The 57076-nt window shown below is 69.6% G+C and carries 49 protein-coding genes, 1 pseudogene and 1 riboswitch (2 of these 51 cut by a window edge); of the genes and pseudogenes, 21 read left to right on the top strand and 29 right to left on the bottom strand.

Annotation, left to right across the window (positions count from 1 at the left end):
* The 4 genes in view from recC to arfB are tightly spaced (each overlapping or abutting the next) and all read left to right on the top strand, a layout consistent with a single transcriptional unit that may run on beyond the window.
* Nucleotides 1-773: the end of an exodeoxyribonuclease V subunit gamma gene (gene recC / locus WT60_RS13575; RefSeq protein WP_060356776.1), read on the top strand. The gene continues 2578 nt to the left of window position 1, outside the view; 773 of the gene's 3351 nt are visible here — the last part of the coding sequence; the start codon falls outside the window, past its left edge; it ends in the stop codon at nt 771-773.
* Nucleotides 770-4588, top strand: a complete 3819-nt coding sequence (gene recB, locus WT60_RS13570; protein ID WP_059646459.1) for an exodeoxyribonuclease V subunit beta — start codon at nt 770-772, stop codon at nt 4586-4588. Before recC ends, recB begins: the two co-directional genes overlap by 4 nt.
* On the top strand, nt 4585-7236 hold the full coding sequence (locus tag WT60_RS13565; protein ID WP_059646462.1) for an AAA family ATPase: 2652 nt from the start codon (nt 4585-4587) through the stop codon (nt 7234-7236). Before recB ends, WT60_RS13565 begins: the two co-directional genes overlap by 4 nt.
* Nucleotides 7233-7637, top strand: coding sequence for an alternative ribosome rescue aminoacyl-tRNA hydrolase ArfB (arfB, locus tag WT60_RS13560; RefSeq protein WP_038744785.1), 405 nt, complete (start codon nt 7233-7235; stop codon nt 7635-7637). The genes WT60_RS13565 and arfB overlap by 4 nt, the downstream gene beginning before the upstream one ends.
* Nucleotides 7638-7867: 230 nt before the next feature.
* Here the strand turns inward: arfB and WT60_RS13555 are convergent, their stop codons facing one another.
* The 5 genes from WT60_RS13555 to thiC form a co-directional block, all read right to left on the bottom strand.
* Entirely contained in the window at nt 7868-9184 is a 1317-nt protein-coding gene (locus WT60_RS13555) for an EAL domain-containing protein (RefSeq protein WP_060356777.1), read from the bottom strand.
* A gap of 1051 nt (nt 9185-10235) precedes the next feature.
* Nucleotides 10236-11168: a DMT family transporter gene (locus WT60_RS13540; protein WP_059575328.1), complete on the bottom strand. Its 933-nt coding sequence runs from the start codon at nt 11166-11168 to the stop codon at nt 10236-10238.
* 192 nt (nt 11169-11360) lie between these two features.
* Nucleotides 11361-11579 (bottom strand): hypothetical protein, encoded by a 219-nt coding sequence (locus WT60_RS13535; protein WP_038744788.1) that lies wholly within the window; start codon nt 11577-11579, stop codon nt 11361-11363.
* A gap of 409 nt (nt 11580-11988) precedes the next feature.
* A complete protein-coding gene (locus WT60_RS13530) occupies nt 11989-12201 on the bottom strand; it encodes a glycine zipper 2TM domain-containing protein (protein ID WP_038744789.1) in 213 nt (70 codons plus the stop codon).
* Nucleotides 12202-12417: 216 nt separating this feature from the next.
* A complete protein-coding gene (thiC, locus tag WT60_RS13525; protein WP_038744790.1) occupies nt 12418-14349 on the bottom strand; it encodes a phosphomethylpyrimidine synthase ThiC in 1932 nt (643 codons plus the stop codon).
* Between the two features lie 122 nt (nt 14350-14471).
* A riboswitch (TPP riboswitch) is annotated at nt 14472-14589 on the bottom strand.
* Nucleotides 14590-14908: 319 nt separating this feature from the next.
* Between thiC and WT60_RS13515 the strand changes: the two genes are divergently transcribed.
* The 5 genes from WT60_RS13515 to WT60_RS13490 all read left to right on the top strand — a co-directional run bounded on the left by WT60_RS13515 (nt 14909) and on the right by WT60_RS13490 (nt 19378).
* Complete coding sequence (locus tag WT60_RS13515) at nt 14909-15211, top strand: pentapeptide MXKDX repeat protein (RefSeq protein ID WP_060356779.1); 303 nt, start codon at nt 14909-14911, stop codon at nt 15209-15211.
* Between the two features lie 184 nt (nt 15212-15395).
* A complete protein-coding gene (locus WT60_RS13510) occupies nt 15396-16235 on the top strand; it encodes a DUF1223 domain-containing protein (protein WP_059575334.1) in 840 nt (279 codons plus the stop codon).
* 43 nt (nt 16236-16278) lie between these two features.
* The gene (locus WT60_RS13505) at nt 16279-17235 is read left to right on the top strand and encodes a cytochrome b/b6 domain-containing protein (protein WP_060356780.1); all 957 of its coding nucleotides are present in this window, start codon (nt 16279-16281) and stop codon (nt 17233-17235) included.
* Between the two features lie 15 nt (nt 17236-17250).
* Nucleotides 17251-18042, top strand: a complete 792-nt coding sequence (locus tag WT60_RS13500; RefSeq protein ID WP_059646484.1) for a molybdopterin-dependent oxidoreductase — start codon at nt 17251-17253, stop codon at nt 18040-18042.
* A gap of 400 nt (nt 18043-18442) precedes the next feature.
* Nucleotides 18443-19378, top strand: a complete 936-nt coding sequence (locus WT60_RS13490; RefSeq protein ID WP_038744795.1) for an EamA family transporter — start codon at nt 18443-18445, stop codon at nt 19376-19378.
* Between the two features lie 201 nt (nt 19379-19579).
* Here the strand turns inward: WT60_RS13490 and WT60_RS13485 are convergent, their stop codons facing one another.
* On the bottom strand, nt 19580-20776 hold the full coding sequence (locus WT60_RS13485) for an MFS transporter (RefSeq protein ID WP_038744796.1): 1197 nt from the start codon (nt 20774-20776) through the stop codon (nt 19580-19582).
* Between the two features lie 325 nt (nt 20777-21101).
* Between WT60_RS13485 and WT60_RS13480 the strand changes: the two genes are divergently transcribed.
* Together WT60_RS13480 and WT60_RS13470 are read left to right on the top strand one after the other, a co-directional pair.
* Entirely contained in the window at nt 21102-21860 is a 759-nt protein-coding gene (locus WT60_RS13480; RefSeq protein WP_059669758.1) for a hypothetical protein, read from the top strand.
* A gap of 152 nt (nt 21861-22012) precedes the next feature.
* Nucleotides 22013-22423: a hypothetical protein gene (locus tag WT60_RS13470; protein ID WP_038744838.1), complete on the top strand. Its 411-nt coding sequence runs from the start codon at nt 22013-22015 to the stop codon at nt 22421-22423.
* 714 nt (nt 22424-23137) lie between these two features.
* Here WT60_RS13470 and WT60_RS13460 read toward each other — a convergent pair.
* The 3 genes from WT60_RS13460 to WT60_RS13450 all read right to left on the bottom strand — a co-directional run bounded on the left by WT60_RS13460 (nt 23138) and on the right by WT60_RS13450 (nt 26067).
* Complete coding sequence (locus tag WT60_RS13460) at nt 23138-23962, bottom strand: phosphodiesterase (protein ID WP_038744798.1); 825 nt, start codon at nt 23960-23962, stop codon at nt 23138-23140.
* A gap of 59 nt (nt 23963-24021) precedes the next feature.
* Nucleotides 24022-25050, bottom strand: coding sequence for an ABC transporter ATP-binding protein (locus WT60_RS13455; RefSeq protein ID WP_038744799.1), 1029 nt, complete (start codon nt 25048-25050; stop codon nt 24022-24024).
* 111 nt (nt 25051-25161) lie between these two features.
* Nucleotides 25162-26067 (bottom strand): ABC transporter permease subunit, encoded by a 906-nt coding sequence (locus tag WT60_RS13450; RefSeq protein ID WP_059646500.1) that lies wholly within the window; start codon nt 26065-26067, stop codon nt 25162-25164.
* A 710-nt stretch (nt 26068-26777) separates the two neighbouring features.
* On the opposite strand from WT60_RS13450, the gene WT60_RS34475 reads away from it, so the two are divergent.
* Complete coding sequence (locus WT60_RS34475) at nt 26778-26981, top strand: hypothetical protein (protein WP_038744802.1); 204 nt, start codon at nt 26778-26780, stop codon at nt 26979-26981.
* Nucleotides 26982-27161: 180 nt separating this feature from the next.
* On the opposite strand, the gene WT60_RS13440 is transcribed toward WT60_RS34475, so the two are convergent.
* From WT60_RS13440 to WT60_RS13385, 7 genes and pseudogenes are all read right to left on the bottom strand, one after another.
* Nucleotides 27162-27986, bottom strand: a complete 825-nt coding sequence (locus WT60_RS13440) for an ABC transporter permease (protein ID WP_059575350.1) — start codon at nt 27984-27986, stop codon at nt 27162-27164.
* A 52-nt stretch (nt 27987-28038) separates the two neighbouring features.
* Entirely contained in the window at nt 28039-29100 is a 1062-nt protein-coding gene (locus tag WT60_RS13435; RefSeq protein WP_059575352.1) for an ABC transporter substrate-binding protein, read from the bottom strand.
* A gap of 221 nt (nt 29101-29321) precedes the next feature.
* Nucleotides 29322-30350 (bottom strand): LacI family DNA-binding transcriptional regulator, encoded by a 1029-nt coding sequence (locus WT60_RS13430; RefSeq protein WP_038744805.1) that lies wholly within the window; start codon nt 30348-30350, stop codon nt 29322-29324.
* A 779-nt stretch (nt 30351-31129) separates the two neighbouring features.
* Nucleotides 31130-31246: pseudogene (locus WT60_RS13420) on the bottom strand (AraC family transcriptional regulator); the annotation flags it as partial.
* A gap of 221 nt (nt 31247-31467) precedes the next feature.
* Nucleotides 31468-31737 (bottom strand): hypothetical protein, encoded by a 270-nt coding sequence (locus tag WT60_RS13410; protein ID WP_038744839.1) that lies wholly within the window; start codon nt 31735-31737, stop codon nt 31468-31470.
* 788 nt (nt 31738-32525) lie between these two features.
* On the bottom strand, nt 32526-33653 hold the full coding sequence (locus WT60_RS13395) for a hypothetical protein (RefSeq protein WP_060356782.1): 1128 nt from the start codon (nt 33651-33653) through the stop codon (nt 32526-32528).
* Between the two features lie 666 nt (nt 33654-34319).
* Nucleotides 34320-35720 carry a GGDEF domain-containing protein gene (locus WT60_RS13385; RefSeq protein ID WP_038744840.1) on the bottom strand — a complete coding sequence of 467 codons (1401 nt, stop codon included), beginning with the start codon at nt 35718-35720 and terminating at the stop codon, nt 34320-34322.
* Between the two features lie 673 nt (nt 35721-36393).
* On the opposite strand from WT60_RS13385, the gene WT60_RS13380 reads away from it, so the two are divergent.
* Complete coding sequence (locus WT60_RS13380) at nt 36394-36996, top strand: DUF1326 domain-containing protein (protein ID WP_038744841.1); 603 nt, start codon at nt 36394-36396, stop codon at nt 36994-36996.
* Between the two features lie 48 nt (nt 36997-37044).
* The gene (locus tag WT60_RS13375; protein WP_060356783.1) at nt 37045-37839 is read left to right on the top strand and encodes a DUF2182 domain-containing protein; all 795 of its coding nucleotides are present in this window, start codon (nt 37045-37047) and stop codon (nt 37837-37839) included.
* Between the two features lie 222 nt (nt 37840-38061).
* On the opposite strand, the gene WT60_RS13370 is transcribed toward WT60_RS13375, so the two are convergent.
* On the bottom strand, nt 38062-38700 hold the full coding sequence (locus WT60_RS13370; RefSeq protein WP_060356784.1) for an FMN-binding negative transcriptional regulator: 639 nt from the start codon (nt 38698-38700) through the stop codon (nt 38062-38064).
* Between the two features lie 119 nt (nt 38701-38819).
* Between WT60_RS13370 and WT60_RS34470 the strand changes: the two genes are divergently transcribed.
* Nucleotides 38820-38969 (top strand): hypothetical protein, encoded by a 150-nt coding sequence (locus WT60_RS34470; RefSeq protein WP_186448593.1) that lies wholly within the window; start codon nt 38820-38822, stop codon nt 38967-38969.
* A 342-nt stretch (nt 38970-39311) separates the two neighbouring features.
* Here the strand turns inward: WT60_RS34470 and WT60_RS13365 are convergent, their stop codons facing one another.
* The 3 genes from WT60_RS13365 to WT60_RS13355 form a co-directional block, all read right to left on the bottom strand.
* Nucleotides 39312-40643: a carotenoid oxygenase family protein gene (locus WT60_RS13365; protein ID WP_060356785.1), complete on the bottom strand. Its 1332-nt coding sequence runs from the start codon at nt 40641-40643 to the stop codon at nt 39312-39314.
* A gap of 17 nt (nt 40644-40660) precedes the next feature.
* A complete protein-coding gene (locus WT60_RS13360) occupies nt 40661-41365 on the bottom strand; it encodes a DUF2239 family protein (protein WP_059581010.1) in 705 nt (234 codons plus the stop codon).
* A 197-nt stretch (nt 41366-41562) separates the two neighbouring features.
* Complete coding sequence (locus WT60_RS13355) at nt 41563-42462, bottom strand: LysR family transcriptional regulator (RefSeq protein WP_060356786.1); 900 nt, start codon at nt 42460-42462, stop codon at nt 41563-41565.
* A 249-nt stretch (nt 42463-42711) separates the two neighbouring features.
* Here WT60_RS13355 and WT60_RS13350 point away from each other — a divergent pair, with 249 nt between their 5' ends.
* Nucleotides 42712-43485, top strand: coding sequence for an SDR family oxidoreductase (locus WT60_RS13350; RefSeq protein ID WP_059581003.1), 774 nt, complete (start codon nt 42712-42714; stop codon nt 43483-43485).
* Between the two features lie 313 nt (nt 43486-43798).
* Here the strand turns inward: WT60_RS13350 and WT60_RS13345 are convergent, their stop codons facing one another.
* Both WT60_RS13345 and WT60_RS13335 read right to left on the bottom strand, forming a co-directional pair.
* Nucleotides 43799-45202: a DUF2242 domain-containing protein gene (locus WT60_RS13345; protein WP_060356787.1), complete on the bottom strand. Its 1404-nt coding sequence runs from the start codon at nt 45200-45202 to the stop codon at nt 43799-43801.
* Between the two features lie 456 nt (nt 45203-45658).
* Entirely contained in the window at nt 45659-46864 is a 1206-nt protein-coding gene (locus WT60_RS13335; RefSeq protein WP_038744735.1) for an IS110 family transposase, read from the bottom strand.
* Nucleotides 46865-47292: 428 nt separating this feature from the next.
* Between WT60_RS13335 and WT60_RS13330 the strand changes: the two genes are divergently transcribed.
* Nucleotides 47293-47481 (top strand): DUF2970 domain-containing protein, encoded by a 189-nt coding sequence (locus WT60_RS13330; protein WP_038744845.1) that lies wholly within the window; start codon nt 47293-47295, stop codon nt 47479-47481.
* A gap of 64 nt (nt 47482-47545) precedes the next feature.
* On the opposite strand, the gene WT60_RS13325 is transcribed toward WT60_RS13330, so the two are convergent.
* From WT60_RS13325 to WT60_RS13310, 4 genes are all read right to left on the bottom strand, one after another.
* Nucleotides 47546-49003, bottom strand: coding sequence for a PLP-dependent aminotransferase family protein (locus tag WT60_RS13325; protein ID WP_038744846.1), 1458 nt, complete (start codon nt 49001-49003; stop codon nt 47546-47548).
* A gap of 74 nt (nt 49004-49077) precedes the next feature.
* Nucleotides 49078-49275, bottom strand: coding sequence for a hypothetical protein (locus WT60_RS33630; RefSeq protein ID WP_145986785.1), 198 nt, complete (start codon nt 49273-49275; stop codon nt 49078-49080).
* Nucleotides 49276-49578: 303 nt separating this feature from the next.
* Nucleotides 49579-49980, bottom strand: a complete 402-nt coding sequence (locus WT60_RS13315) for an Hsp20/alpha crystallin family protein (protein ID WP_059580992.1) — start codon at nt 49978-49980, stop codon at nt 49579-49581.
* A gap of 31 nt (nt 49981-50011) precedes the next feature.
* Nucleotides 50012-50449: an Hsp20/alpha crystallin family protein gene (locus tag WT60_RS13310; RefSeq protein WP_038744815.1), complete on the bottom strand. Its 438-nt coding sequence runs from the start codon at nt 50447-50449 to the stop codon at nt 50012-50014.
* A gap of 44 nt (nt 50450-50493) precedes the next feature.
* Between WT60_RS13310 and WT60_RS34465 the strand changes: the two genes are divergently transcribed.
* The gene (locus tag WT60_RS34465) at nt 50494-50850 is read left to right on the top strand and encodes a hypothetical protein (protein ID WP_186448536.1); all 357 of its coding nucleotides are present in this window, start codon (nt 50494-50496) and stop codon (nt 50848-50850) included.
* 381 nt (nt 50851-51231) lie between these two features.
* On the opposite strand, the gene WT60_RS34460 is transcribed toward WT60_RS34465, so the two are convergent.
* Complete coding sequence (locus WT60_RS34460; protein WP_186448535.1) at nt 51232-51813, bottom strand: hypothetical protein; 582 nt, start codon at nt 51811-51813, stop codon at nt 51232-51234.
* Nucleotides 51814-52023: 210 nt separating this feature from the next.
* On the opposite strand from WT60_RS34460, the gene WT60_RS13290 reads away from it, so the two are divergent.
* Nucleotides 52024-53889, top strand: a complete 1866-nt coding sequence (locus WT60_RS13290; protein ID WP_038744818.1) for a phosphoenolpyruvate carboxykinase (GTP) — start codon at nt 52024-52026, stop codon at nt 53887-53889.
* A 310-nt stretch (nt 53890-54199) separates the two neighbouring features.
* Complete coding sequence (locus WT60_RS13280) at nt 54200-55117, top strand: 3-hydroxyacyl-CoA dehydrogenase NAD-binding domain-containing protein (protein ID WP_060356833.1); 918 nt, start codon at nt 54200-54202, stop codon at nt 55115-55117.
* An 88-nt stretch (nt 55118-55205) separates the two neighbouring features.
* Here WT60_RS13280 and WT60_RS13275 read toward each other — a convergent pair whose 3' ends face one another.
* Both WT60_RS13275 and WT60_RS13270 read right to left on the bottom strand, forming a co-directional pair.
* Nucleotides 55206-55463, bottom strand: coding sequence for a DUF4148 domain-containing protein (locus WT60_RS13275; protein WP_038744821.1), 258 nt, complete (start codon nt 55461-55463; stop codon nt 55206-55208).
* A 319-nt stretch (nt 55464-55782) separates the two neighbouring features.
* Nucleotides 55783-56631 (bottom strand): LysR substrate-binding domain-containing protein, encoded by an 849-nt coding sequence (locus WT60_RS13270; protein WP_038744822.1) that lies wholly within the window; start codon nt 56629-56631, stop codon nt 55783-55785.
* Nucleotides 56632-56911: 280 nt separating this feature from the next.
* Between WT60_RS13270 and madL the strand changes: the two genes are divergently transcribed.
* Nucleotides 56912-57076 carry the 5' end (the start) of a malonate transporter subunit MadL gene (gene madL / locus WT60_RS13265; RefSeq protein ID WP_038744823.1) on the top strand. Its footprint extends 231 nt past the window's final position, so only the first 165 of its 396 coding nucleotides appear in the window; its start codon is at nt 56912-56914; its stop codon lies beyond the right edge, outside the window.

Here is a 57076-nt window from a genome sequence, read left to right as displayed (position 1 = left end):
ACGCGCTCGCCGAACGCGTGCTGCCGCTTCTGGTCGAGACGGCCGACGCGGCGGCGTTCGAGCACGCGCTGCGCGTCGCCGACGCGAGCCCCGAGGTGCCGGGCGGCGCGACGGGCGCGGTGCGGCGCGACCACGAGCTCGACGCGCTCGCGCAGCTCGCGGGCAACGTGCGACGCGCGCTCGCCGACGGCGCGACGCGGGTGCCGTTCGCGTTCGAGATCGCGCCCGTGTGGCCCGCGGCGGGCGATGCGCCGTGGTTCGGCGCACACGATGCGGAGCTCGCGCCCTCCGCGACGCGCGAGCCGCTGCGGCTGCACGGCGCGCTCGCGCGGCTCACGCCGGCGGGGCAGGTGATCTACCGCTATGCGCGGCCGGGCGCGCGCGACTATCTGTCCGCGTGGCTCGCGCATCTCGTCTACTGCACGATCGATCCCGACGGGCCGCGCCGCACGCTGTGGTTCGGCAGCGGCGATACGTTCGAATTCGCGCCCGTCGCCGCGCCGCTCGATCGGCTCGCGCCGCTCGCCGCGCTGTTCCGCGCGGGCCGCCGGATGCCGCTCGCGTTTTTTCCGAGAAGCGCCTGGGCGCTCGTGTCGGAGAGCGAATCGAAGGCGGCGGGCGTATGGATCAACGATCGCGTCGCGGGCGAGGCCGACGACGCGGCGCTCGCGCTCGCATGGCGCGGCGCGAATCCGTCGCTCGACGAGCCGTTCGGCGCGCTCGCGCACCTCGTGTTCGATCCGCTCGTCGAGCATCTGCGGAGGGCGTCATGAGCCGCGCCGCACCGGCCGCCGCGTTGCCGCGCGAGCTCGACGTCTTCGCGTGCCGGCTCGACGGCGTGAACCAGATCGAGGCGTCCGCGGGCACCGGCAAGACGTGGAACATTTGCGCGCTGTACGTGCGCCTGTTGCTCGAAAAGGATCTCGGCGCGGACGAGATTCTCGTCGTCACCTTCACGAAGGCGGCGACGGCCGAGCTGCACGAGCGAATTCGCGCTCGCCTCGCGCAGCTCGCGCATGCGCTCGACACCGGCGACGACGGCGGCGATCCGTTCGTCGCGCGCCTGTTCGAGACGACGCTATCGCCCGAATGCGGCCTCGATCCGCAGACGGCCGCCAAGCGCGTGCGTCGTGCGCTGCGCGCGTTCGATCAGGCGGCGATCCACACGATTCACGCGTTCTGTCAGCGCGCGCTGCAGGAAGCGCCGTTCGCGGCGGCGATGCCGTTCGCGTTCGAGATGGAGGCGGACGACGGCGCGCTGCGCTTCGAGCTTGCCGCCGACTTCTGGCGCACGCGCGTCGAGCCGGTCGCGGCCGCGCATCCGGCGTTCGCCGAATGGCTCGTCGAATACGGCGCGGGGCCCGCGGCGCTCGACGCGCAGCTCGCGCGGCGGCTGAAGAAGCCGCTCGCCGAGCTGCGCTGGGACGGCTTGCACACGGCCGACGACGACGCGCCCGCCGCCGCGCGCGCGCACTTCGACGCGGCGGCGGGCATCTGGCGCGACGAACGCGGCGCGCTCGACGCGCTGCTCGCCGACGCGCAGCCTTCGCTGAACCAGCGCTCGCACAAGCCGGAAGCGGTGGCCGAGGCGCTCGACGCGTGGGCGCGCTATTTCGAGCAGGCGAGCGCGGTGGCCGCATTGCCGCGCGCGGCGCTCAAGCTCACGCAGGCCGCGCTCGAGAAGGCGACGAAGAAGGGCGGCGCGACGCCGCGCCACGCGTTCTTCGACGTCGCGCAGGCGCTCGAGGCGGCCGTCGCGGCGGTCGAGGCCGCGCAGCGCGGGCGCTGGCTGGCGCTCGTCGCGCAATGGCTCGACACGGCGCCCGCCGAGCTCGCGCAGCGCAAGCGCACGCGCCGCGTCGTGTCGTTCGACGATCTGCTCACGAACCTGTATCGCGCGCTCGAAGCGCATCCGTGGTTGCGCGAGACGCTGCGCGCGCGCTATCCGGCCGCGCTCATCGACGAGTTTCAGGATACCGATCCGCTGCAGTTCGCGATCTTCGACACGATCTTCGCGCCCGTCGGCCCGCTCTTTCTCGTCGGCGATCCGAAGCAGGCGATCTACAGCTTCCGCGCGGCGGATCTGCATACGTATCTCGCCGCGCGCGCACGGGCATCCGCACGCTACACGCTCGCGGTGAACCAGCGCTCGACGCCCGCGATCGTCGACGCGTGCAACCGCGTGTTCAGCGCGAACCCGCGTGCGTTCGTGCTCGACGGGCTCGATTACGAGCCGGTGCGCGCCGGCTCGCGCGTGCGCGCGCCGCTCGCCGACGCGACCGATCCGCTCGCGGGCGCGGGCGATTTCCGCGTGTGGACGCTGCCCGCCGGCGACGACGCGCTGACGAAGCGCGACGCGCAGCGGCGCGCCGCGCATGCGTGCGCGGAGGAGATCTCGCGATTGATGCGCGGCGCGCGCGCGCGCGAGGCGACGCTCGGCGGCGAGCCGCTCGCGGCGTCCGATATCGCGGTGCTCGTGCAGACCCACAAGCAGGGCAGCCTCGTGAAGCGCGTGCTGGCCGCGTGGGGCATCGGCAGCGTCGAGCTCGCGCAGGCGTCGGTGTTCGCGACGATCGACGCCGAGCAGCTCGAACGCGTGCTCGCCGCGATCGACGCGCCCGGCGATTTGCGGCGCCTGCGCTCGGCGCTCGCGTCCGACTGGTTCGGGCTCGACGCGGCGGCGCTCTGGCGCCTCGAGCAGGGCGATGCGGCGCAGGGCGGTGCCGAAGGGGCCGAGCGCGACGCGAAGGCGGGTGACGCACGACAAAGCGACGGCCGCGCGCGCGCATCGGCGGGCGCATCCGCGAAGCCTTCGGCGGACGCCGACGCGATGGGCTGGGTCGAGCGCTTCTCGCGCTACCGGCTGCTGTGGCGCGAGCGCGGCTTCGCGGTGATGTGGCGCACGCTCGCCAACGAGCTGCGGATCGCCGAGCGGCTGATGGCGGGCCCCGACGGCGAGCGGCGCGTGACCGACATCAATCATCTGGCCGAGCTCACGCAGGCGCGCGCGTCCGCGCAGCCGGGCATCGCGCCGACGCTGCGCTGGCTCGCCGCGCAGCGCCTCGAAGGCGGCGGAGACGACGCGCAACTGCGGCTCGAATCCGATCGCAACCTCGTGCAGATCGTCACCGTGCATAAGTCGAAGGGGCTCGAATACGCGATCGTGTTCTGCCCTTTCCTGAACGACGGCGGGCTGCGCGAGCCCGGCGGCTCGGGCTTGCCGGACGCGCGCGAGTATCACGACGAAGCGGGCGGCGCGGTGCTGCATTACGGTTGCGACGACGAGGCGGCCGAGCGCGCGTCGCGCGAGGCGATCCGCGAGCAGGCGGCGGAACGCGCGCGGCTCGTCTACGTCGCGCTCACGCGCGCCGTCTATCGGTGCTATCTGGTCGCGGGCACCTACGTATCGTCGCGTTCGACGAAGGAGGCGCGGCGCAGCGTGCTGAACTGGCTCGTCGCGGGCGCGGGACGCGATTTCGATGCGTGGCTGAAGGAGCCGCCCGAAGACGCGGAGCTCGCCGAGCGCTGGCAGGCGCTCGCGAGCGGTCCGGTGACGCTCGGCCCGCTGCCCGTGCCCGCGCATCGCGAGCCGCTCGCGGCCGGGCACGACGCGAGCGCGACGCAAGCGGCGCGGCGCGCGACGCGCGGGCTGAGAGACGCATGGCGGATCGCGAGCTTCAGCTCGCTGACGTCGGCGATCGCGCGCGAGGAAAGCGGCGTCGCGAGCGTCGCCGACGAAGAGATGCGGCCCGATCACGACGCGCTCGCCGACGCGCCCGATGCGGCGGTCGACGCGGGCGCGCCCGATGCCGTCGCGCGAGCGGCGGCCGCGGTCGCACCCGAGCCCGCGGAAGACGACATCCTCGCGTTTCCGCGCGGCGCGGCGGCGGGCGAATGCCTGCACCGGCTTTTCGAGCTGAGCGATTTTTCCGACGCGTCGACATGGCCGGCGGCCGCGCTGCGCGCGCTGCACGAGCGTCCGGTCGAAGCCGAGCTCGCGCTCGCCGAGCGGCTGCCCGCGATGATGACGCGGCTCGTCGCCGATCTCGCCGCCGCCGAGCTCGTGCCGGGCATGCGCCTGGCGGCGCTCGATCCGGCGCGGCGCCTGACGGAAATGGAGTTCCTGTTCCCGGCGCCCGCGCTCGATTTCAACGCGTTGCGGCGATTGCTCGCCGCACACGGCTATCCGGACGTCGCGCTCGAAGCGGGCACGCTCGCCGGATTCGTCAAGGGATTCATCGACATGATCGTGGAGCACGACGGCCGCTTCTGGATCGTCGACTGGAAATCGAACCATCTCGGCACGACGCCCGACGCGTACGGTGCGCGCGCGCTCGACGCCGCAATGGCGCACCACGCGTATCACCTGCAGGCGCTGCTCTATACGGTCGCGCTGCATCGCTATTTGCGCGTGTGCGTGCGCGATTACGACTACGACACGCACATCGCCGGCTACCTGTACCTGTTCGTGCGCGGCGTGCGGCCCGACTGGCGCAGCGGCGGCGCGCCGGCCGGCGTGCATGTGCGCCGGCCGGCGCGCGCGCTGGTGGAGGCGCTCGACGCGCTGATGCGCGAGGGGGCTGCATGACCACGGTCGACGATCGCTTCGCATGGACGGGCGGCCTCGCCGACCGCTTGCCCGAGCCGGCCGATTTCGGGCTCGCGCTCGCCGAGGGCTTCGCGCGCCGCATCGGGATGCTGTCGCGCCGCCTGGGCGCGCCCGCGGCGGCGGCGCGCTGGGCGGCGCGCGCGGCGTTCGCCGCGAGCCGCGCGACGGCGGCGGGGCACGTGTGCGTGTCGTTGCGCGCGCTCGCGCAGCGCTACGACGAGCCGTTCGACGACGTGCGCGACGCGCTCGCCGCGAGCGGCGTGACCGCGTTCGACGCGATCGCGCGCGGCGGCGAGTGCCCGCTCGTCGTCGATCGCGACGCGCGCCTCTATCTCGCGCGCTACTTCGAATACGAGACGCGCCTTGCGAGCGCGCTCGTCGCGCGCAGCCGTCTCGCCGGCGACGCATCGTCGGGCGGCGCCGGCGGGCTCGCATCCGATGCGCCCGATGCGCTCGGCGAGCGGCTCGCCCGCTATTTCGGGCCGCAGAAGGAGCGGGGCGTCGACTGGCAGCGCGTCGCGGCGCTCGTCGCGCTCACGGGCCGCGTGACGATCGTGAGCGGCGGGCCGGGCACCGGCAAGACGACGACCGTGGTCGGCGTGATCGCATGCCTGCTCGATGCGCATCCGGACTTGCGAATCGCGCTCGCCGCACCGACCGGCAAGGCGGCGCAGCGGATGCAGGAGGCGCTGCACGCGCGCGCCGGCAGCCTGCCGGCCGAGCTCGTGACGCGCCTGCCGCAGACGTCCTATACGTTGCACCGGCTGCTGGGCGGCGGCCCGAACGGGCGCTTCGCGCATCACCGCGACAACCCGTTGCCGTACGATCTCGTCGTCGTCGACGAGGCGTCGATGATCGACGTCGCGCTCGCCGCGCACTTGCTCGACGCGCTCGCGCCGAACACGCGCCTCGTGCTGCTCGGTGACAAGGATCAGCTCGCGGCCGTCGAGGCGGGCGCGGTGTTCGCGGAGCTGAGCGCGCAGCCCGCGTTCAGCGCGACGGCGTGTGCGGCGATCGCGCGCGCGCTCGGCATCGGCGAGGCCGAGTTCGCGGCGGCGCTGCCGGACGGGTTCGCTCGCGGCGCGGCCGGGACGACGCACGCGGAAACGGGCGCCGATACGCGCGCGGCTTCGGTCGATGCGGACGCAACGGCTTTCGCGTCGGCTGGCGACGCCGCTCGGGCTGCGCGAGCGGCGGCCGCCGCTGCGTCGGCCAAAGCCGTTTCGGTATCCGCGCCGAGCGCGGCGCCGCCACGCGCGGGCCGGCGCGGCGGCATGCGCGGAACCAAACAGGCCGTCGACGACGCGCAGGGATCGCTGTTCGCATTCGACGACGAAGACGTGCCGGGCGGCGACACGCCGGGCACCGATCAGCCGGGCGGCGGTGCATCCGCATTCGTCGACGATCCGCGAAATCGGCGCAACACGCCGCAGTCGCACTCGCCGTCGGGCCCGCAACGCGTTCATCGCGTCGAGCACGCAAAGGGCGCGCAGGCGAAAGCCGAGGAAGGATTCCCCGACGGCTTGCCGTGGGGCGCATCCTTTGGCGAGCCGGCCGCGTGGATCGACGCGGGCGAACTCGCGTGGCTCGACGACGCGGATTTTCCGGCGCCCGAACCCGCATCGACGAATACCGCATCCGATGCGCGGCGAACCGCAGCGGCCGCCGATGCAGGCGAGCGCACGCGTGCCGGTCGACTGACGGCCGCGAGCGTCAAGCCTGACGCCGAACCGGAAGAAGCGATATCGACGATGCCCGCCGGGCCCGCATCGTCGGCGCTGCCCGCCGTCGCGCCGTTGACCGACTGCGTCGTCTGGCTCGAACGCAATTATCGTTTCGGCCTCGACTCGCCGATCGGCAGACTGTCGCTGGCGATTCGCAGCGGCGCGGTGCAGGACGCGCTCGATGCGCTGTCGACGGAAGACGACGCGGCCGCGCGCTTTTTCGACGATGGCGGCGCGACGCTGTCGGCCGCGACGATCGAGCGGCTCGCGCAGGGGTTCGCCGGCTACGCGGCCGCGCTGCGCGACGCGCTCGCGACGGCCGAGCCCGATCCGCTGCCGCTCTTCGACGTGCTCAACCGCTTTCGCGTGCTTTGCGCGACGCGCAGGGGCGGGCGCGGCGCGGACGAGGTCAACGCGCTCATCGCGGCCGAGGTGCGCCGCGCGGTGCGCGTGCCGCTCGCGATCGGCGCGCACTGGTTCGCGGGGCGGCCCGTGATGGTGACGCGCAATGATTACGCGCTCGGGCTGTTCAACGGCGACATCGGCATCGCGCTGCCCGACGCGCGCGGTGCGCTGCGCGTCTGGTTCCGCGGCGCGGACGGCCGCGCGCGCGCGGTGTCGCCCGCCGCGCTGCCGCCGCACGACACGGCGTTCGCGCTGACCGTCCACAAATCTCAGGGCTCGGAGTTCGACGACGCGGCGCTGATTCTCCCGGCGTCGTTCAACCGTGTGCTGTCGCGCGAGCTCGTCTATACGGCGATCACGCGCGCGCGTTCGCGCGTGCAGGTGATCGGCTCGCGCGCCGTGCTCGCACTCGCGATCGCGACGCGTACGGCGCGCGACTCCGGCCTCGCCGCGCGGATCGCCGACGCGCTGCGTGCCCGACAGGAGGCGGCGCGATGACGCTGCATTACGCATTCTCGCCGGACGAAGTCGAGCTGAGCGCGGTGCGCGCGCAAGGCGCGGGCGGGCAGAACGTCAACAAGGTGTCGAGCGCGATTCACTTGCGCTTCGACATTCGCGCATCGTCGCTGCCCGATGAAGTGAAGGCGCGGCTGCTTGCGCGTTCCGATCAGCGGATCACGCGCGAGGGCGTCGTCGTCATCAAGGCGCAGGAGTACCGCACGCAGGAAAAGAACCGCGCGGCCGCGCTCGCGCGGCTCGACACGCTCGTCCGCGGCGCGGGCGTCGCGCCGCGCAAGCGGGTCGCGACGCGGCCGACGCGCGCGTCGAAGGAACGCCGGCTTGCGGAGAAGAGCCGGCGCGGCGAGGTGAAGTCCGGGCGCGGCAGGGTCATCGAATGAACGCGTTCGGCCTTCCGGGTGCGGTGCGCCGTTTGCGGTCGGCATGCGCCGGCCGTTAGCGGTCATGCTCGGCGCGATGGCGGCGGGCAAATTCGCGCAACCGCCGTTTCGCCGATGTCGCCGCATGCCTCGAGCGGCGGCGCGTGCATCCCGTGCATCCCGAAGACCCTCGTCCCGTGCGCCGAACGCGATGCGCGACCGTGTCGCCGTGCCTGGCCCTCGCCCCAGCCCTAGCCCTCGCCCTCGCCGTAGCCGTAGCCGTAGCCCTCGTCCTCGCCCGACGACGAGAAATCGAAGTCGACGCAGAACACCTTCAGCGTCGTTTCGAGATGGATCGCGACGGCAGCCGTGTAGCAGTCGCGGCCGTCCGTCAGCGAGAAGTGCGGCCCCATCAGCGCGACGCGTCCGGGCACTGCGATCGCGCGCTGGAAGTACGCGCGCCGCGACCAGTTGCTGTGCAAGTCCGGCAGCAGCGGCGCGAGCCGGCGCGTCGTCGCGTCCGGCGCATCCGGCGTCTCGGCCGTGACGGACGGCTCGATCTGCTCGCCGTTCGCCTCCACGATGAACACGCGCCGCACGATCGAATTCGTGAGCAGCCGCTGCGCGGTGCCGCGCAAATTGCGGGTCTGCGTATAGTCGGCGGCGCCTGTGAGCACGATCCGCTCGATCGTGTCGAAGCCGGGGTGCACGGCGTCGCTGCGCCGCTCCTTCGCGCGCTCGGCGAAACGCTTCCACGCGGCCTCGATGCGCGCCGGCGCGTCGCTGCGCGCGCGCTCGATCGACTGATCCGGCTGGCCGAAGCAGAAGCCCTGGACGAAATCGACGTCGGCGTCCATCAGGATCTGCAGCGCGTCTTCGTTCTCGACGCCTTCCGCGAGCACCATCGTGCCCGCATGGTGCAGCATCGTGACGAGATGATGGACGATCCGGTGCGCGTCGCTTGCCGCGAGCGATCGCTCGAGAATCGAGCGGTCGAGCTTCACGATGTCGGGCTTCATTTGCCAGATGCGATCGAAGTTCGAGAAGCCGGTGCCGAAATCGTCGATCGCGATCAGGAAGTCGCCGTGCTGGATCATGTCGAGCGTGCAGGCGAGCGCGGCCTCGTTGCGCGACGGCTGCTCGATCACCTCGAGCACCACGCGCGTCGGCGGCAGCTTGAAGTGCGCGCAGAGCGCCTCGATGAATTCGCGCGGCGCGACGCCGGCGTCGAACATCTGCGGCAGCACGTTCAGGAACAGCCAGCACGTGCCCGTATCCTGCGCGGCGAAGTTCGCGGCATGCAGGCAACGTGTCATCCGGTCGAGCAGCATCGTCTCGCCGCGCGCCTGCGCGCGCGCGAACAGCGTGTCGGGCGAGATCGGCGCGCCGTTCGCGTCGGTCGCGCGCACGAGCGCCTCGTAGCCGACGACGCGCTTGTGCGTGATCGAAATCACCGGCTGAAAGGCGCTTGCAAGGGTGACGTCGTGATATTGCGCGCACCAGCCATCGTCGCAGCGGGCGAGCTGCGAGAGCAGGCTTTCGAGTGAGAGCCCCTGCGTTTTCGGCATGTTGTCAGCTTCGCCGCTATGAGCGGAAAACGGCGCGCATCGCGCGGCGGACGTGCGCGCGAGCGCTGGGGAAGGCCACGCGGCGAAAGACGATACGCGTCATTTCTGCTGTCCGGCGGGGAATTGAATCGAGTGTAACGAATGTCGGTGGGTCTTGCGCATCGGGGATACGCTTAACCCGGCGTCGCAATGTCGCGTCGCGGGCCGGGCGAGCGCCGGCTCGCGGCGGCCGATGAGGCGCGCGCACGAAGCGGCGGCGAGCCGACGGAGGCCGGCGGGGCGGGGGATTCCGACATCCGTGCGGCGTCGCCGGAACGGGGGTATTCGCGGATTTTCCGTGGCGACGGGCGAGGCTGCGCGCCGATCGAGGCGAATCCGACTCACCAGTCGGTTCAGACGGGCGACGCCGGACGCACGTCGGCCGCGCACTGCGGATCGGATCGCGCGCCGTCGGCCGGCTGACAAACGGTTGCGCGTGCGCCGCGGGTCGGCGCATTCACTGCTTGCAGCGCGCGTTTGCTACCGGTGCCGGGCGGCAGCGCCCGATCATTCGCTTGTCGGGCGAACCATGGCGTCTGAAACATGAGGGATCGTCGCGTGCGGACGACATCCGCGACTCGCCGGCCGTCCGGCCCGCCGCACGCGCTGTGTCGCGTCGCACGCCCGGCCGTACCGCCGTACCGCCGCAACGGCGCAACGCCGGCCGGCGTTGCCGCGCGGCATCCGACTTTCGTTCGACTGTCAGGCCACGCCGTTTCGTCGAACCTGAACGCCGGGAACCTGCTCGATCACGCCGATCGCGAGCGCAGCGCCGAGTAGCGTGCTCGACCGGCCTTCAAGTTTGCGAACGACCTTCGCGCCATCCACTGACGACGCGGCACGCCACGCCGTTTCGTCGAACCTGAACGCCGGGAACCTGCTCGATCACGCCGATCGCGAGCGCAGCGCCGAGTAGCGTGCTCGACCGGTCTTCGAGCTTCGCGAACGACCTCCGCGCCATCCGCCGACGACGCGACGCGATGCGGCGTGCCGCCCGGTTCCCGCACGACCGTCAGGCCGCCTCGTTCCGCCGAGTCCGAACGCCGGGAATCCGCTTGATCACACCGGTCGCGAGCGCGGTGCCGAGCAGCACGATCGCGCAGCCTTCGAGCATCGCGAGCGACACGTGTTCGCCGAGGAAGAGCGCGCCCCACAGAATGCCGAACACCGGGATCACGAACGTGACGGTGATCGCGCGGGCCGGCCCGATGTGCGCGATCAGGTAGAAGAAGATGAAGTACGCGATGCCCGTGCACGCGATGCCGAGCGCGAGCACCGATCCCCACGCGTGCGCGGAGACGGGCGCGGCGGGCCACGTCGCGAGCGCGAACGGCAGAAGCAGGATCGTCGCGCCGATCATGCTGCCCGTCGCGTTGACGAGCGGATCGACGCCCGTGAGCTTGCGCTTCGTGAAGTTCGCGGCGATTCCGTACAGCAACGTCGCGCCGAGCGCGGCGGCGGCGGCGAGCGCGGCCGTCGCGGGCGAGCCCGGATTCGCGCCGTGCGGCGAGAACACCTGATCCCAGACGAGCGTCAGCACGCCCGCGAAGCCGACCACGAGGCCGAGCGCGCGCGGCAGCGACAGCGAATCCTTGAGCCACAGATACGCGACGAGCGCGCCCCAGAGCGGCGTCGTCGCGTTGATGACCGACGTCACGCCCGCCGACAGCGTCAGCTCGGCGAACGCGAACAGGCAGAACGGCGCGGCGGAGTTGAGCAGCCCGACGACGAAGAGCGGCCATGCGTGCTTGCGCAGCAGCGTGGCCAGCTCGCGCGGCGAATGGCGCGCGAGCATCAGCGCGACGAGAAAGAGCGCGCCGATGCCGACGCGCAGCGCCATCAGCGGCGCGACGCCGAATTCGGTGACGCCGACGCGAATGAAGAGGAACGACGCGCCCCAGAGCGCGGCGAGGACGATCAGCAGGAAGGCGTTCTTGAGGTTCATCGAGGATCGGGCACTTGGCTGTCGACGGAGGGCTGGCCAAGCATCTTACACCGCGCTGTTACGCGATGTTTCAGGCTGAGATGAAACAGCAAGATTCGAGAACGAACGCCCGAGCCGCGCATCGACGACGTGCGGCGGATGCGAAAGCGGGGCCGTCGCGCCGCGCGCGGGAAGTTCGCGCGCGGCGCGGGGTCAGTGGCGGTGCCAGCCGCGGCCGCCGCCCCAGTAGCCGAAGTTCAGCGACAGGGACGGCGCTGGATAGTAGTACGACGGATACGCGGGCGCGACGTACACGGGCGCGGTTTCCACCGGCGTCGCGTAATAGCCGCCCGCCGGGTAGTAGCCGTACGGGTAATAGCAGCCGGCGAGCGCGACGCTCGCGAGCGCGGCGGCGACAAGTGTCTTGTTCATGATGGTTCCGCAGTCGTGCGTGCGGGGCAGGATTCGATGCTTGCGAGCTTAGACCGCTCTCGTGTGAAACGCTGTGTGAAACGGTAACGGATCATTTCCGCCGCGGGCGCGGCGCGGGCGTCGCGTGCATCGCCATGCTCGCGACGCTATGCGGCGCGACCGGGCAACGACCGGGCAACGACCGGGCAACGACCGGGCAACGACCGGGCAACGACCGGGCAACGACCGGGCAACGACCGGGCAACGACCGGGCAACGACCGGGCAACGACCGGGTAAAACGGCCGGGTGAAACGGTTGCGTGAACCGGCTGCGCGAAACGGCCGGACGGTGCGCGCCGCGACGAAGGCGGCGCACGCCGTCCGCATTCAAGGGCGCGGCCCGTCTGCACGGTGCGCCCGATTCGCGGGCTTACTTGCCGACTTGGCTGCCGATCAGGCCGCCCGCGGCCGCGCCGCCGATCGTCGACAGGGCGTTGCCGCCGATCGCCGCGCCGGCGACGCCGCCGATGCCCGCGCCGATTGCTGCGTTACGTTGCTGATGGGTCATCGTGTCGCAAGCCGACAGACTGGCGGCTGCCGCGATGAGCATTGCGCATACCCCAATACGCCGAATCGATTTCATTGTTCATTCCTCGGATGAAAGAGACGCGTGGGCACGCATGCTTCGATGCAGCCCACATTCAAAATCTACGCGGGCGGTCCGTTATGCGCTGTAAGGACTTGTTAGAGCGTCGCGGCTTTCGTAATCAATTGTTTCGTCCCCCGAAGCGCCGTTGCGCGGACGCAAAAAAGCCCGCGCGAGGCGGGCTTTCGGGGCGCGGCGGAGCGTACGCCGGCATTACTGCCGGTGATAGATCTCCGAGCCGCTCTTCACGAACTCGACGGCCTTCACTTCCATGCCTTTCTTCAGCGCGTCGTTTTCCGACATGCCCTGCTGCGCGGCGAACTCGCGCACGTCCTGCGTGATCTTCATCGAGCAGAAGTGCGGGCCGCACATCGAGCAGAAGTGCGCGACCTTCGCCGAATCCTTCGGCAGCGTTTCGTCGTGGAATTCGCGCGCCTTGTCCGGATCGAGACCGATGTTGAACTGGTCTTCCCAGCGGAACTCGAAGCGCGCCTTCGACAGCGCGTTGTCGCGCACCTGCGCGCCCGGGTGGCCTTTCGCGAGGTCGGCCGCGTGCGCGGCGAGCTTGTACGTGATGATGCCTTCCTTCACGTCGTCCTTGTTCGGCAGGCCGAGGTGCTCCTTCGGCGTCACGTAGCACAGCATCGCGGTGCCGAACCAGCCGATCATCGCCGCGCCGATGCCCGACGTGATGTGGTCGTAGCCCGGCGCGATGTCGGTGGTGAGCGGCCCGAGCGTGTAGAACGGCGCTTCCTTGCACCAGTCGAGCTGCAGATCCATGTTTTCCTTGATCAGCTGCATCGGCACGTGGCCGGGGCCTTCGATCATCACCTGCACGTCGTGCTTCCACGCGATCTGCGTGAGCTCGCCGAGCGTCTTCAGCTCGCCGAGCTGCGCTTCGTCGTTCGCATCGTAGATCGAGCCGGGGCGCAGGCCGTCGCCGAGCGAGAAGCTCACGTCGTACGCCTTCATGATTTCGCAGATCTCTTCGAAATGCTCGTACAGGAAGCTTTCCTTGTGATGCGCGAGGCACCACTTCGCCATGATCGATCCGCCGCGCGACACGATGCCCGTCATCCGGTTCGCGGTGAGCGGCACGTACTGCAGGCGCACGCCCGCGTGGATCGTGAAGTAGTCGACGCCTTGCTCGGCCTGCTCGATCAGCGTGTCGCGGAAGATTTCCCAGGTCAGGTCCTCGGCCTTGCCGTTGACCTTTTCGAGCGCCTGGTAGATCGGCACCGTGCCGATCGGCACCGGGCTGTTGCGGATGATCCACTCGCGCGTTTCATGGATGTGCTTGCCGGTCGACAGGTCCATCACCGTGTCGCCGCCCCAGCGGATCGCCCACGTCATCTTGTCGACTTCCTCGCCGATCGACGACGTGACGGCCGAGTTGCCGATGTTCGCGTTGATCTTCACGAGGAAGTTGCGGCCGATGATCATCGGCTCGGTTTCCGGGTGATTGATGTTCGCGGGGATGATCGCGCGGCCGCGCGCGACTTCGTCGCGCACGAACTCCGGCGTGATCTGCGCAAGCGCGCTCGCGCCGAAGGCCGCGGCGCCGAACGCCTGGCCCGCGTGCTGGCGGCCCATCATCGCGGCGAGCTTCGCGCCGTTCGGGCCGCTCGCCTTCAGGCTTTCGAGATACTCGGCGCGGCGCTGGTTCTCGCGGATCGCGATGAATTCCATCTCGGGCGTGATGATGCCCTGACGCGCATAGTGCATCTGCGTGACGTTCTTGCCCGCCTTCGCGCGGCGCGGATGGCGGTGCAGGTCGGGGAAGCGCAGCTCGGCCGTCGCCGCATCGGCCGCGCGCTCGCGGCCGTACTCGCTCGTGAGGCCCTCGAGCGTCTCGGTGTCGCCGCGCGCGTCGATCCAGCGCTGGCGCAGCGCGGGCAGGCCGGCGCGGATGTCGATTTTCGCGTCGGGGTCCGTGTACGGGCCCGACGTGTCGTACACGTAGATCGGCGGATTCCGTTCGCCGCCGAAGCTCGTCGGCGTGTCCGACTGCGTGATCTCGCGCATCGGCACGCGAATGTCGGGCTGCGAGCCCGTCACGTAGATCTTGCGCGAGTTCGGCAGCGGGGCGACGGCGGCGGCGTCGACGCGGGCGTCGGCCGACAGGAATTTGGGATTGGCGTTCATGCGATCTCCTGTGTCGACTCGAGCTGGCGCTTGAGCGCTGACTCGGGTCCCATGCAAAGCGGGTGTGGGGCGCTAAGCAGGAGACGAGATTCGCGACGCGACGGGATTCTGACGTGGAACGGCGGCGAAACCCGGACGCTTCCCTGCGCTGGCATTACCCAGATCAGGTTCAAAGGGTATTTCTCACCCGCGCCGCACGATCGCTTGACCGAGCGCAATGCAGGACCCCCGCGTTAGCAAGCGCAGAAGATACACCGGGTCGGCCGAGGTTTCAACAGGGGACAGATCGGTTGCGCGCGAATGCGCGGTCGGGCGCGCATGCTGCGGCGCGGCGAGGCGGGTGCGGATCGGGCCGGCGCGCATGCATCCGGGCCGCGCGGGCGGCGCTTCTTGGGGCGCGAGGCCCTGGTCGGCGGGTGCGGCGGCGCGATGGTGCGCCGCGCGAGCGCCCGTCGCCCGCGCAAGCGCCGGTGCCGAAAAAAAATTTTGCGGCCGTTGTCATATTCGCCGTCGCATCCCGACTATTCGGCTCCTCAATCAATAACGATGGAGCTATCCCATGAAAAGGAATCTGTTTGCTTTCGCCTGTGTCGCCGGTCTCGCGCTCGCCGCGCCGCTCGCCCATGCGCAGAACGACGCGATGTCGAAGGATGCGATGTCGAAGGATGCGATGTCGAAGGATGCGATGTCGAAGGATGCGATGTCGAAGGATGCGATGTCGAAGGGCGCGATGTCGAAGGACGAGATGGGCATGAAGAAGCAAGATCACATGGCGAAGGGCGGCATGAAGAAGGGCCACACGCCGAAGGACGCGATGAAAAAGCCGATGTCGTCCGACAAGATGAGCCCGATGTCGAACTGAGCGGCGTCGTCGAACGCGCGCTTGAACGCGCGATCCGGCTCGGCCCGCCCGCCCGCTCGCTCGCCGTGCGGGCGGCCCGTGTTTCGCGGCGCGGTGCGTCGCGCGATGCCGGATCGCGTCGCGCAGTTCGCGTCGCGCATGCCGGCGCGCGCGGCGCACCGCGCCCGCGCTCCGGCGCCGAACGATGAGCTTTTCCATGTCGAATTCATTTTCCGTTTCGATGCGCGCCGTTGCGGCGGGGCTCGCGCTTGCCGCCGCAGGCATCGCGCAGGCGGCCGCGGGCGGCGCCTGCGTCGCCCGCAGCCCCGACGGCCGGCAGGCGCTCGTCGAGCTTTATACGAGCGAGGGCTGCAGCAGCTGCCCGAGCGCCGACGACTGGCTCGCGCGGCTTGCCCCGCATCGCGCCGCGCTGCGGGTCGTGCCGCTCGCGCTGCACGTCGATTACTGGGACGGCCTCGGCTGGACCGACCGCTTCGCGCAGCATCGCTTCACCGAACGGCAGCACGCGCTCGCATCGCGCGGCGGCGGCCGCTTCGTCTATACGCCGGAAGTCGCGGTCGCGGGCCGCGAGCTGCGCGACTGGCGCGATGCGAGCGCGTTCGAGCGGCGCGTCGTCGCGACGGCGGGCGAGCCCGCGCGCGTCGGCATCGCGCTGTCCGCCGCGCGGCGCGCGGACGCCCTCGACGTCGAGCTGTCCGTGACGCCGCGCGCCGGCGCGCCGCGCGCGCTCGACGCGTATCTCGCGCTGTACGAGAACGGCATCGAATCGCCGGTGCGCGCGGGCGAGAACCGCGGCGCGACGCTGCGCCACGAGCGCGTCGTGCGGCAGTGGATCGGGCCGCTCTCATTCGGGCCGCTCGCGTCGACGGCCGGCGCGGTCGCGCCGCTCGACGTGCGGCGCACGCTGCCGCTGCCCGCGAACCTGCGCGCGCAGGACGCCGCGCGCTACGGCGTCGCCGCGTTCGTCGAGGATCACGCGACGGGCGACGTGCTGCAGGCGCTCGATCTGCCGCTGTGCGGGTGAGCGACGTGCGCGCGCCATCGACCAACGAAGGAGGGCATCGCCAATGAACGCAATAACGACGAAGGGCGCGAAGGGCGCGAAGGGCGCGTGGACCAGGGCCGCGACCGGCGCGCGGGCGGACGCGGGGGCGGGTGAGTCGACCGGCGCGTCGACGAGCGCGGCGGCTGACGCGGAGGTGCGCGGGAAGGTGTGCGGGAAGGTGCGCGCGGTGGCCGGCGCAACCGGCGACGCGAAGGCCGATGCAACGACCGGCGCGACGCCCGGCGCAATGACCGATGCCGCGGCCCCCGCGATGGCCCGCGGAGCGGCCGGCGCAATGCCACACGCCATGCACCACGCGCCGCCCCGCGCGGCGAACCCGGCACCGACGGACGCGCAAGCGACGGACGCGGCAACGTCCGCTTCCCGCCCGCGCCGCCCGATTCATCCGCTGTGGGTGCGCGCGAGCCACTGGCTCAACGCGATCGCGGCCGTGACGTTGGCGCTGTCGGGCTGGAGGATCTACGACGCGTCGCCGATCTACGCGGGCTTCACGTTCCCGCGCGGCGCGACGCTCGGCGGCTGGCTCGGCGGCGCGCTGCAATGGCACTTCGCCGCGATGTGGCTGCTGTTCTTCAACGGCGTGTTCTATCTGACGATGAGCGCGGCGACCGGGCGCTTCAAGCGCAAGTTCCTGCCGCTCAGCGCGACGGGCGTCGCGCGCGATCTGCGCGATGCGCTGCGCGGCCGGCTGTCGCACGACGATCTGTCCGTCTACAACGCGGTCCAGCGCGCGGCGTACGTCGCGGCGATCGCCGATCTCGTGCTGCTCGTGCTGTCCGGGCTCGTGATCTGGAAATCGGTGCAGTTTCCGCTGCTGCGCGAGCTGCTCGGCGGCTACGACAACGCCCGCGTCGTGCACTTCTGGGCGATGGCGTTTCTCGTCGCGTTCTTCGTCGTGCATGTCGCGATGGCGGCGCTCGTTCCGCGCTCGCTCGTCGCGATGCTGCACGGACACTAAAAGGAGTCACTCATCATGTCCAAAAGCGACAGGAAAAAGCCGGCGGGCGACCTTGCGCGGATCGATCGCGCGTCGCTCTTGATCGACGTGCGCAAGGAGCTCGCGCTGCCGTCGCGGCGCCTCTTCGGCAAGCGCGTGCTGACGCTCGGCGGCCTCGCGATGCTCACGGGCTGCACGCTGCGCGACGACGCGTCGGTCGACGATTTTCTCGAGAAGGTGTCGCGCGCGAACGATCGCGTGCAGGCGTGGCTGTTCGGCCCGACGCGGCTCGCGCCGACGTACGCCGAAGCCGACATCACGCGCCCGTTTCCGTTCAACGCGTTCTACGGCATCGACGACGTGCCGCGCGTCAGCGCCGACGATTTTCGGCTCGCCGTGTCGGGGCTCGTCACGGGCAAGCGCAGCTGGACGCTGCCGGAGCTGTACGCGCTGCCGCACGCGGAGCAGATCACGCGGCACATCTGCGTCGAGGGCTGGAGCGCGATCGGGCGCTGGGGCGGCACGCCGTTTCGCGAATTCCTGCGCCGCGCCGGCGCGGACACGACCGCGAAATACGTCGGCTTCAAATGCGCGGACGATTATTACGAGAGCATCGACATGCCGACCGCATTGCATCCGCAAACGCTGCTGACGTTCGAATACGACGGCAAGCGCCTGCCGCCCGAATACGGTTTTCCGATGAAGCTGCGCATGCCGACCAAGCTCGGCTACAAGAATCCGAAGCACATCATGGAGATATTCGTCACCAATACGTATCCGGGCGGATATTGGGTCGACCAGGGCTACAACTGGTTCGGCGGGTCGTGACGCGCTCGGGCGACGCCGCGCGGGCGGGGCGATGCGTGGCTCGCGCCGCTCGTGTTTTTGCGGCTTCGTCTCGACGGTCGAAAAACGAAAACGCCGGTGTGCCGCGAATGAAATGTCGCGCCGACGCGTCACCGAGCGCGCGTTCGATTCGCGCCGGCATTCGTTTTCCATTCCTTAATGCATAATGCTGGCGGTATGCGGCCGTCCGGCCGCGCACATATTCATTCGAGTCCGTTCGCCTTTTTCGGTCATGTTCGCCGCCGCACGCTCCGATTCGTCGTTTCGCACGCCGCCGTCTCTCGTCATTCCGGATATATCGGGGCCGCTCGCCGGCAGTCGCGCCGCTTTGCGCGCGAACGCGCGGCACGGCACGCGTCACTCCGTGCGGGCACGCTGACCGATGACGCCGTTCGATCGCCCCCTCGCGTTCCTCGCACGCCGTCCGCTCCGTTTGCCGCAAAGCCGCGGCGGCCGCGTCGCGCTCGCGCTCACGTTCATCTATTTCGCGTGGGGCTCGACGTATCTCGCGCTGCACGTCGCGCTCGAATCGTTTCCGCCGCTGCTGCTGTCCGGCTTGCGCAACCTGCTCGCGGGAATCGGGCTCTTCATCTTCGCGATGCGGCGGCGCCCGGTGCGGCCGACGCTCGTCGAGATCCGCAACGCGGCGCTCGTCGGCACGATGCTCGTCACGATGTCGTCCGGCCTCATCGCGCTCGGGATGCGCACTGTCAGCAGCGGCTCGGCCGCCGTGATGGTCGCGACCGTGCCGCTCTTCGCGACGGTGATCGCATCGGTCGCGGGGCGGCGCGTGACGGGCGGCGAATGGGCGGCCGTCGCGCTCGGGATGGTCGGGATCGTCGTGCTGAATTCGGGCGGGCCGTCGTCGCCCGGCTCGACGCTCGGCAGCATCACCGTGCTCGCGGGCGCGCTCTTCTGGGCGGGCGGCGCGCATCTCGCCGCGCGGCTCGCGCTGCCGCACGACCTGTTCCTGTCGACCGCGCTGCAGATCGGCCTCGGCGGCGCGGCGTCCACCTGCATCGCATGGGTGCTCGGCGAGCGCATCGAGCACGTCGCGTTTGTGCCCGGCGTCGCGTTCGTCTACCTGATGCTCGCGGGCACGATGGCCGCGTACGTCGCGTACGGCTACCTGATCCGTCACACGAGCCCGATCATCGCGAGCAGCTGCATGTACGTGAATCCGGTCGTCGCGGTCGCGCTCGGCGCGCTGCTGCTCGGCGAGCCCGTCACGCTCGCGACCGTGATCGCGACCGTCGCGATTCTCGGCAGCGTCGGGTTGTCGTTCGCGTTCGATCCGGCGCGCAAGCGGATGCAATAACGCCGCGGGTAGCGTCGCGACGATGCGCGGCGCGGAGCACGAGGCGAAAGCGGCGCGAGGCGTCGTGCGTCATGCTTCGTGTGGCGTGCATCGTGAACCCGTGAACCCGTGAACTCGTGAACTCGTGAATCCGTGAATCCGTGAATCCCTGAGTCGTGCGGCATGCGGCATGCGGCGGCCGTGCGCCGCCGCGCCGGGCGGTTACTGCCCGCTCGCGCGGCCGCGGTAATGCACGATCGCCGCGACGGCCGAGAACAGCAGGCCGACCGCGCACATGCCGATCCAGCCCATCGCGCGCCATGCGGCGACGCCCGCCGACGAGCCGATCGCGCCGCCGATGAAATAGCAGGCCATGTAGACCGTGTTCACGCGGCTGCGCGCATCGGGCTTCAGCGCGTAGATGCGCGACTGGTTCGAGATCTGCGCGGCCTGCACGCCGACGTCGAGCACGATCACGCCGATCACGAGGCCGACGAGGCTGCGGCCCGACATCGCGAAGATCACGAACGCCACGGCCATCAGCGCGATCGCGAGCGTGATGATCGCGCGCGGCCCGCGCTTGTCGGCGAAGCGGCCCGCATACGGCGCGGCGAGCGCGCCCGCCGCGCCGACGATTCCGAACAGGCCCGCCGCCTGCGGCCCCAGATGGAACGGCTCGCCCGCGAGCAGCAGCGTGAGCACGGGCCAGAACGCGCTGAACGCCGCGAAGATCGCCGCGCCCGTCATCGACGCGTCGCGCAGTCCGCGCAACTCGCGCGCGAGTTGCCACATCGACGCGAGCAGCTTGCCGTACGGCAGCGTCGACGTCGGCGAACTGCGCGGCAGGCGCGCGACGATCACGGCCGCGAGCGCGGCGAGCGCCGCGACCGACGCGGCGAACACCGCGCGCCAGCCGAAATATTCGGCGACGAAGCCCGCCGCCGTGCGCGCGAGCAGGATGCCGAGCAGGAGCCCGCTCATCACGGTGCCGACCGCCTGCCCGCGCGCGGCGGGCGGCGCGATCTCGGCGGCGAACGGCACCGCCTGCTGCGCGATCGTCGCGAGGATGCCGATCGCGAGGCTCGCGGCGGCGAGCACGGCGAGCGTCGGCGCGGCCGCGGCGATCACGAGCGCGGCCGAGAGCCCGGCGATCTGCAGCAGGATCAGCTTGCGCCGGTCGAAGCGGTCGCCGAGCGGCGCGAGCAAGAACATGCCGGTTGCGTAGCCGAGCTGCGTCGCGGTCGGCACGACGCCTATCCACGACGCGCTGCCCGGAAACGACGCGCGGAACGCGTCGAGGAGCGGCTGGTTGTAATAGATGTTGGCGACGGACACGCCCGCGATCGTCGCGAGCAGCAGCAACAGGCTGCGCGAATAGCGGTCGGGCGCGTCGGCGCGAGGGCGGGGCTGCGAGGGCATGGTGCGTGTGGGCGAAACGCGGCGCGCACGGCGCGCGCGGACCGCGTCGTCGATCGAAACAGGGGAGGCGAAATGCCGCGAGCGCCGATCATACCGGACGTCCCGAAACTCTGCTGGCGGGCGGCGCGTTCGCGGCCCGGCGGCCGCCCGCCGCCTCGTTAATGTCGCCTTAAGCGGCCGGCCTGCATAGTGGCGTCCGAGCGAGCCGTGGGAGCGTTCGTCATTCGCCGCGCCGCCGTTGCCGGAATCCGGCTCGCTCTGCGCAACCGGCGCGACCAGGAGAATCCGATTGAACCAGCCAGCCCGTCCGCCTGCAGCCGCAGGCATGCTCAACAAAGTCCCGGAAGTCACGCTCGCGTTCTGGATCGTCAAGATCATGTCGACGACGGTCGGGGAGACCGGCGCCGACTATCTCGCCGTGCACGTCGGGCTCGGCGCCGCCGTCACGGGCGCGCTGATGTCCGGCCTGCTGATCTGCGCGCTCGCGCTGCAATGGCGCGCGCGCGCTTACGTGCCGTGGATCTACTGGCTGACCATCGTGCTCGTCAGCGTCGTCGGCACGCAGATCACCGACGCGCTGACCGACGGCCTCGGCGTCAGCCTCTACGTCAGCACGCCGCTGTTCGCGGCCGCGCTCGCGGCGACGTTCGCGCTCTGGTATCGCAGCGAGCGGACGCTGTCGATCCATACGATCGTCACGCCGCGCCGCGAAGGGTTCTACTGGGCCGCGATCCTGCTGACGTTCGCGCTCGGCACGGCGGCGGGCGATCTCGCGACCGAGGCGCTCGGCCTCGGATTCCGGCTCGGGATCGTCGCGTTCGGCGGCGCGATCGCGCTCGTCGCGGCGGCCGCCCTCGGCGGGATGAACCGCGTGCTCGCGTTCTGGCTCGCGTACATCCTCACGCGCCCGCTCGGCGCGTCGCTCGGCGATTTCCTGTCGCAGGCGCAAGCGTACGGCGGCCTCGGGCTCGGCACGATCAAGACGAGCGCCATGTTTCTCGCGGTGATCGTCGTGCTCGTCGCGGGGCTGAGCGTCGCCGCGGCGCGCGCGGATCGGCTCGGGGCGCCGGCGCGCGGACGGTGATGTTGTTGCTGTCGTCGTCGCCGTCGCAGTCGCAGTCGTTGTCGTTGTCGATGTCGATGTCGATGTCGATGTCGATGTCGATGTCGCTTTCGCAACCGAGGCCGGCGTCGCATTCATCCGTTTCGTTCACATTCACCACCAGGAGATTGAACATGATCAAGCGCAAGCTCATCGCATTCGCCGTCGCGCCCGCGCTGGCGGCCGCCGCATTCGGCATCGGCGCCGTGTCGCCCGCAGGCGTCGCGCCGAGCGCGGCCGAAGCCGCGACCGTCTCGAAGCTCGGCGATCTGTCGCCGTTCCGCGCGATCGCCGTCGACACCGCGAAGCTCGTCGACAAGGGCGATCTCGCCGGCGCGAAGGCGCGCATCAAGGATCTGGAAACGTCGTGGGACGACGCGGAGCCGTCGCTCAAGCCGCGCGCGGCGGCGGATTGGCACGCGGTCGACAAGGCGATCGATCGCGCGCTCGCCGCGCTGCGCGCCGACCGGCCGCAGGCCGGCGCGTGCAAGCAGGCGCTCGCCGAATTGCTCGCCGTCATCGACCGGACGAGCGGGGCGCGCTGATAGCGGCTTCGGCATGAAACGGCCGGCTCGTGCGGGGGCGCGATGCCGGCCGGCTGGAGTGAAGGGCGGTGGGTGAAGAGCGCTGAGCGATGAGCGGTAGACGGTATTGCCCGGATGTTCGCCGCGTGGACGACGGCGTACACGTCAGCCTACACGTGAGCGTGCGTGCTCCCGGTGTTTGTCGCGTGGGTGATCATGATGCCGCCGCACGCCGCACGCCGCACGCCGCACGCCGCACGCCGCAGACCGCAGACCGCAGACCGCAGACCGCAGACCGCAGACCGCACATCGCACATCGCACATCGCACATCGCACATCGCACATCGCACATCGCATTTCGCATTCCGTATGAGCATGTCGCAAACCGTATGCCGCACGCTATGCGAAGTGCGATGTGTGCGATGTGGGTTGCTGGACGGGATGTACGGCGGCCTATGCGGCCCGATGTCGCGGCACCGTTCTGCGCGGCCCGGCAGAAGCGCGCACATGCGCGGCGACGCGCTTGCTGCGCGTAATGGCATCGCTCAGGCGATCAATCGGTGATCCGACCAGTCGATCGCTGAATCGCTGAATCGTTCAACCGCCAACCGCCAACCGCCAACCGCCAACCGCCAACCGCCAACCGCCAACCGCCAACCGCCAACCGCCAAACCGCCAAACCGCCAAACCGCCAAACCGCCAAACCGCCAAACGGATCACCCCCCACCCGGTCGCTCAATCGATCAACGCCCCCGTCGTCTCGAAGAACGGATGCGGCCCGTCGCTCGCATCGACATACACGTGATGCGACGCGAGCCCCGCGTCCGGCGCATAGCGATGCACGGCGAACGCGGGCGGCTCCATCGAGAACGACGACGGCCCGTCGTCGCGCAGGTCGAACGTGACCTGATGCGCGGGGGCGGGCACCGCCGACGCGATCGTGCCGCCGAAGCGCGCGAACATCGTCCGGTGCACGTGCCCGCACAGCACGCGCTCGACGTTCGGAAAGCGCCGCAGCAGCGCGTCGAGCCGGCCCGACGCGGCCGGCTCGAGCCGCATCGCGTCCATGTGGCCGATGCCGCACGCGAACGGCGGATGATGGAGCGCGACGATCACCGGGCGTTCGCGCGCGGCGTCGAGCTGGCCGGCGAGCCACGCGAGCCGCGCGTCGCACAGCGTGCCGCCGCTCGCGCCCGGAATCTGCGAATCGAGCGCGATCACGCGCAGCGGACCGAGATCGAGCGCGTACTGGACGAACTCGCCCGATTGCAGCTCCGCGCGATCGGGGAACGCGCGTCGCAGCGCCGCGCGGTCGTCGTGATTGCCGACGAGCAGGTAGTACGGAATCGCGAGCGGCGCGAGCAGCGATTTCAGATGCGCGTATTCGTCGTCGTCGCCGAAATCGGTCAGGTCGCCCGTGACGAGCACCGCGTCCGGGCGCGGCTCGAGCGCGTTCAGCCGCGCGACGCAGCGCGCGAGATGCGCGGCCGTGTCGACGCGCCGATACGCGAGCATGCCGGGCCGCTTGATATGCAGATCGCTGATGTGGGCAAGCAGCATCGTCTTCCTCGTTGTGTTCGTCGTCGCTTGAATGTTTCGAATCGAGCGCGGGGCGTCCGTCACGCGAGCGCGATGAGGCCCTCGGCCGCGATCGCGACGCCGACCGCGGTGCCGCGCGCGAGGTCGACGCGGCCCGGCATGTCGATGACGAGCGCATCGGGCGCCGCCTGCTCGACCGTCACGCGCGTGCGCTCGCCGAGGAACGCGCAGTGCGCGACCGCTCCGCGCAGCGTGGCGCCGGACGGATCGACGAGGCGCGCGTCCTCCGGTCGAAAGAATAGCTCGTTTGCCGGCGACGCGGCGGCGAGCTTGCCGCCCGTCGTCACGAGCGCGCCGTCGCGCCACACGCCTTCGATGCGGTTGAGCGTGCCGATGAAGCGCGCGACCGCGCGGGTCGCCGGCCGATAGTAGACGTCGCGCGGCGCGCCGATCTGCTCGATCTTCCCCGCGCTCATCACGACGATCCGGTCGCCGAGCTCCATCGCCTCGGCCTGGTCGTGCGTCACGTAGACCGTCGTCACGCCGAGCTCGCGCAGCAGCGCGTTCATCTCGCGGCGCAGCGCGTCGCGCAGCTGCGCGTCGAGCGCGGTGAGCGGCTCGTCGAGCAGCAGCACGCGCGGGCGCACCGCGAGTGCGCGCGCGAGCGCGACGCGCTGCCGCTGGCCGCCCGACAGCGCGTCGATCGGCTTGTCCGCGTGCGCGGTGAGCCGCATCATCGCGAGCAGCTCGTCGACGCGCTCGCGCAGCGCGCGCGGATCGGTGCGGCGAATCCGCAGCCCGTAGCCGACGTTGCCGCGCACCGACAGGTTGGGGAACAGCGCGTAGTTCTGGAACACCATGCCGACGCCGCGCTTTTCGATCGGCAGCGCGGTCACGTCGTCGGCGCCGAACGCGATCGCGCCGCCCGCGTCGGGCACGTCGAGCCCCGCGATGAGGCGCAGCGTGGTCGTCTTGCCGCAGCCGGACGGGCCGAGCAGCACGAGCGTCTCGCCCGCGCCGATCGCGAGGTCGAGCGGCTCCAGCACGCGCGCGCCGTGGAAGGTCTTCGCGCAACGGGTCAGGGTGATCGGTACGGATTCGAGTTTCATCGGCGGGGCGGCGAGAAGGCGGAGAAAGAGGCGGTGAAATGAAGCACGAATTGAGCGGCACATTGAGCGGCACATTGAGCGGCGAACGCGCCGCGCGATGACGGCATCAAATCAGCGGCGCTTGCGCGCATCGCGGCGCGCGCCGGACGGATCGACGCCGAGGCGCTGCATCGCGACGAGCAGCGGCAGCGTCATCAGCAGGAACAGGATCGTGTATGCGCTGCCGATCTCGAGGCGCAGCGACGCGTACGTGTCGGCGAGGCCGACGGGCAGCGTTTTCGTGTCGGGCGTGTGCAGCATCCACGTGAGGTTGAATTCGCCGATCGACAGCGTGAGCACCGCGAGCGCGCCCGCGACGATGCCGGAGCGCAGGTTCGGCAGCACGATCGTCGCGAAGCGCGTGACGAACGATGCGCCGAGGCTCGCCGCGCCTTCCTCGAGCGTGCGCAGGCCGGCGCGCGCGGCGACGGCCGCGACCGCGCGGACCATGAACGGCAGCGTGAACACGACGTGGCCGACGACGATGAACCACACGCTCGTGCGGAACGCGGCGAAGCCGCCGTAGACCGAGAGGAGCGCGAGCGCGGACGCGAGGCCCGGCAACGCGACGGGCAGCACGAGCGCCTCTTCGATCACGCGCGACACGCGGCTGCGGCTGCGCGCGAGCGCATAGCCCGCCGGCACGCCCGCGACGAGCGTGATCGCGAGCGTCGCGGCCGCGACTTCGAGCGACAGAAACACGGAGCCGTGATATTGCGTCCACACTTCGCCGAGCCAGCGCAGCGTGAGCCCGCTCGACGGCCCGCGGAAATAGTTGACCGTGAGCCCGGCCAGCACCGACATCGCGACGGGCACGATGAGGAACGCGCAGAGCGCGAGCGTGACCGCCCATTGCGCGGCGGCGAGCCAGTCGAACGCGGCGCGGCGCGGGCGGCGGACCGTCGGCGGCTCGTCGGAATCGGTCACGGCGGCGGCGGGGCGGGCGAGCGCGGCGGCGTCCTTGAAGGTCGGCGTCATGATGCGTGCGGAAGCGATGTAAACGTTTTCGTCGAGGGGATTATCGAGGGCGTCGATGAAGAACTGATGACGGCGCGACGGGAGCCGTCGGCGCGCGCGCGGGGCGGCGAGCCGGACAGACGATGGGCGCGCTGTGCGCACGCCAAGCGCATGCCGAGAGCAGACCCAGCGCAGACCAAGCGCACGCGATGCCCGCTTGCACGATCGATTGAACGCGCATCGCGGCGCGACAGTTTTAAACGTTTGAACGAAGAGCGGGGGCGCGACCCGTGCCGCATTCGTCGAATGTGGCGAGCGCGGCGATTCGAGGCTGGGCCTCCGCCGTGCCGCCGCCGCGTCGAATCACGCGAGCGAAACGAGAGCGAAGTGCGAGCGAAACGTGCGCGAGCCGTTTCGAAGCGCATGCGAAGCGCGACAGGGAAGCGCAGGCGCGCGCGACCGCCGCAACGCCCGCGCGCATCGCCGGGAACGACGCCGAGCAATCCGTCTAATTGCCGGTTCCCCCGATGTCGCCGCGCATGCCGTTACGCTATATTGAATCGCCGAATGGTGTTGAGGACTCCGGGCAAACGGGCCGAGCACCAGGCGCGTCGTACGACGGCATGCTTCGGCCGGCGTGTCATGCGGCACGTTGCGGGGCGATTGTTGATGACCAGGAACGAGAGTGGCGACCCCGCTCTTTTTTGTTGTCTACGAGGAGGGAGTAATCGATGCAAACGATATCGATGGAGCAATGCCGGCGCATTCACGGCGGCGATAACCTGATCAACGGCACGTTCAATCTGCTGGGCGGCACGTTCACGATCAACAGCAGCGCGTTGAGCACGCTGCTCACCAATGCCAATACGCTCGTCGTCAATGCGAACAACTGGTTGACCAACCCGAAGGGGCAATTGTCGTCGGCGAAGGCGTAAGCGCCGGCGCGACGCGCGGCCGACGCCCGCATCCGGGCTCGCGGCCGCGGCGCGTCGATCCGACCCGGCCGGCAAGGACGCGCTTTCCCGGCGTCCCGATTCGAGCGGTCCGGCGTCGGATCTTCTTTCCCTCCCTTTCCTTTCCATTGCAGCGACGATTCGTTCGCCGTCGCGCCCGCTTCACGCGGAAGCCGCCGTCGCCTGCCCCGTCAGGTTGCGCGCGAGCGCAAGCACCGCCCACGTGACGATTCCGAGCAAGATCGACAAACCGGCCGCCGTCGCGATGTTCGCGTTCAGCGTGAACTCGGTGTAGATCGTCATCGGCAGCACGTCGAGATCGGTCGCGAGCGTGAACGCGGTGCCGAACGCGCCCATCGCGGTCGCGAAGCAGATCGCGCCCGCGGCGACCAGGCCCGGCGCGAGCGCGGGCAGCACGATGTCGCGCAGCACGTGCCACGGCGAAGCGCCGAGCGAGCGCGCGGCTTCCTCGAGCGACGGGTCGAGCTTCGACGCCGCGGCGATCACGGTGACGATCACGCGCGGAATCGAGAAGTACAGATAGCCGACGAACAGGCCCGCGACCGAATACGCGAACACCCAGCGATCGCCGATGAACCGTTGCGACAGCATGCCGATCAAGCCCTGCCGTCCGGCGAGCATGATCACCATGAAGCCGACGACGACGCCCGGAAATGCGAGCGGAAACGTGAGCAGCGCGATCAGCGTGCGCTTGCCCGCGAATTCGCGCCGCGCGAGCAGCAGGCCCGAGATCGTCGACAGCGCGAGCGTCGCGAGCGTGACGGCGGCGGACAGCGCGACCGTCGACGCGAGACTCTTCATGTAGCGCGCGTTCGACAGCAGCGCGGCATAGGCGTCGACGAACGCGCCGTCCGCCGACACCCGCACGAGCGAGACCATCGGCAGCAGCCAGAACGCGACGAACACGGCGAGCGCGGGCGCGACGAGCGCGATGCGCCAACGCGACGGGAACGTGAGATCGGACATCGTGATATCGACTCGTGCGGACAGGGGGAGAGCGGCGCGGCGCGCCGCACGTTCATTGCATCACTTGCAGATACTGCTTGCCGAACGCCTGCTGGCCGGCCGCGAGCTTGCCGAAATCGACGCTCTTCGCGCGCGCGTATTCGCTCGCGGGCAGGAATTTCGCGGCGACGTCGGCCGTGAGCGCCGGCGCGCGCACCGGGCGCAGATATGCGTTCGCCCACAGCTTCTGGCCTTCGTCGGACAGCACGAAGTCGAGCACCTTCTTGCCGTTCGCGTCGTGCGGCGCGCCTTTCACGAGGCTCATCACGTACGGCACCGCGATCGTGCCTTCCTTCGGAATCACGAATTCGACGTTCGCGTGGTCCTTGTATTTCGCGCGATACGCGTCGAAGTCGTAGTCGAGCAGGATCGGGATTTCGCCCGACAGCACGCGCGCGTACGCGGTCTGCTTCGGCACGATCGGCTGGTTCGCCTTCAGCTTGCGGAACCAGTCGAGCGCGGGCTGGAAGTTCTCGAAGCCGCCGCCGAGCGCCTCGTTCACCGCGACCGCGCCCGCGTAGCCGACGAACGCGCTCGACGGATCGAGATAGCCGACCATGCCCTTGTACTCGGGCTTCAGCAGATCGGCCCACGAGCGCGGCACCGGCTTGCCGTCGAGCGCGTCCTTGTTGACGAAGAAGCCGAGCGTGCCCGAATGGATCGCGAACCAGTAGCCCTGCGGGTCCTTCAGGTTGGCGGGGATATCGTTCCAGTGCGCGGGCCGGTACGGCGCGGTCACGCCCTTGTCCTTCGCCTGGAACGCCGACGACACGCCGAGATAGACGACGTCCGCGACGGGGCTCTTCTGCTCGGCGATGAGCTGCGCGATCGCCTGGCCCGAGTTCTTGTTGTCGAACGGCACGCGGATGCCGGTCTTCTGCTTGATCGCGGCGATCTGCGAAGCCCAGTCGGCCCATTCGGGCGGGCAGTTGTAGCAGATCGCGGTGTCTTGCGCGTGCGCGGCGCGCGCGCCGAGCGACAGCGCGAGCGACGCGAGCGGGATGAGCGCGGCGGCGCACGCGCGACGCACGGCGGCGAGCGGCGAGCGCGGGAAGAAAGAGCGGCGGACGGTCACGGCAGGTCTCCTTGGGCGGGCGAAACGAATGAAGTCAGGGCGGGTTCGATGCGCATCGACGGCGGGGGCGAGGCGAACGCGGCGCGAATCCGGCACGAATCCGAAGCGAGAGGGGAACGAACCCGACGCGAATCGGGCGCGAACTCGGCACGAATCCAGAACAAATCTGGAACGAATCCGACGCGAATCGGGCGCGAACGCGGCGCGCGTTCGGCGCGCATTCATACGGCTCGCCGCGGCATGCGCGCATCGCGCGGCGGCGCGACGGTCGCGCCTTCGCGCACCGTGTGCGGCAGCGTGAGCCACGGCTGCGCGTGACGCTCGCCGGCGATGCGTTCGGCAAGACGCCGCCACGCGGCGCGGCCGATCTCGCGATTCGGCGTCGCGACGCTCGCGAGCGGCGGCGCGAGCAGCGCGCCGACCGCGAGGCCGTCGAAGCCGAGCACCGACATGTCGTCGGGCACGGCGAGGCGCGCATCGCGCAGGCCGCGCATCACGACCATCGCGAGCCAGTCGTTGCTGCAAAAAAGCGCGGTCGGCCGCGTCGCGCGCGCGCTCAGATGCGCGAGCATCGCGTGCGGCAGCGTCGGCGCGTTGAAGTCGATTTCGAGCGCGGGCAGCGGCTCGAGCCCGTGCTCGTCGAGCGCCTGCGCGTAGCCGCGCACGCGCAGCCGCGCGCGGTCCGACGCGTCGAGCGAGCCCGCGAGCATCAGCACGCGCCGATGGCCTCGCTCGATCAGCATCCGCACGCCGTCGTACGCGGCGCGGCGATTGTCGACCGCGACCGACGGGCGATGCGGCGTGTCGTTGTGCATCAGCACGTAGAGCGGGCCGTCGCGGTCGAGCTCGTCGAGGAGCGGATGCGCGTCGGCGTCGGCGACGGTCAGCATCAGGCCTTCGACGCGCTGCGCGCGCAGCGTCTCGATCGCGTGGCGCTCGCGTGCGGCGTCGTATTCGGTCGACATCACGATCAGCTTGAAGCCGGCGCGCGTCGCGAGCTCGTCGACGCCTTGCAGGCATTCGGCGAAGACGGGGTTCGACAGCGTCGGCAGCACGACGCCGATCAGTTGCGTGCGGTCGCTGCGCAATTGCCGGCCGAGCGGGTTCGGGCGAAAGCGCAGCGTGCCGATCGCGGCGCGGATGCGTTCGAGCGTCGCGGGATTGACCGTGTGCGGCGCGTTGATCGCGCGCGACACGGTCGCGATCGACACGCCGGCGAGCGCGGCGACGTCTTTGATGGTCGGCGTCATGAAGCGTGTGGCGGATGCGTGTAAACGTTTTCGTCGTCGGGATTATCGGCGGCGTCGATGAAGAACTGATGACGCAGGGGCAGGGCCGTTCGTCGAGCGATCGATCGCCGGCGTTGACGCGTTGGCGGCGGCGGATTCGAGGCGAACCGCGGCGATGAGCGGTGCGCCGACGGGCCGCCGCGGGCCAGGCTATCGAGGGGCGAAAGCGTATTGGGGAGGGCGCAGCGGTGGTAGAATGCGGTCCGCCCTTGCCGGGGTGATGAAATTGGTAAACATAGCGGACTTAAACGATTGAGTGCCCGGCCGGAAACGGCCGGTGCAGAACCCTTCAAATTCGGCGAAACCCCTGGCGCGCGATGCGCCGAGGCAACGCCGAGCCAAGCCCGAAGCGGTCGCGAAAGCGGCGGCGGGGAAGGTGTAGAGACTAGACGGGGGGCGCCTAAGGCGCACGAGCGGCAGCAACGCTCGCGCGCGACGGCGAAGGCATAGTCCAGCGCACGAACGGCGCCGCGCGGCGCCGGCTTCGAAAGAAGCAGTGTGACGAAAATCCGCCGCCTTGATTGGCTTGCCGGTTCGAGTCCGGTCCCCGGCACCATCCCGCCTTTGGGCGGCACCGAGTTCGCCCGCCGCGCCTCGAAACCGCAGAAGCGTTTGCCGGTCGTCTTCGTTCCCGCGAGCGCAAGCGGCCGCACGATGGCCGAATCGAACCCATTCTGCGCGAGACTCGCGGCCGGAGACCGGATGCGGCGGCGCAGCCCAGGTCCCGTGCCTCATTTCTCTTACGCGCCGCGCGGCTCGCGCACGCCTTTGCCCAAGCGCCTGCGCAGCGGCGTGCGCAACGTGACGCTGTCCGCGTAGCCGACCTGCTCGGCGATGCGCTCCACGGGGCACTCGCTTCACGGCGTGGCCGATGGGCTGCGGGCGCGCAACCCGGGGCTTCTCGTCGTCGCCGCGGAGCCGGCTGAGTCGGCGGTGCTGTCCGGCGGGCCGAAAGGCTCGCATCGGATCGAAGGCATCGGCATCGGCTTGCCGCCGCGCGATGTCGAATCCACGTATCGAATCGCCGCTGCCGTGAAAATGCGGTGTCCCGTCGCGATGCGGGACCGGCAGCCGACGATCAATCCGACGTCCGCATGCGCGCCGTGGGCGCGCGGGATGCGGGGTCGCGCGCCGAGCGGCGGATCTTGCCGAACTCGGCTTCGGGCAGGATGCGCATGATCGACGACATTGCATCCTGCACGCGCGTGCTCGCCAGTTCCAGCTCGAGGCACGCCTGTCCGGTTTTGTTGTCGATGACCGCCGTGTAGATGTCGAGCGCGGAGCCGAGCACCCGATGCAGCTCGCGCCGCACGGTGGTCAGATTGTCGGTGCCGACGCGTATCGACATCAGGACGCGATAGTCCGCCTGCGCGGTGCGCGGGCGAATCGGCGCGGATCGATCATGAACGGTCGCGCGCGATGCGTGGAAGGCAGGCAGGGCGATCGAATCGGAATGGAATCTGAGCGGCTTCATGCGTTGGCCCCCGCGCCGCGGTGCGGCTCGAGTCGCGGAGATCTCGTCTGGAACATGAAGGGCATTCTAGAAAGCGGCGCGAAGATTCGGCGTATAGAGTCCGTGGTGCGACGCAAAAAATGCGTAAACCGCGTGGAGCGTCACGATGTTCGATGCATCGAAGATCGAAGTTTGAAGCTCGATGCTCAATGCTCAATGCGCGAGACACGAGACACGAGACACGCGAGATGCGAGATGCGAGATGCGAGATGCGACACGCGAGATGCGATGCGGACGGGCGGCGCGTCGTGCGTGCGGCCGCAGCTCGATGTCGATGATCCGCTCGGCGATCGCGCAAATCGACACCGCCGCCTCGGCGGCGGCGTCGCTCGTGGACGCCACGCCGGCGCGAGCACACGCACGGCGAGACGAGCCTCGGCCACGCGTCGTTCGGCGCGCCAGATCCTGCGGACGCTGCGAGCCGACGATGCGTCGCGTCGGTGAGCGATGCCGTGGCCGGAAGCCGGAGGCGGCGCTGAAGCCCGATGGGCGGGGCGACGGACGCATCGCCCGTCGTGTGAAGCGGCGACCGTTCGCGGAGGCGGGCCCCGATCGCCGCCGCCGCCGAATCGAGACGAACGGCGACGCACTTGCTGCGGCAAACGATTCCGCCGGGGCGTCCGTCAAACGAACTCGAACGTGCGTTCCCGGCGTGGCCGGGCGCGCCCGCGCGATTCGCCCGCTCGCAGGTCGCCGACAGCATCGTCGACGACGCGCACCGCGCGCCCGCTCCGCGGCTCGAGCCGCAACGAGCCGAGGCGCGTGACGCGTCCGGGTTCGGGCAGCCAGAACGCGTCGTCGGACACCTTCGCCTCGAGCGGCGCGGGCGTCGCCTTTGCATCGTGCAACGAGCCGCTCGCATAGCCTTTTCCGCGCCATTTGCGCAGCACGCGGTCGATTTGCGCGGCGAGCGCCTGTACTCGATTCGTGTGCAAATCGCGCTCGTCGACGCTCAATGCGACGGCGATCACGATGTCGTCGATGTCGTGCGACACGAAAATGCTTTGGCCGCACATGCCGCCCGCCGCGTCCGCGATCGCGTGCACGTCGTCCTGCAATTCGATATGCGCTTCGCGCCAGGCGTCGATGCCGACCTTCGGCGCGCCGCCGTTGCCGTTCGATTTCGCGCCGCACGGCCGGGGGCGATGAAACGAAAGCGTGACGATCGAGGGCGGGCGCACCTCGTCGTACAGCAGGAAGTAGTAGGCGGCGGACAGGGCGGCGATCGGCACCGCGAAGAGCGCGACCGCCCCGATCGCGCCTTCGGACGCATAGGCCGCGATCGCGACAGCGAGCGCCGGAACCGCGAAGGCGAGGAATTTGCCGACGAGCAGGCCGAGCGCGAAGGGCAGTGCGTAGACGACGGGGCGGTCGCGGCGGTTGAGCCAAACGCCGCGCGCCGGCCGTTTCAGGATGCGATGGAGCACGAGCGCCACGAGCGTCGCGATGAGCGCCGCGCCGGTATAGGCGAAGGGCCTCGAATTGGCGAGCGACATCAGTTCGGACATCACGTCGAGCGCGACGCCATGCCCGACTTGCTCCGGCAGCAGCGCTCGGTAATGCCGCACGAACGCGCCTGTCAGATGATAGGCCGCGTAAGCGGATGCACCCGTGGGGACGAGCCAGTCGACGAACCAGCGCTTGGCCCAGCCGAATCGGCCCGTCTCCAGTTTCGGCAGCGGCATTCGCAGATGACGGCGGATGAAAACGGAGAGTCCGGTGCGCTGCGTCGGTCGGTCGGAATGGTTCATCGTTGGAATCGGTTGTTGTCGTGATGGCCGGCGAATGCGGCGAAGCGCCCGCGCGTCGTCGGTCAGGCGGCCCGACAAGGTTATCGGCACCGTGCGCAGGAACTGAATGGCGCGTCGCGCCGCGCGGACCGGCGAACCTATCCGGACTTGCTTCGTCGGCTCGATGCCGCCGTCAACCGAATGCGGCCGCCCGTTCGTCTTGGTCATGCCCGCGAAGCCGCCGATCGCGAATCCGGCGGCGGGCCGAACGCCGGTCGGCGCGGGGCCGCGTCGTGTCGCGTGATGGGGGATCGCCGCGTCGGATCGCTTGTCGCGTGCGTGGCGGCGAGCGTTTTCCGGCTGGGGGCGGATGTCCGATCGTCCTCTCCGGCATGAGCCCTTTCGACCGGATCGCGTTGCGGCGACGATCCGCAGGCGATTCGTGGTCTCGAAGAGTCCGTCGCTTGCCATTCATCGCCCGCTGGCCGTCGCTCATCGCCGACCATCCACCGCCGACCGCCGACCGCCCACCGCCCACCGCCCACCGCCCACCGCCCACCGCCCACCGCCCACCGCCCACCATCCACCATCCACCATCCACCATCCACCATCCACCATCCACCGCCCGCCATCCACCGCCGCGCCGAAGCGATCGCGTTGCGCGGCTCGGCCTTTTCGTCCCGCCGCCTACGAAGCGACGACGCGATTGCGGCCTTCGTTTTTCGCGCGATAGAGCAGCTTGTCGGCGGCGCTGAGGATCTCGTCGACGGTGTCGCCGTCGCGCCCGTATTGCGACACGCCGATGCTCACGGTCACGGGCGTGTGCTTGCCGTCGATGCCGAACGGCGTGTTTGCGATCGTCGTGCGCACGCGCTCCGCGATGCCGCTCGCCGTGTCGGCGAGCATCCGCGGCAGCAGCACCATGAACTCCTCGCCGCCGACGCGCGCGATGTGATCGTAAGGGCGGATCGCGGCGAGGCATTGGCGGACGAAATTGCGCAGCACGACGTCGCCGACCTGATGGCCGTAGTTGTCGTTGATCTTCTTGAAGTTGTCGAGATCGAGCGCGAGCAGCGAAAACGCGGTGCCGTCGCGCTTCGCGCGCGCGATTTCCACGTGCATCTGCTCGATGAACTTGCGCCGGTTCGACGCGCCTGTGAGCGGATCGGTGGTCGCGAGATGCTCGAGTTTCTGATTGGTCCGCTTGAGCTCCTGCAGCGCGCCCTCGGTGCGCGCCATCGATTCGGCGAGCCGCGCCATCAGGTCCTGCTGGCTGTAGACGGTCGCGAACGAGCGGGTCGTCGTGAGCGCCTGGACGACGCCGAAGCTCAGCGTGAAGAAGCCGGTCGCGAAGATGACGTGCGCGAGCCACCACATGTGGTTCCACGGCTTGCCGAGAATGAACGCGATCGACGACAGCGCGAACGACGTCACCGAGACGCCGTAGATGAGCATCAGCGGCGTGCGGATGCGCCGCACGAGCAGGAGCGCCACATTGACGAGCGACACGATCATCGCGCCGCCTTCCATCGACACGCGCGTCCACAGATTGCCCGCGATCGGCGAATAGGCGATCGTCGCGACGACGACGCAGACGGCGACGTAGCCGGCGACCCACGGCAGCCACACCGATAGCTGGGTGCGCTGCTCGGGCGCCTCGGTATCCTTGAAGTACGACAACTGCCCGACGAACAGCAGGATCGACATCACGAGGCGCGACGCGGGCCCGTACAGCAGGAACAGCCAGATGTTCCGATGCGCCATGCCGGTGAACGCGCCGTGCAGCGAGTAGATCACCGCGAAGCCGAGGAAGCCGAGCGTGAGCCAGCGCAGCAGCGGCTCGCCCGACGACAGATAGCAGCGCCACGTCACATAGGTGACGAACAGGCCCTCGAGCGTCGCGGCGGCGATCGCCAGTTCGTGAAACTGGTGGTTTTCGAAGATGAGATGCGGATCGATGAAGCGCCACACATAGACGATCAGCACCCCGGGGACGAGCGCGAAGCCGATCAGCAGGCACGCGGCGTAGATCCGGGCGATCGTGCCGATTACGCGCGACGATTCATGGGCGGTGAAGACGGTGCTCACGGTGGCCTCCGCAATGCTGTTCTGTATCCCGAAGTGGGCAATCAGCACGGAGCGTCGCCCGGCGAATCGCCGTCGCGTCGGGTCTCGCGCTGCCTCGTTTCGTCATGCGTCGTTCGTTTGTCTGACGAGAGTATAGGCGGCGGCTTTCGTTTGACAATACGGCCGGACCGGTTTCATGCACTCGCACGGGTAGCCGAAGCGGCGGATTGTTCAGCTTTGTGGCGCAGACGCGAGCCGCGAAATTGGTGATGAAACATTCGCATGCGGCGGGCCGCGAAGTTCACGGGGATGCCCGCCGCGCGAAATCGGTGCGGACGTCGCATGGTTGCGCGTCGCGCCGCATTGCCCGAATGGGGCGTTCCGTTGCCGGCAACGGGCGTGTGCGTCCGGCGCGGCGCGCATCGAAGCGGGCTCGACATTGCGCATCCGGGGCGCGTCGCGGGCATTGGTCGCGATGGTCGCGTCACATCGCATTGCATCGCATCGCATCGACGAAGCGTTCGACGAAGTGCGTTTGGCGTTCGGCGTTCGGCGTCCGGCGTGACGCGCATCGGCATTCCGTCTGCCTAGGGTTTTCATATGTCGCGAGCGGACCGCCGCATCGAATCAACGTGAATATAGTTAAGTGTTGGACCGGCTCGAATCCGGTGTGTTCGTCGCGGTGGAGGTCATCATGAGCTACAGCCTGGAGGGACGCATACTGGAGGTATGCGATTGCAAGGTGCTTTGCCCGTGCTGGATCGGAGAGGACCCCGACAACGGCACGTGTCGGGCGACGGTCGCCTACCACTACGACGAGGGCAAGGTCGACGACGTGGACGTGTCCGGGCTGACGGTCGCGTTCGCCGCGTTCGTTCCGGGCAACATTCTGCAGGGCAATTGGCGGGTGATCATCTTCATCGACGCGCGCGCGACCGACGCGCAATTCGATGCGCTCGCGAGCGTCTATCGCGGCGAACGCGGCGGGCCGCTCGCCGATTTCTCGAAGCTCTTCGGCGACGTCGTCGCGATCGAGCGGGCGGCGATCGATTTCGACGTGCGCGACGGCAGGGGCACGCTGAAGGTGGGCGACACCACGTACGCGGAGCTCGAGCCCTACCTCGGGCCCACCGGCGAGCCGACGAAGCTCGTCGAAAGCATTTTTTCGACGATTCCCGGATCGCCCGCGTTCGTCGGCAAGGCGGGCACGTTCCGCATGCACGCGCAGAAGCTCGGCATCGAGCTCGATCTGAGCGGGCAGAACGCAATTCAGGGCTTCTTCACGTTCCATTCGTGACACGCGGGCGCACGAGCGCCGGCCTGCGCTATCCGGGCGCGCATTGCGATGAGCGCGATCTCGTCGCGTCGCGTGTTCGTGCCGCTCGCGATCGCGTCGATCGCCGCGGCGTGGATCACGTTGTGGATGTGGGATGACAGCCCGTACGCGCGTTTTCTTCATCACGTCGACTGGTCCGAGACGAATCTCGCCGGGTTGTGCCGGCTGATTCCGGCGGGGAACGTGGTCGTGCCCGCGCTGCTGCATGTCGCCGCATGGCTGCTGATGATCGTCGCGATGATGTTGCCGACCGCGCTGCCGCTGCTGCGCACGTTCGAGCGTCTGACGGCCGCGCGGCCGGACCGCAACCGCCTGATGCTGCTCGTGGTGCTCGGCTACCTCGCCGCGTGGAGCGCGTTCGGGCTGGCCGTCCATGCAGGCGACGCCGGCCTGCACGCGCTCGCGCGACGCACGCCGTGGCTCGCATGGCATGGATGGCTCGTCGGCGCGACCGTGCTCGCGCTCGCGGGCGCGTATCAGCTCAGTCCGCTCAAGTATCGCTGTCTCGACAAGTGCCGCTCGCCGCTGATGTTCGTGAGCGAGCAGTGGCGGGGCGGCAATCCGCGGCGCGAGAGCTTCGTGCTCGGCGTGCGGCACGGCGTTTTCTGCGTCGGGTGCTGCTGGATGCTGATGTGTCTGATGTTTGCGGTGGGCGCGGGCAGCATCGGCTGGATGCTGGCGATCGGCACGGCGATGTCGATCGAGAAGAACCTGCCGCACGGCCGGCGTTTGAGCGCGCCGCTCGGCGTTGCGTTGCTCGGGTGGGCGGCGTGGATCGGGGCGGCGGGGTGGCTGCCGCTTTGAGCGGCGGGGGCGGCCGCCGCTCGAAACGCCGCGGCCGTCGATTCCGGAGGAACGCTGCGTGAGACGCGCCGCGATTCTCCGCGAGTGCGGAATGGAGGCGCGGGAAAATGGCAGGCGCGCGGCCGGCCGTCGACGCGCGGAGGGCGAGCGCGGCGCCGCTCGCGGCGGCGACGTTCCGGATACCGAATGAACCGTGCGCCGCGCGCGCCGACGCCGATTTCGCTACTCCGGCTTATCGTCCGCCCGCGCGAGCATCATGTCGCCGATCGCATCGTTGCCGCGCGCCTTCAGCGCTTCGCCCGCGCCGCGGATGTCGCGGGCCTCCTTGTTCTGCCCGAGCTTCCATTTGCCGACGAGCCGCGTGATATCGATCTGCAAGCCGACGATCGAGCGCAGCATCGTGTCGATGTAGTCCTTCGGCGCGTCGCCCATCTTCCACGGCTCGGGCTGCGCCGCCTCGTGCGTGCGCGTGAGGCGCGCGACCACGCCGCGTACGAACGGTTCGTCGTCGCGAATGGCGATCCGTCCGTGCGCGTGGACGACGACGTAGTTCCACGTCGGAACCTGCCGGTGGAATGCGTGCTTGCTCGGATACCAGCTCGGCGAGATGTACGCGTCGCCCGCCCGGAACACGACGAGAACCTCGTCGCTGCTCGACACGTCCCGCCACAGCGGATTCGCGCGCGCGACGTGCGCGCGCAGCGTGCCGAGCGTTCCTTCGCCGGGCGCGAGCTCGAACGGAAGATGGTTCGCGTCGAGTCCGCCCGCTCCGTGCGTGATCAACGTGCCGAACGGGTGCCGGGCGATCAGCGCGTGCATGACTTCCGTGCGGCGCTCTTCGAAGTGGTCGGGGACGTACATGGCGGCTCCAGGGTCCGGCTGCGTTTGCGCAGCGCGTCGAAGTTGGGGGGACGCGGCGATTGTCGCGCCAAACGGATTGATTCTGTAGAGCCAGTTCGAAGAATTTCGGGTGGGCCGGAATGGCGGCGAGAATCTCGAGGGTCGCGAGGATCGTCGAGGCTCCGTCGATCGGCGCGCTCGACCGGCTCGCCGGCAAGCCGAGCCGGCAATTGGTGCAGGCGCTGCGGGATGCGATCCGCAGGGGCGGAATGAAGCCGGGCGATGCGTAGCGGCAGCCGTAGCCGCAGCCGCTACTGCTACTGCTACTGCTACTGCCGCTACCGCTGCCGCTGCCGTTGCCGTTGCCGTTGCCGCTGCCGTTGCCGCAGCCGCAGCCGCTCGCGTCCTCGCTGCGGTTTGCGTGCGGGGCGTCGTCGACGCATACGGGCAACAGGTCGCGCAGGGGGAGGCTGGAGCCGCCCGGCCGCGCGTCGGCACCCGGCTGCGTGCGCTGCGCCCGTCGTCATGGGGCATCGAGCCGCGTGCGAACGACGCGCATCCGCCCGCGCCCCGTTCGCGCGACGGCCCGCGCGGCGGCCGCATCGCCGCCGCTCGACCGATCGGGCGGTTGCTCAGCCGTCGCTCGCCACCCACGCGCCGTGAAAGCCGGCCGGAATGCGCCGCGGCAGATGCACGGTCGCGACCGGTTCGCCGTCGACGGCCCGGCCGTCGAGGATCACGACGTCGCTCGTATCCGTTGCATGGCGGTACACGCAGACGAGCACCCAGCCGTCGTCCTCGTCGGTCGCGCCCGGACGCGGGACGAACACGGGCTCGCTGTTCTGGTCGCCCGGCGGCACGCGGTAGCGCTGGATCGAGCCGCCGTCGACGTCGTAGCGCGCGACGCCGCGCAGCGCTACGTGGCTCGGCTGCTCCGCCGCATACAGGTACCGATGGCGGCGGCCGGTGCGGCTTTCGTTGATCCGCGGCAGCTCGATGCCGGCGTCGTCGAGCGGCTGTTCGGCGACGATCCCGGTGTCGAGGTCGATCACGTAGCGCCACAGCACGCCGCACGGATTGTCGTCGAATGCGCGCCCGCCGCGCGCGACGCGCAGGAACCACGGATAGCGGACGACGTCGAGCACGATCGCCGAACGGTCGAGGTCGTACGCGTTGACGACGTGCTGGATGAAGCACGGCGTCACGTCGAACCAGCGCACGTCGCCGCCGTGGCGCGGCACGACGCCGATGCGCGCGCCGCGCTCGTCGTGCCAGCGCAGCGGCATCCGGTGGCCGCGCGACAGCATCGAGAAGTCGTACGCGACGTTCAGATCAAAGACGATGCTGTGCGTCGCGGTGATCGCGATGTCGTGCATCATCGACGGCGCGGGCAATTCGATTTCGACGTCGACGGTTTGCTCGCCCGCCGCGTTTGCGACGCCGTAGCGCAGCCACGGCCTGTTCCAGTCGGCGCGAAACGCGATCAGCTCGCCCGTGCGCGGATCGATCTTCGGGTGCGCGTTCATGCCGTGCGCGAGCGCGGAATGACGGCGCGACGCGCCGATGCTCTCCAGCCCGGCCGTGATCGCGAGCGGCGCGCCGCCTTCGGCGAGCGCGAGGATCTCGCCCGCGTGAACGAGCACGTTGACGTTCGGATTCGTGTCGACGAGCGACGGCGCACGCTCCGGCGCGACCGCGTGTGCCCAGCGCCGCGTGCGCGCCCAGCGGTTCCGGTAGCGCGTCGCGCGGCCGTCGCGGAACGCCACCGCGTGCAGCATCGCGTCTTCCGGCCACCACGACAGCACGCCGCTGCCTTCGAAGCGGCCGCGCAGCGGGTTGGGGCCGTTGCGCACGAGCGCGCCGTTCAGCGCGCGCGGAATCGCGCCCGTCACGCGAAGGTCGAAGGCGTCGATCTCGTCGGCGACGGGCGCCAGTGCGCCCGCATTCAAGTCCAGGGTCTGCATGTGGGCTGGAAGCGGAATCAGCGTGCGGCGGGCGGCGGCGGCGCGTCGTCGTTCGACGACGCGAGCGCGATCGCGTGATCGCGCACGTCGGCGGGCCACGCGGCGATCAGCTCGCGCAGGCGCGCGCCGTCGTTCGCGAAGAGCGCGCGCGTCGCCTCCTCGAAACCGGGCATGTCGCCCGCGATCGCCGACATGAAGTGATACGCGCGCTCGTGCGCGCGGCGGCTGCGGTCCTTGTGCGCGTGCGTGCGCCGGGCGTCGTCGACGAGGCGGCGCAGCGCGACGGATGCGCCGCCCGGCTGCGTCGCGAGCCATTCCCAATGGCGCGGCAGCAGCGTGACTTCGCGCGCGACGACGCCGAGCTTCGGACGGCCGCGCCCGCGCGGCTCGTTCGCGAGGCCGCCGGGATCGGCCGCGTCGTCGGCCATGCCGTCGGCGTGGGCGCCTGAGGCGGCGTCGCGGGCCGTGCCGGCGCGTGTCGCGTCGGCCGGGGCGGCCGATGCCTCGGCCTGCGCGTAGCGCGCCGCGACTTCGTCGTCCGAGCCGCGCGTGTCGATGTCGATCGAGCGTCCGGCCGCGTTGTCGAAGATCAGGATCGCGCCGGCCACCGCGTCGTTCTCGACGGCCCGCTTGATCGCGAGCGCGACCGTCGACAACGGGCCCGCCGCGAGACGCCGGTAGCCGTCGAAGGCGATATGGGAAGAAAGGGGGGAAGTCGTCATCGCATGGGTCTCATTTGTCCGAGCAATGCGATATTTATACCCGGATATAAATTGATCGTCAATAATATCCGGGTAATATTTGTGGCCGAGCCGAGCCGAGCCGAGCCGGGCCGGCCCGCCGGCCGGCCGAGCGACGTCGAGCGCGTCGCTTGCCGCTTGCCGTTCGCCGCACCGATCGAAGGCGCGCGCGCTTTCGCCTACAGGATCTTCGCCTTCAGCAGCGCCTCCAGCCAGTCCGCGAACACCTGGACGCGCCGCGACAGATGTTGCCGATGCGGGTAGAGCAGCGTCATCGGCATCGGCGCCGCGCGATGATCGGGCAGCACTTCGACGAGCTCGCCCGCACGCAGATGCGCGTCGATGTCGTACGCGGGGATCTGGATGAGGCCGAGGCCCGACAGGCAGCACGCGATGTAGGCCTCCGCGCTGTTGACGGTCACGCGTCCCCGCAGCGCGAGCCGCCTGACGGTGTCGCCGTCGACCCATTCCCACGGCGCGATGCGCCCGTTCGCGGGCGACGCGTAATTGATCGGCTGATGGCGTTCGAGATCGGCGGGCGTGCGCGGCACGCCGTGGCGCGCTAGATACGCGGGGCTCGCGACGTTGATGAGCGGCAAGTCGCCGATCGCGCGCGCGACGAGCCCCGAGTCGCTCAGCGCGCCGACGCGCAGCGCGCAGTCGACGCGCTCCTCGATCAGGTTCACCGCGCGATCGGTGACGCCGAGATCGACGCTGATCTGCGGATACCGGTCGAGAAACTCGGGCAGCGCGGGCGCGACGATCAGGCGCCCGATCCGGCCCGGCATGTCGACGCGCAGCGTGCCGCTCGGCCCGACGATCGAATGGCGGAACAGATTCTCGGTCTCCTCGACGTCGGCGATGAGGCGAAGGCAGCGCTCGTAGAGCGCGGCGCCGTCCTGCGTCGGCGTCACCTTGCGGGTCGTCCGGTTCAGCAGCCGCGCGCCGACGCGGCCTTCGAGCTCCTGGATCGCCGCGGATACCGACGAGCGCGGCATGCCGAGCGTATCGGCCGCGCGCGTGAAGTTCGCGCATTCGACGACGCGTGCGAACACGCGAAAAAGATCAATGCGGTCCATCGGCGTGGGCGCGGCGAAGCGCGGCGGGCGGCCCGTGCTCCTTGTCGGAGGCGGCGGCCGGTGTGGACACGGGCGTGGATTCGGGCGGGGTCATCGTCGCGGGATCAATGTGCGCGAGCCGACTATTCGTCGGAATTTCTGACAGGTGATGTCAGAAGTGTCGGCTTTATGTGGATTTTCTGGACTATATCATCCGAAGGCATGCGAGGCCGTATCGGACGGCCTCGCGCGAAGAAACGGAGAGCCACCATGGCAGACCACGGCATCAAGGGCAAAACCGCCATCATCGCGGGCGGCGCGAAGAATCTCGGCGGGCTGATCGCGCGCGATCTCGCCGCGCAAGGCGCGAAGGCGGTCGCGATCCACTACAACAGCGCGCGCACGAAAGCCGACGCGGAAGCGACCGTCGCCGCGGTGAAGGCGGCGGGCGCGCAGGCGGTCGCGCTGCAGGCCGACCTGACGACGGCGGGCGCCGTCGAGAAGCTGTTCGCCGATGCGGTGGCCGCGCTCGGCCGTCCGGACATCGCGATCAACACGGTCGGCAAGGTGCTGAAGAAGCCGTTCGTCGAGATCACCGAGGCCGAATACGACGAGATGGCGGCCGTCAACGCGAAGTCGGCGTTCTTCTTCCTGAAGGAAGCGGGCAGGCACGTGAACGACAACGGCAAGATCGTCACGCTCGTGACGTCGCTGCTCGGCGCGTTCACGCCGTTCTACGCGGCCTATGCGGGGATGAAGGCGCCCGTCGAGCACTTCACGCGCGCGGCGGCGAAGGAATTCGGCGCGCGCGGCATCTCGGTGACGGCGGTCGGCCCTGGCCCGATGGACACGCCGTTCTTCTATCCGGCCGAAGGCGCGGATGCGGTCGCGTATCACAAGACGGCCGCGGCGCTGTCGCCGTTCTCGAGGACGGGCCTGACCGACATCGAGGACGTCGTGCCGTTCATTCGCCATCTCGTCAGCGACGGGTGGTGGATCACGGGGCAGACGATTCTGATCAACGGCGGGTATACGGTGAAGTAAGCGGCGAAGTAAGCGGTGAAGGGAGCGGTGAAGGGAGCGGTGAAGGGAGCGGTGAAACAGGCGACGAGATAAGCGGCGAAGTGAGCCGCGAAGGGAGCGCCGAAGCCGCATGCCTGCGACGAGGGCGACGCGGGCGACGAGGGCGACGAGGGCGACAAGAGCGGCAAGAGCGACAAGAGCGACAAGAGCGACGCCACGGCGCAGGCTGCGAGCCGGGTTGCCGGCGGTCGATGGCGACGCGCCTCGGGGCCGATGCGTCAGGTGCGGTGAGCGACATGCGGCGTGCGGCGTGCGGGCCCGACGGGTAGCGCGATCAGCGCGCGTCGACGCCGTTTGCGTTGGATTGCGTTGCGGCTTCGGTTGTCGCGGCGTTCGCCGTCGCGGGCGCCGATGCCGACGCTGTAGTGGTCGTCGCTGCTGTCACCGCTGCGGCCGTTGCCGCCGTCGTTGTCGGCGTGGGAGCGAGCGTGGCTGTCGGAGAGGCCGCCTGCGCGGCATTCGCCGGGGGCTGCGCGCCGGGCGACGGCGTCGATAGCGGCATCAGCGGCATCAGCGGCGGCGGCGCGACGGGCAGCGGCGCATCGAGCGATGCCGATGTCGCCGGTTGCCGCGCGGGTCGATACGCCGGTCGATACGCCGGTTGATGCGCGGACGCGACCGGCGCCGTCGGCGGCGCGATCGACGACGGGTGGCTCGTCTCAGGCGTCGAGGCCGGCGCGGATGCCGGCGCTGGCGCGGACGACGGCGAAGGTGAAGGTGAAGGTGAAGGTGAAGGTGAAGGTGAAGGCGAAGGCGAGGACGACGGCGAGGAAGCCGGTGCGGGGGCCGATGCCGGCGCGGGCGATGCCGTTGGCGTAGATGCGGCCGCCGCAGGTGCCGAAGCGGATGCCGAAGACAAAGACGACGAAGACGAAGACGCTGACGCAGCGGACGCCGGCGCGGGTTTCTGCGCCGGCGCGGATGCGGCGGCGGGTGCTGCCGATGCGGATGCCGCCGCCGAAGCCGCCGAAGCGCCGTCGGCCTCGGCCGGATGCACGGGCTGCACGGGCTGCGCGGGCGGCGTCGGCACGGCGGGGGTCTTCATCTTCATCGGCGCGCCTTCGGCCGTTTCCTCCGGCTCCGGCAGCGGCGCGACGCGCTCCTTCTCGGCCGCCTTGACGGCGGCCTTGTCGCGCCGCGTCGGGTCGATCTTCAGGAAATGGTCGACGAGATTGAAGAAGCGCTCGTAGAACACGCCGGCCGGAATGGTTTCGCTCGCGATCTTGACCATCGCGTCGTCGCTCGAGCCGATCGGCAGCGACAGCGAGCCGAACACGCTCAGGCCGACGCTCGCCGACGTATTGCTCTTCTTCAGCGAGTAGCGATCCTGCACGGCGTTCACGTACGCGATGCTCGACGTGCCGTCTGCGTCCGCGTCCGCGCAGACGACGTGGAATTCGATGACGACGTGCGAATCGTTGCTCGGCTGGAAGTTCTTGCTGCCTTCGATCGCATCCGCGCGCGTCGCGCTTGCCATGTAGCCCTGGCTCAACAGCGCGCGGCGCGCGGCTTCGCACGTCGCGGCCGATTTTTCGTGGAATGTGCGCGCGTAAGGGCTCGCGGTCGCGTCGAATTGTTCTTGCTGATACAGCGGCTTCGGCGCGGACGAGCAGGCGGACAGCACGGTCGCGATCGCAACGGCGGACGGAACGAGGAACGGTCGGAATCGGTTGTGCATGGCGTAATTCGAAGTGGCCGGCCACGTGCGGCGCGCCGCGGCCCGCGCGCACGCGCGGACGGGGCGCTGCCGATCGGCGCGGCCGCGCGTGCGAGCCGCGGCGGCGATCCGAGCGGCCTTCCGCGCGCCGATCAGGTTGACGCGATGTGGCTTGGCGAGCCGGCTATTATAAGTTTTCTTGGTGCGCGGCAGCATGAACGCGCGATCTGGCGCAACGCGCGCCGTACTTTCGGACGCCTTTCGAAGCGAACGGTCGGGCCGCGGCACGCAAGATGCGACGTCGAATCATCGGGCCCGGCGTGCATCGGCCGCGCGGATTCCCCGCAATTGCCGGCGCGGCTCGACGCCCGCATGCCAGCGAATTTCCCGGGTCGTTCGGCGCACGGCGGGCCGCCGTTTCGCCACGCGCGCCGCGCCGGATGCGGTGGTTTCGGGGGGGTGCCCCTATGTTGTTCGTCAAGCGTTAGGGGCCGACTTGGGTTGGTAAATGGTTCCGTCGCGCAGCATGGCGAACAGGACGTCGCAGCGTCGCCGAGCCAGTGCGATGAGCGCTTGGTTGTGGCGCTTGCCTTGCTGGATCTTGCGCGAGTAATAGGCCCGTGAGACTGGGTCTCGTAAGGCCGCGAAGGCGGAGAGGAACAAGGCGCGCTTGAGCACCTTGTTGCCCCGTCTAGACGGGTGCTCGCCACGGATCGACGAGCCTGAGCGCCGGGTGACCGGCGCGAGGCCAGCGTAGGCCGCCAGATGAGCAGCCGAAGCGAAGGCTTTATGGGCGACTTCGGTCAGGAGTCTGGCGGCGGTCCTGACGCCGACTCCCGGCATGCTGGTCAGGACCGGCCAAAGAGGGTGAGCGAGCACCAGTCGCTCCACTTCGGCGGCGATCTCGTCGCGCTGCTTGCGCAAGGCGGCGAGTTGCTGGGCCAAGCGGGGCATGACGATGGTGGCAGCCTGCGTGCCGGGCACGATCACGGCTTGTTCGCTCAGAGCCTGAACGATCTCAGTCGCCAAGCTTTTACCCATACGGGGCGCGAGCTTGGTCAGACGGTTGGCGAGCGTCTTCTCGCTGGTGGCGGCAAGCGCGGCGGGCGACGGGTAGCGCTCAAGGAGATCGAGCACCGCTGGATGGTCGAGGCGCGGTCCGAGAACGCGCTCGAGCGCCGGATGGATCTGGGTGAGCAGGCCGCGAATGCGGTTGCTGGTTTGAGTGACCTGGGCGGCAAGATCATCGTCGAAGCCGCACAACATGGTGAGCTCGGCGAGCTGCTCGTCGGCCAATCGAAGCGAGCGCAGCGTATGCGGCATCGAGCGGGCGGATTCGGCAATGATCGCGGCATCGCGGGCGTCGGTCTTGGCTTCACCTGCATGCAGATCGGCGATGCGGCGCATGGCCAGTCCCGGCAGATAGGCGACGAGTATGCCTTCAGCGCGGGCGACGGCCACTGGAAGCGCTCCGATGGTGGAAGGCTGATCGACGACGAACAGGAGTCGACCGTGAGTCTTGAGTTCGGCGATGAGGGCGCGCAGCTTGGCCTCGTCGTTGGGTAGCGCCTTGTTGTACAGACGCTTGCCGTGCCGATCGAGTGCGACGGCGTGATGCTGACCTTTACCGACGTCGACGCCAATGAAGACATCGATGGCGTCATGTTGTTGGGTGTCTTGCATTGCAGTTTATGCAGAGTGAACGGGTTGGCCTGCAACAACGGTGGCAAGTCTCGGCATCCACGTTACGGACGGCGTCGGGATATCCCGGCCAAACCCCTATCAGCGATCACCAGCCACCCACCAGGCCCGGTGACAACACCCCCCGGATCATGACTGCGACTGGGGGCGGGAATCATACCGGGCCTGGCTGGCCAAAACCCCGATTATCGGGGCGTGAAGATAGTAACGGGGCCGACGTTCCGGAAACCTCGGACGCTTGCCTGCAGCGCGTCCGCCGGACGCGACGGATGCCGCGACGCTTCATGCCACCACGAAGCTGCTGCGCAAAATCAGTCGCGAACTGCTGCTTTTATCGTTCGCCGCGCGCGGTTACCGTGATGCGCATGGAAGGCGGCGCGACTCGTGCGCCGCCATGTCGGAGAATGGCGATGGGTTTGACGAGAATGCTAAGGATGGTGCTGTGGAGTTTCTTCGGCGTGCGCAAGGGGGCCGAGCATCAGGCCGATCTCGCGTCGGTGAAGCTGCCGTGGGTGCCGGTGATGGCGATCCTGCTCGCCGCGTGCTTCGGCGGCTTCCTGTTCGCGATGGCGAAGGTCGCGACCACCGTGATGCGCTGAGCGCGGCGCCGGCTCGCGCCGCGCTCGGACGCCGCGTGGGCGCTTGGCGCCGGCTCGCGAGCGGTCAGCGCCGCTTGCGCACGGACGGCCGCGCGACGAGCTCGCCGACGATGCGGATCGCATCGTCGACGCTCGCGCTCCACGGATGGCCGAAATTGATCCGCACGCAGCGCTCGAATGCATGCGCGGCGGAAAAGAGCGGGCCGGGCGCGACGCTGACGCCGCGCCCGATCGCCTCGCGATGCAGCGCCATCGCGTCGATCGCATCGGGAAACGCCAGCCACAGGAAATAGCCGCCGTCGGGCAGCGTCCAGTGCACGTCGGGCGGCAGGTGGCGCATCAGCGCCTCGTTCATCCGGCCCATCTGGCCGCGCAGCGCGCCGCGCAGCTTGCGCAGGTGCCGATCGTAGCCGCCGTGCTCGAGATAGTCGGCGATGCCGACCTGCGCGGGAGTGCTCGCGGACAGCGTCGTCATCAGCTTGAGCCGCCGCACTTTCTCGGCGAAGCGCCCGGCCGACGCCCAGCCGATCCGGTAGCCGGGCGCGAGCGTCTTCGAGAACGAGCTGCAGTGCATGACGAGCCCGTGCTTGTCGAATGCGCGCGCGGGCAGCGGATAGTCCGGCCCGTGGTGCAGCTCGCCGTAGACGTCGTCTTCGATGAGCGGCACTTCGCGCGCGGCGAGCATCTCGACGAGCGCCTTCTTCTTGTCGACCGACAGCGTGACGCCCGTCGGATTCTGGAAGTTCGTCATGAACCAGCACGCGCGCACGTCATGGCGGTCGAGCGCCGCGGCGAGCGCGTCGAGGTCGAGGCCCGTGCGCGGATCGACGGGAATCTCGACCGCGCGCAGATCGAGCCGCTCGATCGCCTGCAGCGCCGCATAGAAGCCGGGCGCCTCGACGGCGACCACGTCGCCGGGGCGCGTGACGGCCATCAGGCACAGATTGAGCGCTTCGAGCGCGCCGTCGGTCACGACGATCTCGTCGATCGGCTGCGGCACGCCGATGCCGAGGTAGCGCAGCGCGATCTGGCGGCGCAGTTGCTCGCTGCCGGGCGGCAGGTCGACGACGGTGCTCCGCGGGCTCACGAGCCGCGTCGCCTGCGCGAGCGACTTCGCGAGACGCGGCAGCGGAAACAGATGCGCAGACGCAAACGCGGAGCCGAGCGGCACGATGCCGGGATGCGTCGAGGCTTCGAGCACGGAGAACACGAGATCGCTGATGTCGACCTTGCGCGATTCGGCGGGCGCGGCGGCGCGCGCGATCCGGCCGCCCGGCGCCGGCTGGCCGTCGTTCGCGCGGGCGCTCGCCTGCGCGCCGTGCGCGACGTAGTAGCCCGAGCGTTCGCGCGCGCGGATCAAGCCCCACTGCTCGAGCAGGTAATACGCACGAAACACGGTCGACTGACTGACGCGATGCTGGGCGATCAACTGGCGCAGCGACGGCATGCGCGTGCCGGCCGCGATGTTGCCGGACCGGATGTCGCCGGCCATCGTGCGGGCGAGCGTTTCGTAACGTTTCATCGATGAAGGGCGGGTTGAGCGGCGGCGCGCCGGCGGCGGCCGATTGGCGCGGCCGGCGCCGCCGGCGCGGCCGCTCATTGTCTTATGCCGGCCGACAAAAGAAAAGTCGCTGCGTGGCGAAGGAGGAGCGGCGCGGCGCGCGCGTTGCAGCGCGCCGTCTCGAATCGAGATGCATGGCGCGCACGTTCGTACGGCACCCGGGCTTCATCAGTCGGCGAGGCAGTGGCTTCGCGAACGGCGTCGCGGTCGAGCGCGACGAGATGGATGTTCAAGAAGGACATCCTCCGGCTAGCATCGCGAGCGCGCGGCACCGGGAACATCGATCGATCCGTGATCCGCTCCGTGCAGCGGCCGCGACCGGCCGCGTTTGAGCGGCGCGTTTGAGCCTATGCGCGACGGCCAGCGCCTGCGCTTGCATTCGGCGGCATCGCGCGACGAGCGGCGGATCGAGCGGATTTCTCGCTGGGCCGCCCGGGTTTCGACGCGCCGGAGAATCGTGCGTGCCGCGCGTGGCTCGCGCGGCACGCACGCGGCCGCATTCATGCTCGTGCGGCCGCGCGCGACGTTACTTCACTTCACTTCACTTCGACGCGCCGAGGCTGCGCTGCGTCGCGCCGCGGAATCGTCAGCTTCAATACGCCATCCTGAAGATTCGCTTCGATCCTCGCCGTGTCGAAGTCCGGGCTCAGCCGGAACGTGCGTGCGAAATGCGGCTCGCGCACTTCGACGTGCTGCGCGCGCGGGCCCGCCGGCATCGGCAGTGCCGCGTGCGCGTCGATCGACAGATGGCCGTCGTGGATCTTCACTTCGAGCCCCTCTTTCGCAACGCCGGGCAGGTCGGCCCACAGCGTCACGCCGTGCTTGTCTTCGTACACGTCGACGGCCGGCGCGACCGTGATCGCGCGCGATGTTTCGCCCGCGTCACGGCGAGACGGCGCGGCGGATTGACGTTCTGCAACTGAATGGCTGGTATTCACGATCGGCTCCTTGATTCGAGGCGGGCGGGGCTCATTGAACGGTGATCGCGCGCGGCTTCGACGCTTCGCGCTTGCCGACGCTGATCAGCAGGCAGCCGTTTTCGTAACGGGCCCGGACCTTGTCGGGATCGGCGTTTTGCGGCAGCTCGACGACGCGCCGGAATGCGCCGCGAAAGCGTTCCTGCGCATAGGCGCGCGCGTCGGCGTCTGCTTGCTGGACGGGTTTGCGCTCGCCGCTGATCGTGAGCAGCCCCTTGTCGATCGACACGTCGAAGTCGGCCGCGCGCATGCCGGGCGCGAACGCGACGATCTCGATCGAATCGTCGGTCGTGCCGACGTTGAGCGGCGGGAATGCGCCGAGCCGGCTCGCGCGAAGGCTGGACGGGGAGCCGCCGAACAGATTCGCCATCTGTCGATGCAGACGATCGAACTCGTTGAAAAGATCGGCGCCGAAATAGAGATCGCTCATGGTCGTGTCCTCCTGGAACGCGGCCTGCGAACGCGAGGGCATGCGTGCCGGTCCGTTCGCGTGGCCGTGACATATCGGTCGAAACAGGCAGCGCGCGGGTGCGGCTGCGTCAGCGTCTCGAAGATAGGCGCGGCGAGCGCGATTTCAAGAGGCGCGCGGCGATCGGTGCGACGATCGATGCGCGGGGCGACGTGCGGCGTAGCGGCTCGCGTTCGACGACGTGCGGCGGACTGCGCCTGATGCCCGCGATCGGGACCGGTTTCGCGCGCATTTGCGGCATCGAGGCCGTGTCGCGTAGTCGGCGCGGAGGTTGCGGATTGCGGTGCTCGCGAAGGTCGATGTTGATGTTGATGGCGACGGCGGTGGTGCGGCCGAGCGACGAGGGTTACGTGGCGACGTGACGACGTGACGACGTGACGACGTGACGACGTGACGACGTGACGACGTGACGACGTGACGACGTGACGACGTGGCGAGGTGACGACGTGGCGAGGCGGCGGGGCGGCGGGGCGCCGCACTCGTGGTTGCACGCACACGTGTCCGGGCGCTTCGTCGCGCGCCGGTGTCGGCGACGCAGCGGCGGGCGTTACGAAGCAAACGAGTTCGCTGTCGTGCATGCGCATCATGGATGCGTGCCGTGCCGTGCCATGTCGTGCCATGTCGTGCCATGTCGCGTCGTGTTGCGTCCCGCCTCGCGCCGTCTCGTCCCATCGCGTCCCGTCGCTTCGCGACCGCCAAGGCGAATTCGTTGCCGACGCGCCTGCATCGCGCGCGTTTCAGTTTCATCGAACCGGCATCGGCTCGGTCCGTACGCGGCGCGCGCGTGACGCACGTCCGAGTAGAAGAAAAGCATGTCGGCGACGGAACGGGGCGCGCGTCGCGTTCGCCGCGTTCCCGCCGTGCGGATTCGAATCGCGATCGGCGCGCCGGACGCGCACCGTCCAGAGCGCACGAACATGGCCGGACGCTTGCCGAACGACGGCAACGTGCGACGCGCCGAAACGTATCGCTTGCGCGCGCAACGAAGGCGAACGTTCGCGCGCCGCGCCGTATCGGGAATTCTCGCGAATGTCATTCATCGCACACAGGCCATGCGCACACAGGCCATGCGCGCGCGGCCGACACGCGTCGCCGCGCTTGCGCCGCGGAGGCCGGAGCGCGCATTCGCGTCGGTAATAACCCGCGTCGGCGCGCATCGGGCTTATGCTGGATTGCTCCAATTGCGCTCGGCGAGCGGGCCGGCGCGCGTTCGTCGCGAGCGGATCGCGCGTCGCGCCGGGCGCCCGCGGCTTGCTGCGGTGCAGCGCCGGCACGCGCATCGCGATGGTATGCTGGCCTTCACCTTGATCGTACGGCAGGTGCATGAGCAAGCTTGGCGATACAATCGTTCCCACCCCCAAAAAAAACGAACGCTCCTCGATTCTCGGAGTCGGAACGTGGAGTGCGACGCCCACGCTGCGCGCATGCGCATGCGTCGCCACCAGCCATCGCGTAGCGCCGCTACGCCAGCCGCCGCGCGCGTCGTCGCGCGGCGCGCGCACGGAATTCTGGTTCTACAACACGGAGACATTCTCATGACCCGAAGCAACGTGGTCGCGGCGACGCGCACCATTCCGATCGACGTTCCCGACTACGTAAAGCACCGCGGCCTGATCGACTGGGTCGCGCGTATCGCGGAGCTGACCGAGCCGGATCGCGTCGTCTGGTGCGACGGATCGCAAGCGGAATACGACCGCCTCTGCGACGCGATGGTCGAGCAAGGCACGATGGTGCGCCTCAATCCGGCGAAGCGGCCGAACTCGTTTCTCGCGCTGTCCGATCCGTCCGACGTCGCGCGCGTCGAGGATCGCACGTTCATCTGCAGCGAGCATCGAGACGACGCCGGCCCGACCAATCACTGGGTCGCGCCCGCCGACATGCGCGAGACGCTCGGCGGCCTCTTTCGAGGCGCGATGCGCGGCCGCACGCTGTACGTCGTGCCGTTCTCGATGGGGCCGCTCGGCTCGCCGATCGCGCACATCGGCGTCGAGCTGTCGGACAGCCCGTACGTCGTCGTCAACATGCGGATCATGACGCGCATGGGCCGCGACGTGCTCGGCGCGCTCGGCGAAGACGGCGAATACGTGCCGTGCGTGCACAGCGTCGGGCGGCCGCTCGCCGCGGGCGAGAGCGATGTCGCATGGCCGTGCAATCCGACCAAGTACATCGTGCATTTCCCCGAGTCGCGCGAGATCTGGAGCTTCGGCTCCGGCTACGGCGGCAACGCGCTCCTCGGCAAGAAGTGCTTCGCGCTGCGCATCGCGTCGACGATGGGCCGCGACGAAGGCTGGCTCGCCGAGCACATGCTGATTCTCGGCGTGACCTCGCCCGAGGGCCGGAAGTACCACATCGCCGCGGCGTTCCCGTCCGCGTGCGGCAAGACGAACTTCGCGATGCTGATCCCGCCGAAAGGCTTCGACGGCTGGCGCGTGACGACGATCGGCGACGACATCGCATGGCTCAAGCCCGCCCGCGACGGGCGCCTCTACGCGATCAATCCGGAGGCGGGCTATTTCGGCGTCGCGCCGGGCACGGGCGCGAAGACGAATCCGAATGCGCTCGCGACGCTCACGGAGAACGTGATCTTCACGAACGTCGCGCTGACGGAGGACGGCGATGTCTGGTGGGAGGGGCTCACCGACACGCCGCCCGCGCGGCTCACCGACTGGCAGGGCAACGCATGGACGCCGGAGATCGGCCGCGAGACGGGGCGCAAGGCCGCGCATCCGAACTCGCGCTTCACGGCGCCCGCGTCGCAGTGCCCGTCGATCGACGACGACTGGCAGAACCCGGCCGGCGTGCCGATCGACGCGTTCATCTTCGGCGGCCGCCGTTCGACGACGGTGCCGCTCGTCACCGAGGCGCGCGACTGGGTCGAGGGCGTCTACATGGCGGCGACGATGGGCTCGGAGACGACCGCGGCGGCGGCGGGGCAACAGGGCGTCGTGCGGCGCGACCCGTTCGCGATGCTGCCGTTCTGCGGCTACAACATGAGCGACTACTTCGCGCACTGGCTGTCGCTCGGCGAGACGCTCGCGGCGTCGGGCGCGGCGTTGCCGAAGATCTACTGCGTGAACTGGTTCCGCAAGGATGCGGACGGCCGCTTCGTGTGGCCGGGCTTCGGCGAGAACATGCGCGTGCTGAAGTGGATGCTCGACCGGATCGACGGCAAGGGCGCGGGCGTCGAGCATGCGTTCGGGCTCACGCCGCGCTACGAGGATCTGCATTGGGAGGGGCTCGCGTTCTCGCCCGCGCAGTACGCGCAGGTGACGTCGATGAATCCGGCCGAATGGCGCGACGAGCTCGCGCTGCACGCGGAGCTGTTCGACAAGCTGAGCGCGCGGCTGCCGGGCGCGCTCGCCGATACGAAGGCGAGGATCGAGTCGAGGCTCGGCGACTGAGCGGCGAAGCCGGGCGCGGCGCGAGCCGCGACGCGTGATGCGTGATGCGTGATGCGTGATGCGTGATGCGTGATGCGTGATAGGTGACGCGCGGCGCATCACGCGCGATGCGCGCGCCGCCGATCGATCGCGCGAAAGCGAAGAACCGCATGACGCAGCAGCGTTCGTGCGGTTTTTTGTTTCGCCGACCGCGCGCACGCGCCGGCGCGCGCGCAGCCGGCGGCAAGCGATTCGAGCGGGCGCCGCGCGCGGCCACCTTGGTTCGATGCGACAATCGTGCGCGCATTCGAACACCCAGGAGACACCGCCCATGAAGATTCAACGGATCGCCGTCGTCGGCGCCGGCGTGATCGGCGCGAGCTGGACCGCGTTTTATCTATCGAAGGGCTTCGACGTCGCCGTGACCGATCCGGCGCCCGACGCGCGCGCGCGGCTCGATGCCGCGCTCGCGAATTTTCTCGGCGAGCGCGCCGCGTCGCTCGCATCGCATCTCGCGTTCGAGCCGACGCTCGACGCCGCGCTCGACGGCGCGGATTTCGTGCAGGAAAACGGCCCCGAGCGTCTCGATTTCAAGCGCGACCTGTATCGACGGATCGACGCGTTGCTGCCCGCGCGCGTGCTCGTCGCGTCGAGCTCGTCGGGGCTCAGGATGTCGGACATTCAGAGCGCGTGCGACGCGCATCCCGAGCGCTGTCTCGTCGCGCATCCGTTCAACCCGCCGCATCTGATTCCGCTCGTCGAGCTGGTCGGCGGCGCCGCGACGTCGGCGGACGCGATCGCGCAGGCCAAGCGCTTCTACGACGGTCTCGGCAAGGTGACGATCGTGCTCAACAAGGAGATGGCGGGCCACGTCGCGAACCGGCTCGCGGCCGCGCTCTTTCGCGAGGTGTATCACCTGGTCGGCGAAGGCGTGGTGAGCGTCGAGGACGCGGACAAGGCCGTGTCGTGGGGGCCCGGCCTGCGCTGGGCGTTGATGGGGCAGGGCCTCGTCTATCATCTCGGCGGCGGCGAGGGCGGCATCGCGCATTTCCTCGAGCATCTGTCGGGCCCGATGGCGAGCTGGTGGGACGATCTCGGCGCGCCGTCGTTTTCGCCCGACGTCGATCGCAAGCTGATCGACGCGCTGCGCGAGATTCAGGGCGCGCGCTCGATGCGGGAACTCGGCGCGGAGCGCGACCGCCTGCTTGTCGACCTGATCGACGCGCGGCGCGGCAGCTTCTTGCCCTGATCGCCGCGAGCGGTTCGCGCGGCGCGTGCTTCGGCGGCGACGGGGCGCGCGTCGCGTCATGCGCGGGCGCGAGCGGTTCGCCGCGCGATCACTGCTGTTCCCGCGCCCATGCGGGATCGGCCGCCGCGAGGCGGGCGCGGTTCGCGTCGATCGTCGCCTGGCTCGGCGGATAGTCGCCGTCCGGCGTCGGGATCACGCCGTCGCGGTACGCCTGGATCAGCTCGGCGCGCACCTGCGCGCGGGTCTTGCCTTGGGCCGCGTCGGACGTCGATGCGAGCGCCGACGTCGCGGTCAGCACGGACGCCGCGACGGCGGCGGCCGCGACGAGAAAGCGTAGCGTATTCATCGAAAGCTCCAGAAAGGTGACGGGATGGAAAGCGAAGCGCCATGACTTCGCGTTCCGTCGAGTCGCATTCTGGACGGGCGCGCCTGAGCGGACGATGACCGCATCATGGCGATTTTGTCAGGCGGCGGGCGAGGCCGCTCAGGCTGCGGAGACCATGGAGGCCGTGTAGGCGGCGCAGGCCGCTCAGGCCGCGGAGGCGGTGCGCGAGGCTTGCGGCGCGACGCGCATGTCCGAATCGGCGAAGCCGTCGCGCGCCGGAATCGCGCCGCGCGATCCGTTCGCGGCCAGCGATGCCGCCGCCGCTGACCGCTTTCCTCCGTCAGAACTCGTGCGCCGCCGCGACGAGCGTCGCCTCGAGCGCGAGCGCCGGGCGCGATGCGTTCGCGGGCCGGTCGATCACGTATTCGAGATCGCCGAGCGCGGGCAGATCGGCTTCGAGCTTCGCGAGCCCGTGCGGAATCACGTAGCCGGCGAACGCGCTGATGCCGAGCCCCGCGCTCGCCGCCGCGCGCAGCACCGCGATGCTGCTGCTCGCGACGGCGATCCGGTACGGCTGGCCGATCGCGTCGAGCGTCTCGAGCACGCGCTTGCGCGACACGCTCGGCTCCGGATGCAGCGCGAGCGGCAGCACGGGCTCGCGCCCCGTGAGCGGCGAATCGGGGCCCGTGCACCAGTAGAGCGGCTCGGTGCGGATCACGCGCCCGCGCCGGCTGCCCGCGATCCGCTTCGCGAACACCAGATCGTGCCGGCCGGCGTCGAGCGCGTCGAACAGCTCGCCGGACAGGCCCGTCGCGATCTCGAGCTCCACGTCCGGGTTGCGCTGCAGGAAGCTCGCGAGCGCGGCCGTCAGGTGCGTCAGCGCGAAATCTTCCGACAAGCCGAGCCGCACCTTGCCCGACAGCGGCGGCCCGCACACCGACGCGACGGCCTCGTCCATCAGCTCGAGGATGCGCACCGCGTAGCGGAACAGGGCCTCGCCGTTGGGCGCGAGCCGCACGTTGCGGGTGTCGCGCTCGAAGAGCGGCCGGTCGAGCAGCTCTTCGAGGCGGCGGATGTGCTGGCTGACCGTCGATTGCGACAGGTTCACGCGCTCGGACGCGGCGGTGAAGCTGCCCGTCTGCGCGACGGCGACGAAACTGCGCAGCAGTTCAGGCGGTAACGGACGCATTGCTAAACCCACTGAATCGAATTCGACAACTTCATAAATGGCCGCGGGCGGCGGGACTACGATGTGCGAGGCCCGGCCGTCGCGCCGCCCGCTTTTCGGGCGCGCGGCGTCGGCGGCTGCGCCGCCGCCAGTCTACGGCAAGCCGGCGCGGCGGGCCGCCGGGTCTTCACCCCGTCGCCGATGCATTGCCATTGCCGCCCGAGAACGCGCTCGCACGACGAGCCGCCGGGCCGCGGCGCTCGCGCCGCGACGATCCATCATCAGGAATCAGGAGACACGCATGATCATCTACGGAACCGCGCTGCTCGCGTTCTGCCATCTGGCCGGGCTCTTCCTCGGCGATCTGCTGGGCGCCGCGATCGGCGCGAAGACCAACGTCGGCGGCGTCGGCATCGCGATGCTGCTCCTCATCGGCCTGAAGCTCCATCTGCATCGGCGCGGCTGG

This window comes from Burkholderia sp. MSMB617WGS, assembly GCF_001532025.2.
In the GTDB taxonomy this organism is placed as follows: domain Bacteria; phylum Pseudomonadota; class Gammaproteobacteria; order Burkholderiales; family Burkholderiaceae; genus Burkholderia; species Burkholderia savannae.
This window is presented reverse-complemented; position numbering and strand designations above follow the sequence as displayed.

Bases quoted from the DNA above. Each gene is read 5' to 3' on its own strand.
- WT60_RS13485 (WP_038744796.1), bottom strand. From the start codon at position 20,776: ATGCCCTCGCAGCCCCGCCCTCGCGCCGACGCGCCCGACCGCTATTCG.
- WT60_RS13470 (WP_038744838.1), top strand. From the start codon at position 22,013: ATGATCAAGCGCAAGCTCATCGCATTCGCCGTCGCGCCCGCGCTGGCG.
- WT60_RS13280 (WP_060356833.1), top strand. From the start codon at position 54,200: ATGAAGATTCAACGGATCGCCGTCGTCGGCGCCGGCGTGATCGGCGCG.
- WT60_RS13480 (WP_059669758.1), top strand. From the start codon at position 21,102: ATGCTCAACAAAGTCCCGGAAGTCACGCTCGCGTTCTGGATCGTCAAG.
- WT60_RS13360 (WP_059581010.1), bottom strand. From the start codon at position 41,365: ATGACGACTTCCCCCCTTTCTTCCCATATCGCCTTCGACGGCTACCGG.
- WT60_RS13350 (WP_059581003.1), top strand. From the start codon at position 42,712: ATGGCAGACCACGGCATCAAGGGCAAAACCGCCATCATCGCGGGCGGC.
- WT60_RS13490 (WP_038744795.1), top strand. From the start codon at position 18,443: ATGACGCCGTTCGATCGCCCCCTCGCGTTCCTCGCACGCCGTCCGCTC.
- arfB (WP_038744785.1), top strand. From the start codon at position 7,233: ATGACGCTGCATTACGCATTCTCGCCGGACGAAGTCGAGCTGAGCGCG.
- WT60_RS13325 (WP_038744846.1), bottom strand. From the start codon at position 49,003: ATGAAACGTTACGAAACGCTCGCCCGCACGATGGCCGGCGACATCCGG.
- WT60_RS13430 (WP_038744805.1), bottom strand. From the start codon at position 30,350: ATGACGCCGACCATCAAAGACGTCGCCGCGCTCGCCGGCGTGTCGATC.
- WT60_RS13410 (WP_038744839.1), bottom strand. From the start codon at position 31,737: ATGTCGATACGCGTCGGCACCGACAATCTGACCACCGTGCGGCGCGAG.
- WT60_RS13365 (WP_060356785.1), bottom strand. From the start codon at position 40,643: ATGCAGACCCTGGACTTGAATGCGGGCGCACTGGCGCCCGTCGCCGAC.
- WT60_RS13510 (WP_059575334.1), top strand. From the start codon at position 15,396: ATGAGCTTTTCCATGTCGAATTCATTTTCCGTTTCGATGCGCGCCGTT.
- WT60_RS13530 (WP_038744789.1), bottom strand. From the start codon at position 12,201: ATGAAATCGATTCGGCGTATTGGGGTATGCGCAATGCTCATCGCGGCA.
- WT60_RS34460 (WP_186448535.1), bottom strand. From the start codon at position 51,813: ATGCACCTGCCGTACGATCAAGGTGAAGGCCAGCATACCATCGCGATG.
- WT60_RS13500 (WP_059646484.1), top strand. From the start codon at position 17,251: ATGTCCAAAAGCGACAGGAAAAAGCCGGCGGGCGACCTTGCGCGGATC.
- WT60_RS13440 (WP_059575350.1), bottom strand. From the start codon at position 27,986: ATGTCCGATCTCACGTTCCCGTCGCGTTGGCGCATCGCGCTCGTCGCG.
- WT60_RS13310 (WP_038744815.1), bottom strand. From the start codon at position 50,449: ATGAGCGATCTCTATTTCGGCGCCGATCTTTTCAACGAGTTCGATCGT.
- WT60_RS13455 (WP_038744799.1), bottom strand. From the start codon at position 25,050: ATGAAACTCGAATCCGTACCGATCACCCTGACCCGTTGCGCGAAGACC.
- WT60_RS13370 (WP_060356784.1), bottom strand. From the start codon at position 38,700: ATGTACGTCCCCGACCACTTCGAAGAGCGCCGCACGGAAGTCATGCAC.
- WT60_RS13565 (WP_059646462.1), top strand. From the start codon at position 4,585: ATGACCACGGTCGACGATCGCTTCGCATGGACGGGCGGCCTCGCCGAC.
- WT60_RS13380 (WP_038744841.1), top strand. From the start codon at position 36,394: ATGAGCTACAGCCTGGAGGGACGCATACTGGAGGTATGCGATTGCAAG.
- WT60_RS13460 (WP_038744798.1), bottom strand. From the start codon at position 23,962: ATGCTGCTTGCCCACATCAGCGATCTGCATATCAAGCGGCCCGGCATG.
- recB (WP_059646459.1), top strand. From the start codon at position 770: ATGAGCCGCGCCGCACCGGCCGCCGCGTTGCCGCGCGAGCTCGACGTC.
- WT60_RS13395 (WP_060356782.1), bottom strand. From the start codon at position 33,653: ATGAACCATTCCGACCGACCGACGCAGCGCACCGGACTCTCCGTTTTC.
- WT60_RS13345 (WP_060356787.1), bottom strand. From the start codon at position 45,202: ATGCACAACCGATTCCGACCGTTCCTCGTTCCGTCCGCCGTTGCGATC.
- WT60_RS13330 (WP_038744845.1), top strand. From the start codon at position 47,293: ATGGGTTTGACGAGAATGCTAAGGATGGTGCTGTGGAGTTTCTTCGGC.
- WT60_RS13375 (WP_060356783.1), top strand. From the start codon at position 37,045: ATGAGCGCGATCTCGTCGCGTCGCGTGTTCGTGCCGCTCGCGATCGCG.
- WT60_RS13515 (WP_060356779.1), top strand. From the start codon at position 14,909: ATGAAAAGGAATCTGTTTGCTTTCGCCTGTGTCGCCGGTCTCGCGCTC.
- thiC (WP_038744790.1), bottom strand. From the start codon at position 14,349: ATGAACGCCAATCCCAAATTCCTGTCGGCCGACGCCCGCGTCGACGCC.
- WT60_RS13275 (WP_038744821.1), bottom strand. From the start codon at position 55,463: ATGAATACGCTACGCTTTCTCGTCGCGGCCGCCGCCGTCGCGGCGTCC.
- WT60_RS13540 (WP_059575328.1), bottom strand. From the start codon at position 11,168: ATGAACCTCAAGAACGCCTTCCTGCTGATCGTCCTCGCCGCGCTCTGG.
- WT60_RS13355 (WP_060356786.1), bottom strand. From the start codon at position 42,462: ATGGACCGCATTGATCTTTTTCGCGTGTTCGCACGCGTCGTCGAATGC.
- WT60_RS13535 (WP_038744788.1), bottom strand. From the start codon at position 11,579: ATGAACAAGACACTTGTCGCCGCCGCGCTCGCGAGCGTCGCGCTCGCC.
- WT60_RS13290 (WP_038744818.1), top strand. From the start codon at position 52,024: ATGACCCGAAGCAACGTGGTCGCGGCGACGCGCACCATTCCGATCGAC.
- WT60_RS13270 (WP_038744822.1), bottom strand. From the start codon at position 56,631: ATGCGTCCGTTACCGCCTGAACTGCTGCGCAGTTTCGTCGCCGTCGCG.
- WT60_RS34475 (WP_038744802.1), top strand. From the start codon at position 26,778: ATGCAAACGATATCGATGGAGCAATGCCGGCGCATTCACGGCGGCGAT.
- WT60_RS13335 (WP_038744735.1), bottom strand. From the start codon at position 46,864: ATGCAAGACACCCAACAACATGACGCCATCGATGTCTTCATTGGCGTC.
- WT60_RS13450 (WP_059646500.1), bottom strand. From the start codon at position 26,067: ATGACGCCGACCTTCAAGGACGCCGCCGCGCTCGCCCGCCCCGCCGCC.
- WT60_RS13505 (WP_060356780.1), top strand. From the start codon at position 16,279: ATGAACGCAATAACGACGAAGGGCGCGAAGGGCGCGAAGGGCGCGTGG.
- WT60_RS34470 (WP_186448593.1), top strand. From the start codon at position 38,820: ATGGCGGCGAGAATCTCGAGGGTCGCGAGGATCGTCGAGGCTCCGTCG.
- WT60_RS13555 (WP_060356777.1), bottom strand. From the start codon at position 9,184: ATGCCGAAAACGCAGGGGCTCTCACTCGAAAGCCTGCTCTCGCAGCTC.